Source organism: Thiomonas sp. FB-6, assembly GCF_000377645.1.
In the GTDB taxonomy this organism is placed as follows: domain Bacteria; phylum Pseudomonadota; class Gammaproteobacteria; order Burkholderiales; family Burkholderiaceae_C; genus Thiomonas_A.
The window spans coordinates 1-45,451 of sequence record NZ_KB898496.1 but is presented as its reverse complement, the minus strand read 5'-3'; the positions used below and the strand labels follow the sequence as shown (position 1 = coordinate 45,451).

Genomic DNA, 45,451 nt, shown 5'->3' with positions numbered 1-45,451 from the left:
CACGTTGCCAGACCTCCCCGGGTATTGCGCACCCACCGTCACGCTTATGCCTGTCGGATCTACGCCGCATCGTTCCGTGCAAGTTTCGGGCTTTGATGATCTTGGGCACCTCACCCCGATGCGTCGCCTCGTATCCGCTTCCTGTTCGTCAGGCCAGCGCTTTGCCATCCGGCTTCCTCCAGACCCGCGGTCGCCCGCGAAACCCTTGCCTTCGGCTAACCGTTCCCCTTGCCGGGCCGGTAGAGGACTTCCACCTCCAAGTAGGTGCGCCCTGCCGGGCGCACCAGAAAAAAAGCCCGGAGGCTTTCGCCTCCGGGCTCGGAAAACTCGGAGCCGGTCTCAGCCCACGTAATCGGCGGCGCTGGTCGCGTCGCGATCGTTGGCCATGCCCAGCGCGCGGATCACCAGCGTGGCGACCACCGCCACGGCGATGTTGATGATCACCGCGTACAGGCCGATGTAGGCCGGGATGATCTGGCCCGCCACGTGCAGCGCATAGGCCGAGGACTTGAAGCCGCTCAGCGAGGCCGCCCAGACGCCCCAGGCCAGCCCCACCGCCCAGCCCAGCAGCAGCGCCTTGGCGTCGAACCAGCGGGTGTAGATGCCCGAGACGATGGCCGGCAGGGTCTGCAGCACCAGGATGCCGCCCAGCAGCTGCAGCTGGATCGCGTACTTCAGCGGCAGGAACACGATGAACAGCAGCGCGCCGAACTTGACCACCAGCGACACCAGCTTGGCCATGTCGGTTTCCTTCTGCACCGAGCACTGCGGGTTGATGAAGGCCTTGTAGATGTTGCGGGTGAACAGGTTCGCGGCGGCGATGGACATGATGGCCGCGGGCACCAGCGCCCCGATGGCCACGGCGGCGAAGCCGACGCCGACGAACCACGACGGGAAGTAGTGCAGCAGCAGGCCCGGCATCGCGAACTGCGGTCCGTACTGCTTGAAGTACGGCGCCAGGTCGGGCAGCTTCTCGATGCCACCGGCGTAGGCCATGTAGCCCAGCATGGCGATCAGCCCCAGCATCAGCGAGTAGGCCGGCAGCCACACCCAGTTGCGCCGCAGGGTGTTGGGGCCCTTGGCCGCCAGCACCGCGGTGGAGGCGTGGGGATACAGCATCAACGCCAGCGCCGAGCCGAAGGCCAGCGTGGCGTAGAAGGACTGCATGCCCCAGTTGCCGTCCTTGATCGCCGGCAGCAGCAGGTGCTCCTTCGGAACCTGCGCGAAGATCGCGCCCAGCCCGCCGAGCTTGGCCGGGATGACCACCACCATGGCGATCACCGTGATGTAGACCAGCAGGTCCTTCACCACCGCGATCGAGGCCGGCGCGCGCAGCCCGCTGGTGTAGGTGAAGGCCGCCAGGATCACGAAGGCGATGATCAGCGGAAGGTCGCCCACCAGGCCGTGGCCGGCGGGGAAGCCCAGGCCGCCGATGACCACCTGGATGCCCACCAGCTGCAGCGCGATGTAGGGCATCGTGGCGACGATGCCGGTGATCGCGATGGCCAGCGCCAGCACGGGGCTGCCGTAGCGCCCGGCCACGAAGTCCGAGGCCGTGATGTAGTTGTGCTTGTGCGCCACCACCCACAGGCGCGGCAGGATCGCGAACACCATCGGGTACACGAGCACCGTGTAGGGCAGCGCGAAAAAGCCCAGGGCCCCGGCCCCGAACACCAGCGCCGGAACGGCCACGAAGGTGTAGGCGGTATACAGGTCGCCGCCGATCAGGAACCAGGTGATCCAGCTGCCGAAGCGGCGCCCGCCCAGGCCCCACTCGTGCAGGTGGCTCATGTCCCCCTTGCGCCAGTGCGCGGAGACGAATCCCAGGATCGTGATCACCAGGAACAGCAGGACGAAGACGACGGTTGCGGTGATGTTCATCGCTTCAGTCTCCGCTTCCGGAAGGCACGACCATCTTGTAGACGATGCCGATGAACACGCTGGACAGCGGCACCCACACCAGCTGCCACCAGTAGAAGAAGGGCATGCCCATCCATGCGGGGTCGGTCTTGTTGAACCAGGGCACGACAAGCACTGCCACGCAGGGGATCGCCAGCAGGATCACTGCCAGCGGTCCCAGCTTGCGTGCTGGAGCGCGATCGGACATGTAGGAATCTCCGTAGGGTCGGGATCGAGGGACAGGGGGAACGCCATGACCGTCGCGCGCCGGCGGGGTCGGCTTCCGGCGTGATGTGCACGTACGGAAATTCCCCCGATGTCGCGCGGGCGGCGCAGGCCCGCATCTCTGATGCAACACCCGGCGAAAGCCGAATGTTTCCCGCAATGTAGCCAAGGAAGCAGGCAGTTGCTAATTCGGGGTTATCCCTAGTCCGAAAGGGGCAATGGCGCGCCGATGCTCGCGCCGCGGGGCACAGCCCTCAGGTCCCCCACTGGCTCCAGGCCTTTTCCACGCGCTTGACCGACACCGGGAAGGGCGTGCGCAGTTCCTGTGCGAACAGCGCCACGCGCAGCTCCTCCAGCATCCAGCGCAGTTCCTCCAGGCGTGCGTCGGCACCACTCTCGCCCTGCTGGCGGGCGAGCTGCAGCTCGCGCCGCAGGCGCGCCAGCAGCGGCGCCAGCTCGGCCTGGCGCTGCGCGTCGCGCACGGGGTCGGCGCGGACCTTGTCCAGGCGCATCTGCACGGCCTTCAGGTAGCGCGGCAGGTGCGAGCGCCGCGCGGGTGCGAGCTCGGTCATGAAGCGCCTGGGCAGCAGCTCCTGCAGTTGCTGGGCGACGTCGGCGTGCAACGCGGCCTGCGCCTTGAAGGCGCCGAGCCTTTTGTGCGCGGCGCTCCACTCGAGCAGGATGGAGCCGGCCAGGCGGGCCATTTCCTGCGCCAGCAACTGCAGGCGCGGGCGCCCCTCGGCCAGGCGCTGTTCGAAGGCCCGCGCATCGGCGGGCAGCGGCTCGGCGAGGAAGGCCAGGTCCAGCGCCGCGTCGAGCACTTGCTGGCGCAGCTCCTCGGCCGTGCCCAGCGGCATGTACGCGAAGACCGCCTGCTGCAGGCCCTGCAGGTTCTTCTCGGCCGCCTTCAGGGGCTCGCGCAGTTGCAGCGCGAACAGGCGCCGCAGCCCGGCGCGGTGCGCCTGGGCCGCCGCCTCCGGGGTATCGAACACATCGATCTCGACGGCCTTGCCGCGGTCGACCAACGCCGGAAAGCCCACCATGGTCGCCGGGCCGCGCCGGATCTCCAGCAACTCCGGCAGCGTGCCGAAACTCCAGCTGGTGTAGCCTTGCCCCGACTGCGCCGTACCGGCCGCGGCGGCGCCGCCCGGGCCCTGGCCGGCGCGCGCCTCGGGGGCCTGCGGCTGCGCGCCGCCGGGCGCCGCAACCCCGCCGGGCCGCGCCACGGCGCCCGGCGCGGCGGTCTTCGCGCGCGCCGCCGCCGCGACGGCGGCGGCCTCGGGCAGGCCGCGCGCGGCGGCCTGGAAGGCCTCGCGCGCAGCACCCCCGAGCTCGGCACGCAGGCGCGCCAGGTTGCGCCCCATGCCGAGCTGGCGCCCCTGCGCGTCGACCACGCGGATGTTGAACAGCAGGTGCGGGTCCAGCGCATCGGGACGGAAATGCTCGGGCTCGGGCGCCAGCCCCGTGGTCTCGCGCACCAGCGCGCGCAGCGCGTCGAGCAGGGGCTGCGCGGCGTAGCGCCGCGCCTCGCAGAGCTGTTGCGCGAAAGCCTGCGCGGTCGCCGGCAAGGGCACCAGGCGCGAGCGCTGGCGCTGCGGCAGGGTCTTGAGCAGCGCGGCGATCTTGTCGCCCAGCATGCCCGGCACCAGCCACTGAAGGCGCTGCTCGGGCAACTGGTTCAGCCCTTCCAGCGGAACCTCGACGGTCACGCCGTCGCGCGTGCCGCCCGGGTCGAAGCTGTAGGCCAGGGGCAGTTCCAGGCCGGCCACGCACAGGCGGGTCGGGAAGGCCTCGGTGGTGATGCCCGCCGCCTGGTGGCGCATCAACTCCTCGCGCTCGAGGAACAGCAGGCGCGGCTGCTCGGGGTGGGCCTTGCGGTACCAGGCGTCGAAACTCGCGCCGCTGTGCACCTCGGGGGGAACGAAGCGCTCGTAGAAGGCCTCGATCAAGGCTTCGTCCACCAGCAGGTCGCGCCGGCGCGAACGCTCCTCGAGTTGTTCGATCTGCGCGATCAGCTTGCGGTTGTGCTGCAGGAAGGGCCATCGGCTGTCCCATTCCCCCTGGACCAACGCATGCCGGATGAACAACTCCCGGGCCAGCGCCGGATCCACGCGGCCGTAGTCGATGCGCCGCTGGTTGTAGATCACCAGGCCGTACAGCGTGGCGCGCTCGAAGGCGCTGACCTGCGCCGGTTTCTTCTCCCAGTGCGGCTCATGCAGGGTGCGCTGCAGCAGGTGCGCACCCACGCGCTCGATCCATGCCGGATCGATGCGCGCCACCTGGCGCGCGTACAGGCGCGTGGTCTGCACCAGCTCGGCGGCCATGATCCAGCGCCCGGCCTTGCGCCCCACCGGCGAGGACGGGTGGATGAGAAAGCGGATGCCGCGCGCACCCAGGTAATGGGGCCCGTCGTCGGCCTTGCAGCCCACGTTGCCCAGCAGCCCCGCGAGCAGGCTGAGGTGGATCTGCTCGTCGCTGGCCGGCGCCGTGTTGAGCTTCCAGCCATGCTCGGCCACCAGCGCGTGCAACTGGGTGTGCACGTCGTGCCACTCGCGCATGCGCATGGGCGAGAGGAATTCCGAGCGCAGCTGTTCGTGCAGCTTGCGGTGCGACTTCTTGTGCGCCACCAGCTCCTGGTAATGCACCCACAGCTTGAGCCAGCCCGCCAGCTCGGATCCGCCCTCGACGAAGCGCCGGTGCGCGGTGTCGGCCGCCTCCTGGCGCTCGGCCGGGCGCTCGCGCGGGTCCTGCACCGCCAGCGCCGAAGCGATGATCAGCAGCTCGGCCAGCGCCTGTTGGCGCCGCGCCTCCAGGATCATGCGCCCCAGGCGAGGGTCCAGCGGCAGCACGGCCAACTGGCGCCCGGTCTCCGTGAGCTGGTTTTGCTCGTCGACCGCGCCGAGCTCGCCCAGCAGCTGGTAGCCGTCGGCGATGGCCTTGCGCTGCGGCGGATCGATGAAGGGAAACTGCTCCACCGCCTGCAGACCCAGCGCCTGCATGCGCAGGATCACCGCGGCCAGCGAGGAGCGCAGGATCTCGGGATCCGTGAAACGCCCGCGCGCCTGGAAGTCGGCCTCGTCGTACAGGCGGATACAGATGCCGTCGGCCACGCGGCCGCAGCGCCCCGCGCGCTGGTTGGCGGCAGCCTGGCTGATCGGCTCCACCTGCAGCTGCTCGACCTTCTGGCGGAAGCTGTAGCGCTTGACCCGGGCCAGCCCCGAATCGATCACGTAGCGGATGCCCGGCACGGTCAGCGAGGTCTCGGCCACGTTGGTCGACAGCACGATGCGCCGTGCCCCGCCGCCGGCGTGGAACACGCGGTCCTGCTCGGCCTGCGACAGGCGCGCGTACAACGGCAGGATCTCCACGCCGCGGCGCGCGGTCTCCAGGTGGTGCTTGCGCAGGGCCTCGGCGCAGTCGCGGATCTCGCGCTCGCCGGGCAGGAACACCAGCACGTCGCCGCTGCCGGCGCGCCACAGTTCGTCCACCGCCTCGCACACCGCCTGGTTGAGCTCGCGCGGCTCGCGCGCGGGCGCGCCGCCCTCGGCCGCGGCCGGCGCGGTGTCGAGCAGCGGACGCCAGCGGATTTCCACCGGATACAGGCGCCCGGACACCTCGATCACCGGCGCGGGGCCGCGCGGCCCCGCGAAATGCCGGGCGAAGCGCTCGGCGTCGATGGTGGCCGAGGTGATCACCAGCTTCAGGTCGGGGCGCCTGGGCAGCAGCTCGCGCAGGTAGCCGAGCAGGAAGTCGATGTTCAGGCTTCGCTCGTGTGCCTCGTCGATGATCAGGGTGTCGTAGGCGCGCAGCAGCGGGTCGCGCTGGGTCTCGGCCAGCAGGATGCCGTCGGTCATCAGTTTCACCGAGGCCCCACCGTGCAGGCGGTCGGCGAAACGCACCTTGAAGCCGACATGCTCGCCCAGCTCGCTGCCCAGTTCCTGCGCGATGCGCCTGGCCACGCTGACGGCTGCCAGGCGCCGCGGCTGGGTATGCCCGATCAGCCCGCTGCCGCCGGCGCCCAGCCCCCGCCCCAGTTCCAGCGCGATCTTGGGCAACTGCGTGGTCTTGCCCGAGCCCGTCTCGCCGCACACGATGACCACCGGGTGCTCGCGCATGGCGCGCGCGATGTCCTCCCGCCGGGCGCTGACGGGCAGCTCGGCCGGAAAGCGCAGCGGCGGTATGGGGTTCGGCGCCACGGGCGCCCGAGCAGGGGATGGCATGCGAAGACGGAAGGCAGGCGGCGGGGCCGCGCAGCCTGGCCAGGCCCGCGGCAAAAACGACAATTCTCGATCATTCCGGGATAATCACGCGGATGTCCTCCGATCCATCCCAATTCGTCCACTGGCTGCGCTCGGTCGCGCCCTACATCCATGCCCACCGCGGCAAGGTGTTCGTGGTCGCGATCGCCGGCGAGCTCATCGCCGACGGCCAGCTCAACGCACTGGTGCAGGACATCGCGCTGCTGTCGGCGATGGGTGTGCGCATCGTGCTGGTGCACGGTTTCCGGCCGCAGATCGAGGAACAGCTGCGCGAGAAGGGGGTCACGTCGCGCTACAGCCACGGCATGCGCGTGACCGACCCCATCGCGCTCGACGCCGCGCAGGAGGCGGCCGGCCAGTTGCGCTTCGAGATCGAGGCCACCTTCTCGCAGGGCCTGCCCAACACGCCGATGGCCGGCGCCACGGTGCGCGTGGTCTCGGGCAACTTCATCACCGCGCGCCCGGTGGGTGTGATCGACGGCCTGGATTTCGAGCACACCGGGCTGGTGCGCAAGGTCGACGCTCCCACCATCCAGCGCGCGCTGGAATACGGCGCCGTCGTGCTGGTGTCGCCCTTCGGCTTCTCGCCCACCGGGGAGGCCTTCAACCTGAGCATGGAGGACGTGGCCAGCAGCGTGGCCGCGGCGATCAAGGCGCACAAGCTGCTGCTGATCACCGAGGTCGACGGCGTGTTCGACGAGGACGGCCAGCTGCTGTCCGAGCTCACGGTGGCGCAGGCGGAGAACCTGCTGGCGCGCCTGCCCGACCCCCAGCAGCCCACCGACACCGCCTTCTACCTGCGCCACGCGGTGCGCGCCTGCCGCGCCGGCGTGGGGCGTGCGCACATCACCGGCTTCAAGCTCGACGGCTCGCTGCTGCTGGAACTGTTCACCCACGACGGCGTGGGCACGATGATCGCCGACGAGCACCTGGAGCACCTGCGCCAGGCCTCCGCCGACGACGTCGGCGGCATCCTGCAGCTCATCGAGCCCCTGGAGGCCGAGGGCGTGCTGGTCAAGCGCAGCCGCACCGAGATCGAGCGCGACATCGGCAACTACACGGTACTCGAGCACGACGGGGTGATCTTCGGTTGTGCCGCGCTATACCCCTACCCCGAGGCGCGCACCGGGGAGATGGCTGCGTTGACGGTGTCCGACAGCGCGCAGGGCCAGGGCGACGGCGAACGCATCCTGCGGCGCATCGAGCAGCAGGCGCGCGCATTGCGCCTGGAAAGCATCTTCGTGCTGACCACGCGCACCACGCACTGGTTTCTCAAGCGCGGCTTCGTGCCGGTCGAGCCCGACTGGCTGCCCGAGGCGCGGCGCCAGCGCTACAACGACCAGCGGCGCTCGCGCGTGCTGGTCAAACGTCTGGGCTGAGCGCGCGCTCCCGGCGACGGCGCCCCCGTTCCCTCCCCTTCCTACAGGATCCGATCATGAGTCGAATGGTGAACTGCATCAAGCTTGGCCGCGAGGCCCCCGGCCTGGATTTCCCGCCCTACCCCGGGGAACTGGGCAAGCGCATTTTCGACAGCGTCTCGAAGGAAGCCTGGCAGGGCTGGCTGAAGCACCAGACCATGCTGGTCAACGAGAACCGCCTGAACCTGGCCGACGCCAGCGCGCGCCAGTACCTCGCCCGCCAGATGGACCGCTACTTTTTCGGCGAAGGCGCGGAGCAACCGACCGGCTACGTGCCGCCGTCGGCTTCCTGAGCGGGCGCCGCGCGCTGGCGGCCCCGGCGCGGCCCCGGCGCGCCCCCAGCGCCCCCCCCAGCGCCCCTCAGCGCGCCCCCACCAGCAGGAGGGGCGCGCGCGAGATGTTTCCAATTGAAACTCGTCTAGCACACTTTGCCCCGGACCGCCATCGCGGCAAAACTGGATGCCCCGAACCCCGGGGGTATCTACGATGCATGTCGAAATACTGATACCGGGTTTCAGTATTTTGACTCGGGAATCCGAAGCCTCCACGAGAACGTGGCGAGCGTTCCCCGGTTCGACGATCCGGTGACGCACCCATAACTGGAGGAGAGAGGATTCCATGAACAAGAATCGACTGGCCGCGGCTTGCGCGGCGACCTGCGCCGTGGCGGCCCTGGCGCCCGGACTGGCGCACGCCACCGACGGCTATTTCCAACCCGGCTACAGCGTGCGCTCGAGCGGCATGGGCGGCGTCGGCATCGCGCTGGCGCAGGACGCGCTGGCCTCGGCCGCCAACCCGGCCGGCATGGCCCTGGTCGGCAACCGCTTCGACGCCGGGGTCACGCTGTTCCATCCCGACCGCGAGGCCCGGATCAACGGCGCCACCTTCAGCGGCAACGACCAGAGCAACTTCGTGATTCCCGAAGTGGGCTACAACCGCATGCTCAACCCGGACATGTCGGTGGGCATCAGCCTGTACGGCAACGGCGGCATGAATTCGGGCTACAGCAGCATCCTGGCCTCGCATACCGGCCTGCTCAACGGCGCCGGCGTGGACCTGCAACAGATGTTCATCAGCCCCAGTTTCGCGTGGCGCGTCACGCCGGGCAACACCATCGGCATCGCGCTGGACCTGGTGCACCAGACCTTCCGCGCCAACGGCCTGAACAATTTCGCCGGCTACTCGGCCAACCCCGCGAGCCTGCAGGATCCGGGGCACGACAGTTCGAACGGCGTCGGCGTGCGCCTGGGCTGGATCGGGCAGATCGCCCCCGGGGTTTCGGTCGGCGCCACCTTCCAGCCCAAGATCCACATGAGCAGCTTCAGCAAGTACAGCGGGCTGTTCGCCGAGCACGGCTCCTTCGACATTCCGGCCAACTACGGCGTCGGCGTGGCCTGGAAGGCCACCCCGGCCTGGACCCTGGCGGCCGACGTGGAACGCATTCTCTACAGCGGCGTGCCGGCCATCGGCAACACCTCGACCGACTTCGGCCAGACGCTGCTGGGGGCACCCAACGGGCCCGGCTTCGGCTGGCGCGACGTGACCGTCGTGAAACTGGGCGCGGCCTGGGCGTGGAACGACAAGCTGACCCTGCGCGCCGGCTGGAACCACACGGACAACCCGGTCACCTCGAAGGATGTGTTCTTCAACACCATCGCACCGGGGGTGGTGCAGGAACACGCCACGCTGGGGTTCACCTACGCGCTGACGCCCAGCATGGACCTGTCGGGCGACTACGTGCACGCCTTCAAGAACTCGGTGACCGGCGCGCTGGCTCCGCCGCCGGCCGGCCCCGGCGGCTCGGAGACCCTGAGCATGACCCAGGACTCCGTCGGCCTGTCCATCGGCTACAAGTTCTGATCCCGCAGCAGCGCCGCAAGCACGAAGGCCCCGCGACGCGGGGCCTTCGTGCTTTCATGCCTGCGTGCCTTCAGGCCCGGGCTCTCGCCCGGGCAGGCAGACTCAGACCGGCAGTACCGCCGAGCCCCAGGCCTCGTTGATCACCTCGGCGGCGGCCAGGTAGAAGGCCAGCGCCGCGGTCACCAGACCCAGGTAGCCGCCCAGCACGCCCAGCCCGCCGATGCCCAGCAGGGCGCCGAAGGCCAGCAGGTAGAAGGTGGGGACCAGCGCGGTGAAGATCAGCATGAGCGCCTTGCCCTTCTTCCAGGTGCCGATCCACATGTAGGTGGTGAACACGCCCCACAGCAGCAGGTACCAGCCGATGAACGGGCCGGTGACGCCCTTGGCGAAGAATTCCACGAACAGCGCGAAACTCCACCAGAAGGCGCCGTATCCGCAGAAGGCGACGAAACCGAAGCTGTTGCCGACGAAGGCCTCGATCACGCCGGCCACGAACTGCGCGGTGCCGCCGAAGGCGAAGGCGCAGGCCAGCACCATGGGCACGTTCTCGGGGCCGAACCAGCCTGCGTTGTGCATGCTGAGCAGCCACGTGGTCAGGGCGAAGCCTGACAGCCCCAGCGGGGCGGGGTTGATCTTCTTGTCCATCCTTGTCTCCTGTTTTCTATGCGCGCCGCGGGCGCGCCATGCTCTACGCCAGTGGTCCGGGCACCTGCAAGCCCTCGCGGGCCCGGGCCTCGTTTGCGGCGGGCTCTCCCGCCCGCTCACACGGGCACTGTCGCCGCCAAGCCTTACGGCAGGCCTACGGACTTCATTTGGACATGTTTGTTGCGTTTGGTAGCGTTCGTGACGCGGGGCCCCGACGGGAGCACAATTGCTCACACCCTCACACCGCCTGCTACCGTATGCTCTGGGGACTATGCAGATCGACGCCTTCGCCAGCACCGTTCCCGCCACCCTGACCCTCGCCCAGCACATGCTGGCGGTCCTTTCCGGCCTGGCCGTCGGTTTTTCGCTGGGGCTCATCGGCGGCGGCGGATCGATTCTCGCGGTGCCGCTGCTGTTATACCTCGTCGGGTATCCGAACGCCCACGTGGTGATCGGCACCACGGCGCTGGCCGTGTCGGTGAACGCCTACCTGAACCTGATCCCGCATGCCCGCGCAGGCAACGTGCGCTGGCGGCAGTCCCTGGTGTTCGCGCTGGTGGGCGCGGTCGCCGCCTTCGCCGGCTCCAGCCTGGGCAAGGCGGTGGACGGCAAGAAACTGCTGTTCCTGTTCGCGCTGCTGATGCTGGTGATCGCCGCGCTGATGCTGCGCCGGCGCGAGCCGGCGGCGCAGGCCGTGCACGAGCACGCCGCGCCGTCACGCGCCGCCTGGGCGCGCCTGGTGGCCGCCGCCGCGGTGGTCGGCCTGCTGGCGGGCTTTTTCGGCATCGGGGGCGGCTTCCTGATCGTGCCGGGCCTGGCCCTGTCCACGGGCATGCCCATGATCGCCGCGATCGGCTCCTCGCTGGTGTCCGTGGGCACCTTCGGCCTGACCACGGCCGTGAACTACGCCCGCTCGGGCCTGCTGGACTACACCGTGGCGCTGCTGTTCATCGGCGGCGGCGTCGCCGGCGGCTGGTTCGGCACGCGCGTGGCCACGCACCTGGGCAAGCACGGCAAGGGCACGCTGAACCTCATTTTCGCCCTGCTCGTGGCCGTGGTCGCGCTGTACATGCTCTGGCGCAACCTGTCGGCCTTCGGACTGCACCCGTGATGCCGCGCCGGCCGGGCGGCGCCCGGGCGCGCGAGCCGGATCAGATCAGCTCGGCCAGCAGGTCGTGGCCGCGAGTGCCGACCACGCGCACGCGCAGGAACTGCCCGGTGGACTGGGCCAGGCGCATGCGTGCCGAGGGCTTGGCCGGCGGCGCGATCAACACCTTGCCGTCGATCTCAGGCGCCTCGGCATAGCTGCGCGCAGTAGCGCCGTCGCGCCCGGCCTGGTCGACCAGCACGCGCAGGTCCTGGCCGATGCGCGCGCGCAGGCGCTGCACCGATACCTGCTCGGCCACTTCCATGAACCGCCCCTGACGCTGCGCGCGCAGTTCGTCGGGCAGCGCGCCCGGCAACTCGTTGGCGGCCGCGCCCTGCACCGGGGAATAGGCGAAGCAGCCCACGCGGTCGATCCGGGCACGGCGCACGAAATCCAGCAGGGTCTCGAACTCCTCCTCGGTCTCGCCGGGGAAGCCCGCGATGAAGGTGGAGCGGATCGCGATGTCGGGGCAGGCCTCGCGCCAGCGCTCGATGCGCTCCAGCGCGCGCTCGCCGCCGGCGGGCCGGCGCATGCGCCGCAGCACCTCGGGGTGCGCATGCTGCAGCGGCACGTCCAGGTAGGGCAGCACGCGGCCTTGCGCCATCACCGGCAGCACCTCGTCGACGTGCGGATAGGGGTAGATGTAGTGCAGGCGCACCCAGGCGTCGTGCTGCTCGGCCAGCCCTGCCAGCGCCTGCACCAGTTCAGCGAAACGCGTGCGCACCGGGCGCCCCTGCCAGAAACCGGTGCGGTACTTCAGGTCGGAACCGTAGGCCGCGGTGTCCTGGCTCACCACCAGGAGTTCACGCACGCCGGCCCGCAGCAGCGCCTCGGCCTCGTCCAGCACCTCGCCGATGGGGCGCGACACCAGCTTGCCGCGCATGCTGGGAATGATGCAGAAGCTGCAGCTCTGGTTGCAGCCCTCGGCGATCTTCAGGTAGGCGTAGTGCCGGGGCGTGAGCTTGAGCCCGCCGGGCGGCAACAGGTCGACGAAGGGGTCGTGCGGCCGGGGCAGGCTGTCGTGCACGTGACGCAGCACCTCCTCGGTGGCCTGCGGGCCGGTGACGGCCATCACCTTGGGATGCACCTTGCGCACCAGGTTGTCGCCCTGCTCGTCCTTGCGAGCGCCCAGGCAGCCGGTGACCAGCACGCGTCCGTTCTCGTGCAGGGCCTCGCCGATGGCGTCCAGGCTTTCCTGCACCGCCTCGTCGATGAAGCCGCAGGTGTTGACGATCACCAGGTCGGCGCCGGCGTAGCTGGAGCTGGTCTCGTAGCCCTCGGCGCGCAGCTGCGAGACGATGCGCTCGGAATCGACCAGGGCCTTCGGGCAGCCCAGCGAGACGAAGCCGATGCGCGGCGCGGAGGAAGGGGGGGCGGAAATGTCGGGCATCCCCGTATTGTCGCCGCTTTGAAGCGGCGGCGGCACGCCGCCGCGGGGCTGCCCTACTTCTTGGCGGGCGGGGCCTGGAAGGCACCCATCATCTGCTTGGCCTGCTGCTGCATCTGCTCCTGCATCTGCACGTACAGCTTCTTGCTCTGTTCCAGGTAGTTGCCCATCATGCCCTGGAGCATCGGGGCCTGGCCGCTGAGGAACTGCGACCACATCTCAGGGCTGAAGCTGCCGCTGTCGTACAGCCCGCGCGACTGCTCGGCCAGCTTGCCCTGGATGTCGATGAAGGCCTGCACCGTCTTCTCCAGGTACGAGCCCATCATGCCCTGCATCGCGTGCCCGTAGAAACGGATCAGTTGCTCCAGCATCGCGGTGCTGAGCATCGGCACGCCGCCGGCTTCCTCCTCCAGGATGATCTGCAGCAGGATGCTGCGCGTCAGGTCGGTTCCGGTCTTCGCGTCCTGCACGATGAAGCGCTGCGCCTCCATCACCAGCGACTTGACGTCGGCCAGCGTGATGTAGGCGCTGGTCTCGGTGTCGTACAGGCGGCGATTCGGGTACTTCTTGATGACGCGAACGGCGGTTTCTGACTGGGACATGGAGGACCTGACGCAAGGTTCGGGCCGGAGGCCCGCTGATCGATTGAACCACAAAAGCCTTCCCGGGCGTACCCGGGAAGGCCCCGGATGCGCCCCGGCCGCACGGCCCCGCGCAGGGCGCCGATCAGCTCATGTGCAGGCCGCCGTTGATCGACAGTTCGGCCCCGGTGGTGAAGGCGCCGTCCTCGCTGGCCAGCCAGGTCACCAGCGATGCGACCTCCTCCGGGCGCCCCAGGCGCTTGACCGGAATGGACGCGACGATCTTGTCCATCACGTCCTGCCGGATCGCCTTGACCATGTCGGTCATGATGTAGCCGGGAGCCACCGTGTTCACGGTCACGCCCTTGGAGGCCACTTCCTGCGCCAGGGCCATCGTGAAGCCGTGCATGCCGGCCTTGGCGGCCGAGTAGTTGGTCTGGCCGAACTGGCCCTTCTCGCCGTTGACCGAGGAAATGTTGACGATGCGCCCCCAGCCCCGGTCCACCATGCCGTCGATCACCTGCTTGGTGACGTTGAACATGGAGTACAGGTTGGTCTTCATCACGCGGTCCCAGTCCTCGTAGCCCATCTTGCGGAACACCGCGTCGCGCGTGATGCCGGCGTTGTTGACCAGGATGTCCACCCGCCCGTGCTCGGCGAACACCTGCTGGAACGCGGAACAGGTCGACTCCCAGTCGGCCACGTTGCCCTCCGACGCGTACACGTCCAGGCCCTGCGCGCGCATGTCGCGCAGCCAGCCGTCCTTGCGCGGCGAATTGGGGCCGCAGCCGGCGATCACCTTGTGGCCGGCCTCGCACAGCCTGCGGCAGATCACGGTGCCGATGCCGCCCATGCCTCCGGTAACGTATGCAATCTTCTTGTCCATGTGCCTTGCTCCTGGGGTTGTCGATTCGTGGGCCGTGCGACGGCCGTCTCAAGGGGCCGTCGCGCTCAACGCTCGACCGCGAGGGCCACGCCCATGCCGCCGCCGATGCACAGCGAGGCCAGGCCCTTGCGCGCGTCGCGCTTTTGCATCTCGTGCAGCAGCGTGACCAGGATGCGGCAGCCGCTGGCGCCGATCGGGTGACCGATGGCGATGGCGCCGCCGTTGACGTTGACCTTCGAGGTGTCCCAGCCCATCTGCTGATTCACCGCCAGCGCCTGCGAGGCGAAGGCCTCGTTGATTTCCATCAGTTCCAGGTCCTGCGGCTTCCAGCCGGCGCGCGACAGGCAGCGCGTGGACGCCGGCACCGGGCCCATGCCCATGTAGGCCGGATCCAGCCCCGCGCTGGCGTAGGCGCGGATGCTGGCCAGCGGGCGCAGCCCCAGCGCGGCGGCGCGGCTGGCGCGCATGACCACCACGGCCGCGGCCCCGTCGTTCAGCCCCGAGGCGTTGCCGGCGGTGACGCTGCCGCCCTTGTCGAAGGCCGGGCGCAGTCCGGCCAGGGATTCGGCGGTAGCCCCGTGGCGCACGAACTCGTCCGTGGCGAAGGCCACCGGGTCGCCCTTACGCTGGGGCAGCAGCACCGGCACGATCTCGTCGGCGAAGCGCCCCGACTTCTGCGCGGCCTCGGCCTTGTTCTGGCTGGCGGCCGCGAAGGCGTCCTGCATCTCGCGGGTGATGCCGTGCTTTTTCGCCACGTTCTCGGCCGTGGTGCCCATGTGGTAGTGATTGAAGGCGTCCCACAGCCCGTCGTGCACCATGGTGTCGACCAGGTTCCAGTTGCCCATGCGCATGCCGTCGCGCGAGCCGGGCAGCACGTGCGGGGCCGCGCTCATGTTCTCCTGGCCGCCGGCCACGACGATCTCGGCGTCGCCGTCGCGCACGGCCTGCGCGGCCAGCATCACCGCCTTCAGGCCCGAGCCGCAGACCTTGTTGATGGTCATGGCCGGCACGCTGTCGGGCAGGCCACCCTTGATCGAGGCCTGGCGCGCCGGGTTCTGGCCGCAACCGGCCTGCAGCACCTGGCCCAGGATCACCTCGGAGACCGCGCCCGGCTCGATGCCGGCGCGCGCCACGGCCTCGCGCACGACCAGCGCACCCAGTTCGGCCGCGGAAATCTTCGCCAGCGAACCGCCGAATTTGCCCACGCCCGTACGGACGGCGGAAACGATCACGATGTCTTCGCTCATAGCTTCATGTCTCAGGAAGAAAAGGGAATCTGCGGCGCGGCCCGCGGCTGCGCTCGCGCGAATTCAGGCCCGCACCCGAACATAGCGCCCCGGAGCGGCCTCGATCTTGACGTGGCCACCCCCTCCGTACGCGCGCGGCGCGTCGCGCATCGGGCCGGCCTGCTCGGCCAGCCACGCCGCCCAGTCGGGCCACCAGCTGCCGCCGCGCTCCTCGGCGCGCTGCAGCCAGGCCTGCGGATCGGCCGGCAGCGCCTGCGCCTTGCGCGCGCCGCGGGCCGCCGGCGGCAGCCAGTGGCTGCGCTTGCCCCCCGCGGGAGGATTGATCACCCCGGCGATATGCCCCGAGGCGCCCAGCACGAAGCGCGTGGGCCCGCCCAGGCGCCGCGCCGACGCGTAGGCGGTACTCCACGGCACGATGTGATCCTCGCGCGACGCGTACACGTAGGCCGGCAGCTCGATGCGCCCCAGGTCCACCGGCGTGCCGCACACGCGCAGCGCGTCGGCCACCGGCAGCTTGTTCTCCAGGTAGGTGTTGCGCAGGTACCAGGCGAGGAAGGGCCCCGGAAGATTGGTGCTGTCGGCGTTCCAGTACAGCAGGTCGAAGGGCGGCGGGGTCTCGCCCTTCAGGTAGTTGCCCACCACGTAGTTCCAGGTCAGGTCGTTGGGGCGCAAACTGGAGAATGCCGCGGCCAGTTCGGTCCCGGCCAGCAGCCCGCCGCGTCCGATGGTGGCCTCGCGCATGGCCACCTGGGCCTCGTCGACGAACACGTCCAGCACGCCGGTGTCGGAGAAGTCCAGCAGCGTGGTCAGGAAGGTCGCGCTGTGCACCGGACGCTGGCCGCGCCGCGCCAGGAGCGCCAGCGCGGTGCCCAGCAAGGTGCCGCCGATGCAAAAACCCAGCGCGTTGATGCCGCCCTCGGCCGGCGCCGCGGCCGGCGCGCGCTTGCTGCTGCCCCTGCCCTTGCCCGCACCCTCGGCCTTGGCCGCGGGCGCCGCCGCGGCGATCTCGCCGCACACGCGCACGGCTTCGAGCACGCCATGCTCGATGTAGTCGTCCCAGCTCCACTCGCCGCAGCTTGCGTCGGGATTGCGCCAGGACATCAGCAGCACGCGGTGGCCCTGCTGCAGCGCGTAGCGCACCAGGGAATTGCTCGGCTGCAGATCCAGGATGTAGTACTTGTTGATGCAGGGCGGGACGATGAGCAGCGGGCGCTCGTACACGTGGTTCTTCAGCGGCCGGTAGTCGATCAACTGAAACCAGGGGTTCTCGAACACCACCGCGCCCTCGGTGGTGGCCACGTTGCGCCCGATCTCGAACTGGCTCTCGTCGGTCTGGGTCAGCTTGCCGCGCAGCAGGTCCCCCAGCAGGTTGTCCATGCCGCGGCGCAGGCTTTCGCCGCCGCTTTGCATCGCGGTGGCCATGGCGTCGGGGTTGAGCGCCCAGATGTTGCTGGGAGCCGCAGCGTCCACCCATTGCTGGACCGCGAAGCGGATGCGCTGCTGGGTCTTGGGATCCGCCTGCACCGCGTCGGACAGTTCCAGCAGCGCGCGCGCGTTGAGCAGGTACAGGGCCGCCGTGTAGGCGGAAAAGCGGTTGCTGCGCCAGGCATCGCCGGCGAAGCGCCGGTCGCGTGGAGCCACGGGCTGCGCGCTGCCGCCCAGCAGCCCCACCCACAACTCGGCGTATTCCTTGCCGAAACGCGCCTGGATGTCGGCCACGCGCGCCGGATCCATGCGGAACAGCGGCGCCCCCGCGGCACGCAGGCTGCTGGCGAAGGCCTGGTGCAGGCCTTCGGCGAAGGCCTCGGTGGCCTGCGGCTGGTCGACGAAACGGGTGGGATCGGGGGGCATGGGAGGACTCGTCAACGACGGGCTCCGACGCTTGCGGGTCCGCGGACCCCAGGCCCGTGCGCCGGCGGGCCGAATGGATCCTTCGATGCGGAGGAAACGTCCAGGAACCAGCGATTCTTATTGGTCTGAGGGCTGGCAAAGCCAGATATTGCGCGAGCTTTCGGGCACCACGGTGTGTGATGGCCTCGAAAGGACCGCTTGCGACCCATTCTTGACCAAAGGCATCGTGGTGTCAACGCGCAGGGGATCCGCGCAATCCCTGCCCCCGCCCGGGTCTCGGCGCGCCTGGAACGATTCATACCAGCCACACCAGCCCTGCCTGCCGGCCGGTGACGCGATCACGCCGAAAGCTGTAGTAGAGCGAGGGGTTGGCCACGGTGCAAACCCCTCCACCGAACATGGACTCCGGCGCCAGCCCCGCCTCCCGCAGGCGCATGCGCGCGAGTTCGAACAGGTCGGCCATCCACTTGCCCGGCCGCTCGCCGCGCATGAAGGCCCGCTGCGCGGCGCCGTGGTGGGCGACAAAGGCCTCGCGCACCTCGTCGCCGACCTCGAAATGCGCCGGGCCGATGGCCGGGCCCAGCCAGGCCTGCAGCTGCGGGGGCTCGCAGCGGCAGCGCGCTGCCAGCGCGGCCGCGCTGCGCTCCAGCACGCCCGCCGCCAGCCCGCGCCAGCCGGCGTGCGCCGCCGCCACACCGCGGCCGCCGGGTGCCGCCAGCAGCACCGGCAGGCAATCGGCCACCAGCACGCTGGCGGCCACGCCGCGGCGCGTGAGCAGCGAGGCGTCCGCGCGCCGCGGGGAAGCCGGCCCGCCGGGGTCGAGATCGAGATCGAGATCGGCCAGCTCGCATCCGTGCACCTGTTCCAGCCAGGCCGGGACGGCCCCGCCGAGGCGTTGCGCGAGGCTCTCGCGGTTGGCGGCCACGGCCCGCGGATCGTCGCCGACATGCGAGCCCAGGTTCATGCCGCCGCCGCCCTCGCCGGCGCCGTAGGGGCCGCCGCTGCAGCCGCCCTGACGGGCGGTGAACAGGCCGCGCACGCGCGGGTTGCCGGGCCATGCAGCCTCGATCCAGCCCGGCGGCAGGCGTGGATTCATGCCTTGAGCCCTTGCCCGGCCGCTGCCGGCGCATCCCAGCTCGAGGCGTCCAGCAGCGCCGTGTCGCCGCCCAGTTCGCTCCACTGCGCCACGATGTCGGCGGCGACCGGCGAATGCCACTGCATCCACGCGCCCGTGCGCGGATGCCGCAGGCGCAGCAGCACCGCGTGCAAGGCCTGGCGCCGCAGCGCGCAGGCCGCGCCTCGGCGACCGTACAGCGGGTCGCCGAGCAGCGGCAGTCCGATGTGCTGGGCATGCACGCGAATCTGGTGGGTACGCCCGCTTTCCAGCACGCAGCGCAGCGCGGTGACCGCACCGAAGGGGCCGCGGCAGCAGCCCAGGCCGCGAAATTGCGTGCGCGCCGGCTTGCCGCCGGCCACCACCGCCATGCGCAGGCGGTCGCGCGGATGGCGCCCGATGGGCGCGTCCACCCACACCGGAGCATGCAGTTCGCCCCAGGCCAGCGCCAGGTACTGGCGGCTGACGCTGCGCGCCTGCAACTGGCGCACCAGATCGGTCTGCGCCGTCAGGCTGCGCGCCACCACCATGAGCCCGCTGGTGTCCTTGTCCAGGCGATGCACGATGCCCGCGCGCGGCAGTGCGGCGCTTTCGGGAAAGCGCGCCAGCAGGCCGTTGAGCAGCGTACCGCTCCAGTTCCCGGCCGCCGGGTGCACGACCAGCCCGGCGGGCTTGTCGATCACCGCGAGGTCCGCATCGCTCCACAGCACGTTCAGATCCATGGGCTCGGGCGCGAAGGCGGCGGCTTCCGGCTCCTGCGGAAGTTGCAGCATCAGCGCCGCGCCGGCACGCGCCTTGCTGCGCGGCTGCGCCACGGCCTCGCCCATGCGCACCAGGCCGGCCTCGCACCAGGCGCGCAAGCGGCTGCGCGAGAATTCCCCGAACACCTGCGCCAGCACCTTGTCCAGGCGCTCGCCGGCGAATTCGGCCGGCACCACCGCCTGCAGGGTCTGGGGCCCGGCGGCTTGCGGCTCCGGGGCGTCGTCGGCCTCGCCCGGCTCCCAGTCGGGCGGGGCGGGCGGCAGGCCCTCGGGCTCGAGTTTCGAAGCAGCGGGAATCGGGGGCGCGCGCATCACGCCAGCATAGTGCAGCCCCGCGGCGGCGCCGGGCGCCCGCGGCCCAGGCCCCGCCCCGGTCAGGGGGCTTCCTATAATGCCGGGCTTTGGCGCCACTCCACCGATCCCCGCCGTGAACCGTATCCCCTTCTTGACCGGCGCGACCTGCTCGCGCTGGCTGCTGCGCCTGCTGCTCGCCTCCAGCGTGCTGGCCCTGGGCGCGTGCGCGTCCACCGGCGATACCGACATCACCGCGAACTGGTCCGCGGCCAAGCTGTACCGCGAGGCCAGCGATGAAATGGCCAACGGCGCCTACGACACCGCGACCAAGTACTTCGAGAAGCTGGAATCGCGCTATCCCTACGGCATCCTGGCGCAACAGGCGCTGATGGAAGTCGCCTACGGCTACTACAAGCAGGGCGAACGCGCCCAGGCCGTGGCGGCCTGCGACCGCTTCCTGAAGATCTACCCCAACAATCCGTACGTGGATTACGTGCTCTACCTGAAGGGTCTGAGCAACTTCTACGCGAACCAGACGCTGTTCACGAAACTGGCCGACCAGTCCGCCTACGAGCGCGACCAGCGCGGCGCGAAGGAGTCCTACGCAGCCTTCCGCGAGCTCGTCACGCGTTTCCCGGACAGCAAGTACAGCAACGATGCGCGCGAACGCATGCGCTACATCGTCAATTCCCTGGGCCTGTACGACGCGCACGTGGCGCTGTTCTACTTCAACCGCGGAGCCTACGTGGCGGCGGCCGACCGGGCCCAGGAGACGCTGCGCGAGTACCCCGACACGCCGGCCACGCAACTGGCGCTGGGGGTGCTCATGAACAGCTACGACCGCCTGGGCCTCACCCAGCTGCGCGACGACACGCAGCGCGTGCTGCGCCTGAACTATCCCGAAAGCCCCTACCTGAGCGGTCCCTTGCCGACCAACCATCCGTCCTGGTGGCGCCTGTGGTGAAGGGCCGCGGCCGGGGCGCGGCCACCGCGCGCATGGCCGGCCGCGAACATCTAGTGTCCTGGCCCGCCGCGCGCATGCTCGCGCAGGAACTCCGCGGCCTGCTCCTCGGTCTCGACGCGGCGGAACGGCGGTAGCGAGGCCAGCAGCCTGCGGCCCCAGCCGGTGGCGGCAAGGCGCTGGTCGCAGACCGCGAGCACGCCCCAGTCGTCCTCGCCGCGCACCAGGCGCCCGGCGCCCTGCTGCAGGGCCAGGGCGGCCTGGGGCAGCGAATAATCCATGAAACCGCTGCGCCCGGCCGCCTCCAGGCGCGCCAGGCGGGCCGCCACCAGCGGATCGTCGGGTGGCGCGAAGGGCAGCTTGTCGATCACCACCAGCGTGAGCTGCTCGCCGGGAAAGTCCACCCCTTCCCAGAAGCTGTGGCTGCCCACCAGCACCGCGCGGGCATCGGCGGCGAAGCGCTGCAGCAGCACCGCCTTGGGTTCGCTGCCCTGCTCCAGCACCGTGCGCCCCGGCGGCAGCAGTTCGCGCAGGCGCGCGGCGATGCGCCCCATGGCGCGCAGCGTGGTCGTGAGCACGAAACTGCCGCCGGGATTGACCGCCACCAGGCGCGCCGCGAGCTCGGCCACCCTTGTCGAATGCTCGGGGTCCGCGGGCCGGAAGCCCCTCCCGGGGACCAGCAGCCGGGTCTGCGCCGCGTAGTCGAAGGGGCTGGGTACGCGAAGCTCCTGCAGGCGCGGAGCCTGGGCTTCATCGGCGCCCTGCAGGGCCACGCTGCTGTCGCCCAGGCCCAGGCGGGCGCGGGCGTAGCGGAAGCTGCCGTCCAGGGTGAGCGTGGCCGACACCAGCACCCAGGCTTGCGCGCGCTCGGCCAGCAGCGTCGAGAAGGCGGGCCCGATGCCCAGCGGCGTGGCCAGCAGGCGCAGATGATGGCTTCCCACGTCCAGCCAGCGCACGCTGTCGGCGGCCCCCGGGGCCGCGGCTTCGGCGCCGGCGGGCTCGCCGGCGGCATCGTGCGGCCCCAGCTGCCAGGTCGCCAGCAGACGCTGCTGCTCGCGGCAGCGCTCGGCCAGGCGCGTGAACTCGGGCGCGGCCTCCTCCACGTGCAGCAGCGCGCCCAGCAGCGCTTCCAGCTGCTCGCGCCACGCGCGCAGCGCCTCGCTCCAGCCGGGCAAGGCCTGCGCCTGCGCCCAGTCCAGGCGCGCCGGGCCGCTGCGAGCCTGCGAGGGCCCTGCGGCGCACAGGCGCAGGTCGCGCGCCGCCTTGGTCAGCGCGGCCGCGAGCATCGGCCAGTCGGCCAGGCCGCGCGCGTGCTGCAGCCCGCAGGCCTGGGCATCGCGCGCGAGTTCCTGCGCCTGCGCCGTTCCGACCGCGCTGCCGAGGAACTGCGCACCGATGTCGGCGAGCTGGTGGGCCTCGTCCAGCACCACCGTGGTGGCCGCCGGCAGCAGCTCGGCCACGCCGTCGCCGCGCAGCGCGAGATCGGCGAAGAACAGATGATGATTGACCACCACGACGTCGGAGGCCAGGGCCTCGCGGCGGGCCTTCATCACGAAACAGGCCCGGAAGTCCGGGCATTCCGAGCCCAGGCAGTTGTCGCGCGTAGAGGTGACCAGCGGCAGCACGGCGGAGTTCTCGTCCATGCCCGCCAGGCCGGACAGGTCGCCATCGGCGGACGCCGCCGCGAAGCGCACCACCTGGCGCAGTTCCTGCACCGCGCGGCGGCTTTCCAGCTGGCCGTCCTGCTGCGCACGCTTGAGCCGATAGTGGCACACGTAGTTGGCGCGCCCCTTCAGCACGGTTCTGCGCACCTGCAGGCCCAGCGCCTGGCAGGCCAGCGGAAGGTCCTTGCGGTACAGCTGGTCCTGCAGCGCGCGCGTCGCGGTGGACACGATCACCCGCTCGCCGTGCAACAGCGCGGGCACCAGATAGGCCAGGGTCTTGCCCGTGCCGGTCCCCGCCTCGGCCAGCAGGATGCCGCGCCGCTCGATGGCCTGGCGCACGGCATCGGCCAGCGCGCGCTGGCCCGGGCGCTCGCGCCAGGCCGGCAGCGCGGCGGCCAGCAGGCCCTGCGCGCCCCACAAGGGGTCGTCCTGGGCGCGGACATCGTCGGCGGCCTCGTCGGCATGCCTACAATGCCCCTCATCATGCTCGGGCGGGTTCAAACGGGCGGATGCGGCTCGCGGGCCGGGCTCGGGGTGGTTCCCGGCGGTCGCCGCGCGTCGCGTGTGCAACGATGGCCGGGAGCTTGCGTGGGTATGGGATTCGACGAAGGGTGTGCCCGGCATTGTAGGCAGCGCCTGTCCGCGCCATGAAAACCGCGCCCGCACGCCTGCAATTGCAGGCCTCCATCGGAACCCACCGCGGCGACCGCGAATACCAGCAGGATCGCGTGGAGGTGCTGGCGCACCCGCGCCAGCGCGGCGTGCTGCTGGCGGTGGTCGCCGACGGCATGGGCGGGCGCAGCGGCGGACGCATGGCCGCCGACCAGGTGATGATCACCGCCACCCAGCTGTTCGAGCGCTACATCCCCGGCACCGACGATCCCCAGGAACTGCTGAGGACCATCCTGCAGGAAGCCCACACGATGATCCGCCTGACGGCGATCTCGGCCGAGCAGGAGCCCCATTCGACCGCGGCCTGCGTGCTGCTGCACCCGGACGGCGCCTGCTGCTGGGCCCATATCGGGGATACGCGCATCCACCTGTTCCGCCAGGGGCAGTTGGAACGCCGCACCCGCGACCACTCCTACGTGCAGGACCTGGTCGACAGCGGGGAATTGACCGAGGCCATGGCGCGCAACCACCCGATGAGCAACGTGCTGACCGCCAGCCTGGGCACCGCCGAGGACCCGCCTCTGTGCCTCGACGCGCTGCAACTGCAGGGGGGCGATGCGCTGCTGCTGTGCACCGACGGGGTCTGGCACTACTTCGGCGACCACGAACTGGGCGCCACGGTGGACACGCTGGAGCCGCGCGAGGCCTGCGAAACCCTGATCGGCAAGGCCCGGCTGCGCGCGGGCGGGCGCGGCGACAACCTGTCGCTGGCCGTGATCCGGCTGATCGCGCAGGCGCCGCCGCCGCCGCCTCCGCGCCCGCCGCGCCTGGAATTCCCCCCGCTGGACCCGCCGGCCGCGGACAAGCCGGGCAAGCCCGGCCGGCGCTGAGCGCCGCCGCCCCGCCTCGGCGCGTTGGCTCAGCGCGGGAACTGCAAGGGGCCGGAAGCCGGCGGAACCGGCAGCGCCGGCGCCGGGCTGCCCTGCTGGGCGCCGGCGCGTTCGCGCAAGCTCTGATACGACTGTTCGCGCTGCAGGCTCTCGCGGCGCGCCTGCCGGGCCTGCGAAGCGCTCTGCAGCGGCTGGGGCGGCGTGCTCGCGCGGCCGGGTTGCACCGGGCGCGCAGCCGGCCGCGCCTTGGCGGGAGCGGGTGCGGACGCCTGTGCTCGGCGCGCCTGCTCGCGCTGGCTGGCGGCGCGCCGTGCCTGGTCCTGGGCGTGCGCGGCCAGGTTCGCACGCACGCGCTCGCGCTCCTGCTCGGCCCGCTGTTCGCGGTCCAGCAGGTCCAGTCGGCGCTGGCGCTCGGCCAGCACGCCGTCGAGTCGCCGGTGGCGCCCGGCGGCCTCGTCCAGGCAGGCGAACACCTGGAAGCGCTGCATGCAGTGCGCACGCTCGGCGGCGTAGTCGCGCGCCAGGCGCTGGCGCTCGGCCTCGAGCCGGCTGCGCTCGGCCTGCCGCGCCTGGAACCCGGCCTGCACCTGCGAGGCCGTCAGGGCCGGGGCCGGCGCATCGCCGGCGCGCGCCGGCCCCGCCAGCAGGAGCAGGCAGGGCAGGCAGGCACGCGCGACGGCGCGAACAAGAGCATTCATCAGGTCAGTGCGGTGTTCACCTCGCGCCGCTGCCGCTCCAGGTACGCCGGAGTCTGCATCTCCAGCAGGCGCGAGACGGTACGCTCGAATTCGTAGGCCAGAGTCCCCGCAGCATACAGCGAGGCCGGCTCGACCTCGGCCGACATCACCAGCTTCACGCCACGGTCGTACAGCACGTCCACCAGCAAGGTGAAGCGCCGCGCCGCGGTGGCCATCTCCGGGCTCATGCGCGGCACCCCGCTGAGCAGCAGGGTGTGGAAACGCGCGCTCAGCTCCAGGTAGTCGTTCTGCGAGCGCGGGGTGTTGCACAGGGTCTGGAAATCGAACCAGGCCACGCCTCCGGAGCGGCGCAGCGCGGGCAGCGTACGCTGCTCGACCACCAGCACCGGGTTCTCGTCGCCGCCCTCGGCCAGGCGTTCGTAGCTGGCGCGCATGGCCGCGTCTGCCGCCTCGCCCAGCGGATGGTGGTAGACGGTCATGCCGCGCAGGGCCTGCTGCCGGTAGTCGATGCCCGCGTCCACGCGCACGATGTCCAGATGCGCCTTCAGGCGCTCGATGGCCGGCAGGATGCGGTCGCGGTGCAGGCCGTCGGGGTAGAGGTCGTCGGGGTGGAAATTGCTGGTGGTCATCAGCACCACGCCGTCCTCGAACAGGCTTTGCAGCAAGCGGTCGAGGATCATCGCGTCGGTCACGTCGCTGATGTGGAACTCGTCGAAACAGATCAGGCGGAAGCGCCGCGCGATGCGCCGCGACAGTTCCTGCAGGGGATTGGCGGTGCCCTGCAGGCCGGCCAGTTCGCGCTGCACCTCGCGCATGAACTCGTGGAAATGCAGCCGCGTCTTGCGCACCACCGGGACGGTGGCGTAGAAGGCGTCCATGAGGAAGCTCTTGCCGCGCCCGACCCCGCCCCACAGGTACACGCCGCGGGGCAGCTCGGGGTGCACGAGCATGCGCCGCACCGCGCTGGAGCGGCGCGACTTGTAGGCGGTCCACTCGTCGTAGGCGAGCTGCAGGCGCTCCATCGCGGCGCGCTGCGCCGCGTCGGCCACGAAGCCGCGCTCGCCCAGGTACGCCAGGGCGTGGTCGGTGACGTTCATCGCAAGGGGCGGGCCGCGCCGGGCCGCGCGCCGGGGCGGCGCGCGGCGGCCGGCGCCAGGCTCAGAAGTTCAGCGCCCGCGAGTCGGTGGCCAGCGCGGCTTCCTTCATCGCCTCCGACAGCGTCGGGTGGGCATGGCAGATGCGCGCGATGTCCTCGGCACTAGCCTTGAATTCCATGGCCACCGCCGCCTCGGCGATCAGCTCGGAGGCCAGCGGGCCGATCACGTGCACCCCCAGGATCTCGTCGGTGCTGGCGTCGGCGAGCATTTTCACGAAACCCGTGGTGTCGCCCAGGGCCCGCGCGCGCCCGTTGGCCATGAAGGGGAAGCTGCCGGCCTTGTAGGCGCGCCCGGCCGCCTTCAGCGCCTGTTCGGTCTGGCCCACCCAGGCGATCTCGGGGCTGGTGTAGATCACCCAGGGCACGGTATTGAAGTCCACGTGCGGCTTCTGCCCGGCCAGTCGCTCGGCCACGGCCACGCCCTCCTCCTCGGCCTTGTGCGCCAGCATCGGCCCGCGCACCACGTCGCCGACGGCCCAGATGCCGGGCACCTCGGTGCGGCAGTCGCCGTCGACCACGACGAATCCGCGCTCGTCGGTCTTCACCCCCACCTTGTCGAGCTGCAGGCCCTCGGTATGGGGCAGGCGTCCGATGGACACCATCAGCGCGTCCACCTCCAGGGTCTGCTCGGCGCCCTTGGCGTCGGCGTAGCGCAGCTTGACCGGGCCATTCTTGGCCGCGGGCTTGACCTCGGCGATCTTCACGCCGAGCTGGATGTCCAGGCCCTGGCGCGTGAACTGCTTCATGGCCTCCTTGGCCACCTGCGCGTCGGCCGCGCCGAGGAACTCGGGCAGGGCCTCCAGCACCGTGACCTTGGCGCCCAGGCGGCGCCACACCGAGCCCATCTCCAGCCCGATGACCCCGGCGCCGATGATGCCCATGCGCTCGGGCACTTTCTGCAGCGCCAGCGCGCCGGTGTTCGACAGCACGCGCTTCTCGTCGAACTCCACCCCCGGCAGCGCGCGCGGGCGCGAGCCGGTGGCCACGATCACGTGGCGCGCGCGCAGCCGGGCCTGCTCGGCCCCCGAGACCTCGATCTCGAAGCCGCCGTCGACCTGGGCGGCGAAGGCCGCGCGGCCGTGCAGGAACTTGACCTTGTTCTTCTTGAACAGGTAGAGGATGCCGTCGTTGTTCTGGCGCACCACCTGCTGCTTGCGCGCCAGCATGCGCGCCAGGTCGAGCTTGACCGAGCCCACCTCGATGCCGTGCTCGGCCATGCCGTGAGCGACGTGCTCGTAGTGCTCGGAGGACTGCAGCATCGCCTTGGACGGGATGCAGCCCACGTTGGTGCAGGTGCCCCCCGGCGCCGGGCCGCCGTCGTCGCGGCTCCAGTCGTCGATGCAGGCCACCGAAAGGCCCAGCTGGGCGGCGCGGATGGCGGCGATGTAGCCCCCGGGGCCGGCGCCGATGACGATCAGATCGTGGTCCATCGCGAGCCTCACAGGTTGAGCAGCAGGCGCGCGGGATCTTCCAGCGCCTCCTTCATGGCCACCAGGCCCAGCACCGCTTCGCGGCCGTCGATGATGCGGTGGTCGTAGCTCATCGCCAGGTAGTTGATCGGGCGGATCACGACCTGCCCGTTTTCCACCACCGGCCGGTCCTTGGTCGCGTGCACGCCCAGGATCGCCGCCTGCGGGGGGTTGATGATCGGGGTCGACAGCATCGAGCCGAACACACCGCCGTTGCTGATGGAGAAGGTGCCGCCGGTGAGGTCCTCGATGGCCAGCTTGCCGTCGCGCGCCTTCGCGCCGAACTCGGCGATCTGGCGTTCGATGTCGGCGAAGCTGAGCTGGTCCACGTTGCGCAGGATGGGCACCACCAGGCCGCGCGGGCTGCCCACCGCGATGCCGATGTCGAAGTAGCCGTGGTAGATGATGTCGTTGCCGTCGACCGAGGCGTTGAGGACCGGGTACTTGCGCAGCGCATGCACCGCGGCCTTGACGAAAAAGCTCATGAAGCCGAGCTTGACCCCGTGTTCCTTCTCGAATCGGTCCTTGTGCGCGTTGCGCAGGTCCATGACCGGCTTCATGTTCACCTCGTTGAAGGTGGTCAGGATCGCGTTCTCGGACTGCGACTGCAACAGGCGCTGCGCGATGCGCGCGCGCAGGCGGCTCATCGGCACGCGCTGCTCGGGGCGCTCGTCGTAGGCCGACAGGTCCACGCGGGCCTCCACCTGGGGCAGCGCCTGCGGGGTGTTGAAGGGCGCGCCGGCCGCCGCGGCCGCGGCCGCGGGTGCCGCGGCCCTGGCGGCGGCCACGGCCAGTGCGTCGCCCTTGGTCACGCGGCCGCCACGGCCGCTGCCCGCCACCGAGCCGGGGTCGATGCCCTGCTCGCCCAGGATCTTGGCCGCCGCCGGCATGGCCACGCCGGACGCCGCGCCGGCAGCCGGCGCGGCGGCGGCGGGCGCCGCGGCAGGCGCCGAGGCCGCTGCCGCGGCCGGGGCCGGAGCGGCTGCGGGAGCCGCGGCGCCGGGTTTCGCGGCGGTGTCGATGGTGGCGATGACTTCGTCGGCGACCACGGTGGCACCGTCGCCCTTGACGATGCCGGCCAGCACGCCGGCGGCCGGCGCCGGGACTTCGAGCACGACCTTGTCGGTCTCGATCTCGATCAGGATCTCGTCCTGCGCCACGGCTTCGCCGGGCTTTTTCTTCCACTGCAGCAACGTGGCTTCGGCCACGGATTCGGAAAGCTGGGGAACCTTGACATCAATCTGTGCCATGGTGGAGTCTCGCGATGGGTAGGTGTTGTTGGGTGTGACGAGCGGGGCGGCAGGGCCGGCGTGCGGCGGGGGTCGCGCGCGCATGCCGGGGCCGGATCGGACGGGTCCCGGCACGCGCGCTCACGCCCGCGCGCCGCGTGCGGTGCCTCACTTGGTGAGCACGAAGCCCTTGAGCTTGCCGAAGGCGGCGGCGATCAGTTCCTTCTGCTGCTCCGCGTGCTTGGCGTAGTAGCCCACCGCGGTGGAGGCCGAGGCCGGGCGTCCGGCGTAGCCCAGGCGCTGGCCTTCCTGCAGGTTCTCGTGCACGTGGTGCTGGATGAAGAACCACGAGCCCTGGTTCTGCGGCTCGTCCTGGCACCACACGACATCGCGCAGGTTGGGGTAGCGGCGCAGTTCGGCCGCGAAGGCCTTGTGCGGGAAGGGATAGAGCTGCTCCAGGCGCACGATGGCCACGTCGTGCAGCTCGCGCTGGCGGCGCTCGGCGAGCAGGTCGTAGTACACGCGCCCGCTGCAGGCCACCACGCGCTTGACCTTGGCGTCGTCGAGCTCGTCGCGCTCGGCCAGCACCGTGTGGAAGTGGCTGTTGGCCAGCTCGGTGAGGTCCGAACGGGCCTCCGGATGGCGCAGCAGCGACTTCGGGGTCATGATCACCAGCGGCTTGCGGAACTGGCGGATCATCTGCCGACGCAGCAGGTGGAAGATCTGCGCCGGATTCGTGGGCTGGCACACCTGCATGTTGGTCTCGGCGCACAGCTGCAGATAGCGCTCCAGACGCGCCGAGGAGTGCTCGGGACCCTGGCCTTCGTAGCCATGCGGCAGCATCAGGGTCAGGCCGGAGGCGCGGCCCCACTTGACCTCGCCGGCCGAGATGAACTGGTCGATCAGCACCTGCGCGCCATTGGCGAAGTCGCCGAACTGCGCTTCCCAGATCACCAGGGTGTTGGGATCGGCGGTGGAGTAGCCGTACTCGAATCCCAGCACCGCCTCCTCCGACAGGATGGAGTCGATGACCACGAAGGGAGCCTGGTCCTCCGAGACGTTCTGCAGCGGCACGTAGGTGCCGGCGTCCCAGCGCTCGCGCTTCTGGTCGTGCAGCACCGCGTGGCGGTGGCTGAAGGTGCCGCGCCCGCAGTCCTCGCCCGACAGGCGCACCGGGTAGCCGTTGGCCACCAGCGAGGCGAAGGCCAGGTGCTCGCCCATGCCCCAGTCCAGGCTGAGCTCGCCGCGCCCCATGCGCGCGCGGTCGGCCACCACCTTCTCCACCAGCGAGTGCAGCTTCATGTCCGCCGGAATGGTGGTGATGCGCTCGGCCAGGCGCTTGAGCTCGGTCATCGGCAGCGAGGTGTCGGCGCTGTCGGTCCACTTGCGGTTGAGGAAGTTGCTCCAGTCGACCGCGAACTTGCTCTTGTAGTTCGACAGCACGGGCTCGAGCGCGCGCTCGCCGTCCTCCATGGCCTGGCGGAAACCCTGCACCATGGCGTCGCCGTCGGCGTCGCTGATCACGCCCTGGCTGGCCAGGCGGTCGGCGTAGAGCTTGCGCGTGCCCGGGTGGGCGGCGATCTTCTTGTACATCAGCGGCTGGGTCACCGCCGGCGTGTCCTGCTCGTTGTGGCCCAGCTTGCGGAAACAAACGATGTCGACCACCACGTCGTGGCCGAACTCGGCGCGGTAGTCCACGGCCAGCTCGCAGCACAGCGCCACGGCTTCGGGGTCGTCGCCGTTGACGTGCAGCACCGGCGCCTCGATCATCTTCACCACGTCCGTGCAGTACAGCGTGGAGCGCGTGTCGCGCGGATCGGAGGTGGTGAAGCCGATCTGGTTGTTGATGACGATGTGCAGCGTGCCGCCGGTGGAGTAGCCGCGGGTCTGCGCCAGCGCCAGGGTTTCCATGATCACGCCCTGGCCGGCGAAGGAGGCGTCGCCGTGCACCAGCACCGGCAGCACCTGCTCGCCGCGCTTGTCGCCGCGGCGCTCCTGGCGCGCGCGCACCGAGCCCTCGACCACCGGGTTGACGATCTCCAGGTGCGAGGGGTTGAAGGCCAGAGACAGGTGGATCGGGCCCGACGGAGTGGACACGTCGCTGGAAAAGCCCTGGTGGTACTTCACGTCGCCCGAGGGCAGGTCGGAGGCGTGCTTGCCCTCGAATTCGTCGAACAGGTCCTTGGGACGCTTGCCCAGGGTGTTCACCAGCACGTTCAGGCGGCCGCGATGGGCCATGCCGATGATCACTTCCTGCGCGCCGCGTTCGGCGCCGCGCTGGATGACCTCGTCCATGCCGACGATGAAGCTCTCGCCGCCTTCCAGCGAAAAGCGCTTCTGGCCCACGTAGCGCGTGGCCAGGTAGCGCTCGAGGCCCTCGGCGGCGGTCAGCTTGTCCAGGATGTCGCGCTTCTTCTCGGCGCTCATGCTGGGGCGCGTGCGGATGCTCTCCAGGCGCTGCTGCCACCAGCGCTTCTGGCCCTGGTCGCTGAGGTACATGAACTCGGCGCCGATGGAGCCGCAGTAGGTTTCGTGCAGGTTGTTGATGAGCTCGCGCAGCGTCATCGTCTCCTGGCCGAAATAGGTGTTGCTGACGTTGAAGCTGGTTTCCAGGTCGGCGTCGCTGAAACCGTAGAAGGAAGGCTCCAGGTCGGGAATCTGGGGGCGCTCGGCGCGCTTGAGGGGATCGAGGTCCGCCCAGCGCACGCCGACGTTGCGGTAGGCGGCGATCAGTTGCTGCGCGGCAACGCGCTTGCGCGAAAGCTCGACGTCGGCGCCCAGCTGGATCGCACGCGCCGGCCCGCTGCGGGCGCGCTGCGCGAAGGCCGACACCACCGGGGCGTGCGGAATGTCGCGGGAATTGCTGCCGTCCACCGCCGGCACGTGCTGCAGCGCGTCGAAATAGTCGCGCCAGTGATCGGGCACGGCTCCCGGGTTGGACAGGTAGGTTTCGTACAGCTCCTCGACATAGGGAGCGTTGCCGCCGAACAGATAGGAGTTCGCGCGTTGCTGCTGGATGGTCATGGTGAGCTCACTGGGACGCCGGGTCTGCCGGCAGGGAGTGGGTGAAACACCATGCGAGCGCGCGGGTACCCCGCGCAGTCGCACAGCGGTCCGATGACACTGAACCGGATCACACTTTAGCAGCGCTTTTGACGCGACGCAAAAAGCTGCATCATGGCGGCGCCGCATGAAAACAAATAAAAATGGGCCGAAATCTCTTTCGGCCCATCATTATTTGGCGATTCAGCAGAAACTACCGAACCTCCACAGCATGGCTGTGTTGCGAAAAGCGCCTCAGACCGCCAGCCCCTGGTTGCCCTTGACCCCGATCAGCCGCGGCTGGTTGGGCTTGAGCGGCTTGATGTTGGGGTTGTGCTTGAGGTATTCCTCGACCACTTCCCAGATCGGCGGGTTGCTCTTTTGCGCCGAGGCCTGCTGCACCGGCGCCCAGCCGGCCACCTTGTAGGTCTTGTTGGGGTCGATGGGCTTGCCGCCCAGGCGCATGTCCTGGATGCGGCTGCCCTGCTTCTGGCCGGGCTCGCAGGCATAGGTCAGCGCGCCCACGCGCACCATGTCACCGCCCTGCTGGTAATAGGGATCGGGGTTGAACAGGTTGTCGCAGACGTCCTCCATCACCGCCTTGACGGTGGCGCCGGTCATTTCGGTGAGGGTGCAATACGGATAGGTGATGGCCAGCTGGGTCATCAGCGCCTCGCGGGTGATGGGCTCGCCCGGCAGCAGGCTGCCGCCCCAGCGGAACCCCGGCGAGAAGGCCAGGTCGCCGCCGCGCACCGCCAGCATCGCGTCCAGCACCAGCTGGTCCCAGGTGCCGTTGAAGTTGCCGCGGCGGTACAGCACGCCCTCGGTGTGCGCCAGCACCTCGGTGAGCTTGCTCTCGTAGGGGGCGCGGACCTTCTTGATCAGCGCCTCCATGTCCGGGTCGGCGGGCAGCAGGTTGGAGAACACCGGCAGCAGGCGGTACTTGTAGCCCACCATCTTGCCCCCGCGCACGTCGAAATCCATCACCGCGAGGAACTTGCCGTGCGAACCCGCGTTGGTCACCAGGGTCATGCCGCCGGAGGGCCGGCGCACTTCCACGGCCACCGCCTCGCCGTCGTGGGTGTGGCCGCCGAAGATGCAGTCGATGCCCTCGACCATGCTCGCCATCTTGCGGTCCACGTCCATGCCGTTGTGCGACAGCACGACCACCAGTTGCGCCCCCTTGGCGCGCACTTCCTTGACCACCTTCTGCATGTGGTCCGTGTCGATGCCGAAGGTCCAGTCGGGTGTCAGGTAGGCCGGATTGGCGATGGGCGTGTAGGGGAAGGCCTGGCCGATCACGGCCACCTGCACCCCGTTCATCTGCTTCATCGTGTAGTACGGGAACACGGGATCGCCGAAGTCGGCGGTCTTCACGTTCTGCGCGACGAAATCGATGCGGCCCTTGAAGTCCTTGGACAGCACCTGCTTCACCCGCTCCTGGCCGTAGGTGAATTCCCAGTGCGCGGTCATCACGTCCACGCCGAGCTGCAGCTGCGCCTCGATCATGTCCTGGCCCTCGGTCCACAGCGACAGCGCCGTGCCCTGCCAGGTGTCGCCGCCATCCAGCAGCAGCGCGCCGGGGCGCGCGGCCTTGAGGCGCTTGACCAGCGTGGCCAGGTGCGCGTAGCCGCCCATCTTGCCGTACTGCTTGGCCGCGCGCTCGAAGTCCAGGTAGGTGAAGGCGTAGGACTCGCGCGAATCGGGCTTGAAGCCCACGCGCTTGAGGTAGTCCGCACCCACCAGGTGCGGCAGGTGTCCGCTCATCGAGCCCACGCCGATGTTCACGCTGGGCTCGCGGAAATGCAGCGGCTGCAGGTGCGCATGGCTGTCGGTCATGTGCAGGAAGTGCACGTTGCCGCTGGCCGGCGGGCTGTACAGCGCATCGACCTCGGCGGCGCTGGCCTCGCGCATCAGGGGGAAACCGCTGGCGCCGGCTGCGGCCAGCACGCTCAGGAATTCGCGGCGGGTAATGCTCATGATGACGGATCCTCGACGTAAAAATGCCCGCCGATGCAGCGTGGCGGGCAGCGCGGCACGACCGGGCCGCGCGGGGCGGCACCGGCTCTGAAAAATCCCTACTTGTTGACCGGAGAGTTCGGATCCATCAGCAGGGCCATCACGTCCTTCATCTGCTGCTCCGTCAGGATCTTGTGCGCTCCGAACGGCGGCATGTAGCTGCAGGAGTTGAAGGCCTCGGAGTTGTAGATGCGCGCCCAGGTGTACTTCAGGATGGCCGCGCTGTCGCCACGCAGCTTCGCGTAGTGATACAGCTCGGGCCCGATGTTGCCCTGCGACGGATCGTTGGCGATCATCTTGTGGCAGGCCAGGCAATTGCCGCCGTTGGGGCTGCCGGGCTTGTCGCTCCACTGCATGCCCTTGCCGTCCTCGGCGACCTTCAGGCCGGCCTTCCAGTCGCCCAGGTACTTGCCGTCGGCCGGGTAGACCACCCCGGCCTGCGCCTTGGACTCGATCTCCTTGGCCACCGCATCGGGCATCTTCTCCCCGAGGTAGGCGTACTTGGAGCATTCGTACTGCGACTGGGTCTGCTGCAGGCGCGAGACCTTGGCCTGGCCTTTGTCGGAGAAGTCCTTCGTGAGGATCTCGTGGAAGGACGCGGTGGCGAAGGGATTGCCGCCGGGGCCGGCGGCTTCCTGCTTGGCGCCGGCGCAGCCAGCCAGCACGGCGGCCCCCAGCGCAGCCGACACAATGAGTGCTAGTTTGTTCATGTCGTCTCCTGGCTCAGCGCTTGAAGGTCGGCGTGTGCAGCGTGGCTCCGTTGGAATTCACGCCCATGTACTCGATCAGGTCCATGACCGCGTTGGAGGTGAATTTCGGCGCCGGCCAGCGCTGCTGGCGCTCGCAGGCCAGCATGCGCCATTCCAGCGTGCGCGCCACGCCCTGCGAGTTCGGATACGCGGGCCACGTGGCGTAGGAGCCGGCCGCCTCGGCGTTGGTCAGGTTGGGCAGCGCGGAGATCTTGATGCGCTTGGCGCTCTCGGAGTGGCAGGCGGCGCAGGAGAAGCTGAAGGGGCCGGCGCGGTAGAAGAACAGCTTCTTGCCGTTCTCGTAGGCCAGGCGTTCCTGCGGCGTGCCCTGCGGGATCGCGATCTTCATGCCGTCGGACTCATGCGCGACGTACATCGCGATGTTCTCCAGCGGCGAGGCGTTGCCGCCTTCCTTGGCGAAATGGTCCTTGTCGGCCTGCATGGGCGTCAGGCCCTGCAGGGTCTCCATGCAGGTCACGAGCCGCGACTCCAGGTCCTGCACGCGGCCGGTGTCGGCGAAATACCGCGGCAGCTGGGCGTAGGCGCCCTTGACCACGCCCGGGCCCAGGCCCAGGTCGCACTGTTCCAGCGAGGCATGCTTCGGGCCCGCCTTCTCGGACCAGAGCTTCTTGCCGTCGTCGATGTTGAAATCGGCGGGGTTGCCGCCCATCTCGTTCATCATCTGCAGATAGGCATTGCCTTCCTGCGTGACCGAATCGGCCTGCGCCTGCGCGGCGTTGCCGGCCAGCAGCATCAGGACGGGCATCGTGATCCCGGCCAGCGCGGCCTTCTTCTTGCTGGATAGTCGCTGTTTCATGGTCTCCTCGCGAACGGTTCGTGCTGCATGGAACACAGGGGGCCCGCCAACATGGGCCCCCTGGTCGATCACGAGACCGTGGTGCTTCCGGTCTGCGTTTCGCCCTTGTTGTCCAGCCAGGTCACGGAGACGGTGTCTCCGGACTTGCCGCCCTTGAAGCTGAACTCCAGGAACGGGTTCTTCGACACGGCGATCCCCCAGTCGCAGTGCAGCACTTCGTTGTCGCCGTGCTTGCACACCACGGTCTGGATGAAGTGGGCGGGGATGGGCTTGCCGTCCGGGCCCTTGAGCAGGCCGGTGTCTTCGGGGTGGGTCATCAGCACGCGGACGACGACGGTGTCGCCGTCGAGGCTGGCGCGCATGCGCATCATGTTGGGCATTTCAAACTCCGATGAATGTTCGATGGAAATCGTGCAATCGCAAGGCGCGCGCGCTCAGCCGCCGCAGCCGCCCAGCGTGACCTTGATTTCCTTCTTGCTGTACAGCAGCTTGTCGCCCACCTTGGCGACGGCGTAGACGTCCGAGGTCTGGGCCATCTTGATGCGCGTGGCCACGCTGGGCACGGCGCCGTTCTTCAGGTGGAACGTCGCTGCCAGCGCGTTCGGGTTCTTCTCCACGACGATACCCAGCATGGTCACGCCGGCGGCGGTGGACTTGATGCCCACCGGCACCACCGCGCCGTTCTCGGCGATGTCCGGTCCGATGATCGACACCTCGGTGCTCGGGGTCGCGGTCGCGCCCATGGCCTTGGCCACCTCGTCGAGCGACTTCACCGAGAACTCCTGGGCGTTCCAGCCCGGGGCATCGGCGGCCTGCGCTACCGAGGGCACAAGGCCGGCCGTGGCGGCCAGGCCGGCGACGGTCGCACCAGCACCGAGCTGCATGACCTGACGACGAGACTGATTCATTTGCAAAAACTCCTCACTGAGACATTGAGTGATGTGCGCGCCCGCGAGTTCAGCAGCGCGAACCGATGCAACTACCGAACTACTGCTTTGCTCCATCCACCAGCCAGGCCGCGATCATCTTCGCATCGCCCTCGCTGATACTTTGGGGGGGCATCGGGATACTCCCCCACGTGCCGGAACCGCCCTTGATGATGCGCTGGGTCAATTCTGCCACTTCCGTCTGCTTGCCCGCATATTTCTTCGCCACCTCCGCATAGCCCGGGCCGACCACCTTGTTCGCCCCCATGGCGTGACAGGCGATGCAGCCATGCTCCTTGAGCAGGGACACGACCTTCGCGTTCGGGTCGGAAGCCGCGGCCTGCTTGGCCGCGGCGGCCTTCTCGAGCTCGGCCTTGCTGAGCGTCACCTGCCCGCGGATCGGGCCCCACTGGCGATACTGATCCTGCAGGTTGCCCCAGGTGTTCATCGCGTAGTCGGGGATCGAACTGGCCACGGCGGGCTTGGGAGCGCAGTTTTTCATGCACTCGGTCGCGTGAACATCCGGGATACCCCCGTTACCCAACACCTTACCCGAGGCCAGTACCGTCTTGCCCCCGGGCCACATGCCGTGGTTCCAGGTCACGCCGTTGCGGTTGGGCAGCTGATCCTGCACCTGCTGCACGTTGTCGCGGGTCAGCACGAAGTTGGCCGGAACGATGTTGGACAGGTTCAGCAGGTAGTCCACCAGCGAGTAGGTCTCGTCCCAGCTCAGGGTGTCCGGCGAGGTCCACGGCATGGCGCGGTGGATGTAGTCGAACAGGGTCGACAGGGTCGACAGGCGCTCCATCGAGGTTCCGATGCCCTCGGAGGGGTTGGCCAGCCTGGACACCCAGCCGGTCTTCATCTCTTCCTTCGTGGCCTGGAAGGCCCCCACCAGCGGCGGGAACACCGCGTTGGAGTCGGCGAAGTCGCCGTGGCAGGAAGCGCATTTGGCCTCCCACAGCTTGGTGCCTTCGGCCACCGTGCCCTTGCCCGCGGGCAGGCCCTTGAAATCCGGGCGCACGTCGATGTTCCAGGCATGGATCTCCGCCGGCGTGGCGGCGCGCCCCAACGACGCCCCGGGGTTGGCGGCCCAGGCGGCCGAGGCCACCGCGGCCAGCGCGGCCGCGACCGCTGCTTTACGAATGGGCGAGTTGAACATTGCGCACATCTCCAGTTGCTTCGACTTGCCAGGTTTGAATCGCGTTGTTGTGATAGACCGAGCGCGAACCGCGCACCTTGCGCAGCTGCTCGTAGGTCGGCTGCACGTAGCCGGTCTCGTCGACCGCGCGGCTTTGCAGGAAGGCGCCGCCGCCGTTCCACACCCAGGGGATGTTGAAGCGGGTCAGCGCCTTGTTCTGCACCGGCCCTTCCAGGCGCGCGGCATGCCAGTTCACGCCGCCGTCGAAGGACACGTCGACGCGCTTGATGCGCCCGCGGCCCGACCAGGCGACGCCGGTCACGTTGTACAGGCCCTTGTCCATCAGCACCTGCCCGCCCGAGGGCGAGGTGATCACCGACTTGCACTCCATCAGGGACGTGTACTGGCGGAACTTGCCGTCGGGCATGAGGTCCACGTAGCCCAGCACCTCGTCCTTGGCGGCGAAGGGCTCGGTGCCCAGCTTGATGCGCCGCAGGTACTTGATGTTCGACACGCCCTCGACCCCGGGCACGACCAGGCGCAGCGGGTAGCCGTTCTCCGGGCGCAGCATCTCGCCGTTCTGGCCGTAGGCCACCAGCACCTCGCCCGACAGCACGAGGGACATCGGGATGGTGCGGGTCTCGTGCGAACCGTCGGCGCCCTCGGCGAGCACGAAGCGCACGCCCTTCAGGTTGGCGCCGCAGTCCTCGAGCAGCTTGATCAGGGGCACCCCGGTCCATTCGCTGCACGACACCATGCCGTGGGTGTACTGCACGGTCGGCACGGCGACGTTGCCCCATTCCATCGCCGAGTTCGCGCCGCACTCGATGAAGTGGATGCGCGACACGGGCTGCATGCGCATGATGTCGCCGACGGTGTAGACCTTCGGGTTGCGCACCAGGCCCTCCTCGCCCATCACCATCAGGCGATGCTGCGAGGGGTCGATGTCGTACCAGCCCTGGTGCGAGCGGTTGAAGTGCAGGCCCGAGGGCGTGATGATGCCGAACATGCCCTGCAGCGGCGCGAAGGCCACGTTGGCCTGGTTCACCGCCGACAGCCCCGGGCTGATGCGCCGCACCAGGTTGGCCTCGTACTTCGAGGGCATCCCGTAGGGCGGCTCGTCCACCGGGCGGCCCAGCGTGGTACCCCACTCCGGCTTGTCCAGGATCAGTTTGGAGTCCTTGTCCGAGGCCTCGTCGGCGTAGGCCGTGGCCGCGCCGGAAGCCACCATCGCCGCGCTGGCGCCGGCGAAGGCCCGGCGCAGGAAATCGCGCCGCCCCGACTGCACCTGCTGGATCTGCTCGGCGCTCAGGAAGTTTTCCGGCGCGGGACGCAGCCGGCCTAGCTTGTTGCTGTAGTCACTCATCCTCGTACTCGCTGGTTGGCTGTAGGTACCTAGGTGCGCCGGGCCAGGCGCTCGGATTGCGAAACCGAATCCGGGTCGTCCAGTTCGATCGCGATCTGGGTGCACACGGTGCGGCACAGCTGAACCGCCTTCTCGCTTTGCACCCGGTAATGAATCTGATTGCCTACGCGCCGCTTGGCCACGATGCCCGCCTGGTACAGCACCTTCAGGTGCTGGGACACGTTGGGCTGCGTGGATTCCACGGATTCCATGATGTCCCCCACGCTTTTCTCGTGGGTGCAGATCGCGTTCAGGATGCGCAGCCGCAGCGGAGTGGCCAGCACGCCGAACAACTCGGCCGCGGAATCGAACACCCGTTCGGCGGCCTGCGCGTCGGAGTCGTCTCCGAGCAGCTGGGGGGAGTGGGCCGGGGTGGACATCAGTGTTTAATAGGATTTGCGTATAAGCAAGGACTTATGAATTGTAGGATAGAGGGCGCGTCCGTCCAGTGGCGTCGCATAGTGCTTTCCCTAGGGATGGTGGGAAAGAAGCGATCCAGCGCAAGAAAGCGTACAGGCCCGGCCTGGCGCAGCCGGGCCGCAAAGCACGGTTCAGGCCGGAGCCACGGGCCGGCAGGGCCCGCCGCCATCCCGCGGCGAAGCGGGCCCGGGCGGGCTCAGGGCTGCTCGGCCAGGGCCGCGCGGATCTGCTCCAGCGCCGCCGGGTCTTCCAGCGTGGTCAGGTCGCCCGGCGCGCGCTGCTCGCACAGCGCCTGGATGGAGCGCCGCAGCAGCTTGCCCGAGCGGGTCTTGGGCAGCATGGACACGAACAGCACCCGCGCCGGACGCGCCACCGCGCCCAGCTGCACCTGCACGGTCTGCATGATCTGCGCCGCCAGCTCGGCGCGCGCCTCGGCGCTGGCCGCGCGCGCCGCGTCGCGGGGCACGACGAAGGCCACGGCCTGCTGGCCCTTGAGCTCGTCGGCCGCGCCGACCACCGCCACTTCCGCCACGGCGGCGTGGCTGGAGATGCTTTCCTCGATCTCGCGCGTGCCCAGCCGGTGCCCGGCGACATTGATCACGTCGTCGGTGCGCCCGAGGATGGTGACGTAGCCCTGTTCGTCGGCCACGCCCCAGTCGAAGGTGGAGTACACCTGGCGCGTCGGGAAGGTGGACCAGTAGGTGTCGACGAAGCGCTTGTCGTCGCCCCACACCGTTTGCATGCACCCTGGCGGCAACGGCCATTCGAGGGCCAGCACGCCCTTGTTCCCCGGAGCCACCGGCTCGCCGCTGAGCTCGTCGAGAATGCCCACCTTGTAGCCGGGCATGGCCACGCCGGGCGAACCCGGCTTGGGAGCCAGGGCCTGCACCCCGGCGGGAATCCCCAGGATCGGCCAGCCCGTCTCGGTCTGCCAGTAGTTGTCCACCACCGGCTTGCCCAGCGCCTCGGCGATCCAGCTCGCGGTGGGCTCGTCCAGCGGTTCGCCGGCCAGGAACAGTCGTTCCAGCGCGGACAGGTCGCGCTCGCGCATGAACGCGGTGTCGAACTTTTTCAGCACCCGCACCGCGGTGGGCGAGGAGAACATGACCTGCGCCCGGTGCTTCTCGGCCAGGCGCCACAGGATGCCGGCGTCCGGGCGCACCGGCGTACCCTCGTACAGCACCGTGGTCATGCCGTGGATCAGCGGCCCGTACACGATGTAGCTGTGCCCCACCACCCAGCCGATGTCGCTGGTGCAGAAGTAGGTGCCCCCGGGGCTGCCGCAGAAGACGTCGCGCATCGACGTGGCCAGCGCCACCGCGTAGCCTCCGGTGTCGCGCTGCACGCCCTTGGGCCGCCCGGTGGTTCCCGAGGTGTAGAGGATGTAGCTCGGGTGGGTGGAATCCACCCAGGTGCAGGGCACCTCGGGCTCGCCCACCGCCGCGCGTTCGGCGGCGTAGTCGAGGTCGCGCCCGGGCCGCGCCGCGAAGGGCTGCAGCCCGCGGTCGATCATCAGCACCCGCTGCGGCTTGTGCGCGGCGCGCTCGATCGCCTCGTCGAGCAGCGGCTTGTAGGGCACCACGCGCCCCGCGCGCGAGCCGGCATCGCTGCTGATCACCAGCTTGGGCGTGGCGTCGTCGATGCGCGTGGCCAGGCTGAGCGCGGCGAAGCCGCCGAACACCACCGAGTGGATCGCGCCGATGCGCGCGCAGGCGAGCATCGCGAACACCGCCTCGGGAATCATGGGCATGTAGATCAGCACGCGGTCGCCCTGGACCACGCCGTGGCGCAGCAGGATCGCCGCCATGCGCTGCACCTCCCGGTGCAGCTCGGCATAGCTGTAGCTGCGGCTGCGTTCCACCTCGGTGGACTCCCACACCAGCGCGGGCTGCGCGCCGCGCGCGGCGAGGTGACGGTCCACCGCGTTGTGGCACAGGTTGGTCAGGCCGCCCGGGAACCACGCCGCGAAAGGCCTGCGGCTGTCGTCCAGCACCTGCCCGAAGGGGCGATGCCAATCGATCAGGCTCGCCTTCTCGGCCCAGAACTCCCGCGGCTGCTCGACCGAGCGCCGGTGATATTCGCTGTAGTCCGCCATCGCTGTCTCCTGGGGTCGGGATTCGCGTCGCGGCGGAGCAGCCGCCGCGCTCCCGCAATCCCCTGCGCCGGGTCTGCGCCCGGCCGCTTGCCGCACCGTAGAAGCCCCACCTGACAGGACCCTGACCAGCGGACGCCCGGCGGCCCCGGCCCTGCGGCGGACCCGCCTCAGACGCTTACCACGGCGCGCCCGCGGGACCGGCCTTCCATCAGCTCGTGCGCCGCGTCGAGCACCTGGTCCAGGCGCAGGTCCCGCGCCATCGCCTCGATCTGCGCGGCGTCGATCTCCTCCGCCAGCGCGGCCCAGGCGGCGCGGCGCGCGGGCGCCGGCTGCATCACGCTGTCGATGCCGGCCAGCGTGACGTTGCGCAGGATGAAGGGCGCGACCGAAGCCGGAAAGTCCATGCCCTGGGCGAGCCCGCAGGCCGCCACCACGCCGCCCCAGCGCATCTGCGCACAGGCGTTGGCCAGGATGTGGCTGCCGGCGGTGTCCACCACCGCGGCCCAGCGCTCCTTCTGCAAGGGCTTGCCGGGCTGTGCGTAGGCCGCGCGCTCCAGCACCTCGGCGGCGCCCAGCGAGCGCAGGTAGGCTTCCTGGGAGGCCTTGCCGGTGAGCGCCGCGACCTTCCAGCCGCGGCGCGCCAGCAAGGCCACCGCGACGCTGCCGACCCCGCCGGTAGCTCCGGTGACCAGCACCTCGCCGTCCGAGGGGCGCAGCCCGCGCGCGGCGATCGCCTGCACGCACAGCATCGCGGTGTAGCCGGCGGTCCCCAGGATCATGGCCTGGCGGGTGTCGAAGCGCGCCGGCAGCGGCACCAGCCAGTCGCCGCGCAGGCTCGCGCGCTCGGCCAGGCAGCCCCAATGCGTCTCGCCCACGCCCCAACCGTTGAGAATCCAGCGATCGCCGGGTTTCCAGGCCGCGTGGCGGCTTTCCAGCACGATGCCGGCACCGTCGATTCCAGGCACCATCGGCCACTTGCGCACCACCGGCGCGCGGTCGGTCAGCGCCAGCGCGTCCTTGTAGTTGAGGGTCGAGTGCGAGACCTGCACCAGCACGTCCGCCTCCGGCAGCCGCGACTCGTCGATCTCCTGCAGGCTCGCCTGGAAGCTTCCGCCGGGCCTGTCGAGCAACCACGCACGAAACATGGGGCCTCCTTCGTGGGAAATGCAGGCCCGAGCCTAGTGTTCTGTCCCGCTAATAACTGGCATTTCGTTCGCGTGCCTGCGGGAGCGATCGTCGGTTGCCCGCACAGGGTTCAGACTGGACGTCTGGACCCTGTGCGGGCGGCCGGCGAGGGCCCCGCAGGCGCCGAACCCTTCGGGCTGGGCCGTATCGGGGCCCATGCTGCGTTGCGGCCACGGGGCCAGGCGTAAAGCCTGGACCCGCGCCCGCGCCTTGCCTGGGCCCCGATACGGCCCAGCGAAATGACAGTGATTAGCGGGACAGGACACTAGCAAAAACGCCTCGCCGAGGCTCGTGCGGGGGGCTCGTCGCGACGGCGGCTCGGGCGGATACCCCTGTCCGGGCGGGCCTTCGCCGAGGGATGTTGACGTGCCTTCGTGGTGGCCGTTACATTCGCGTACTGGGAAAAACCCCCTGAAGACCCCCCGCATTCGCGTGGGTTCCCGGGCGGGGTCCCGATTCCGCAGCAAGCCCCATTCGCGCAGCAAGCCCCATTCGTCCCGCCGTCCCGCCCGCCCCCCTCATGCGCCGGTCCGCCTTCCGCCTCGACGCCACTCGCCCGTCCACGCTGCGCCACACGCTGGCGGGCATGGCCGTGCTGGCGGGCTGCTGCGTGCCGGCGGCCTGGGCCGCGCCGGCTCCCGGGGTCGCGGCCTCGGCCCCGGCCGCCGCCGAAGCCGCGTTGGACGACGCCCGACTGGCGGGCATCATCGCGCGCGCCCAGCAACAGCCGAACCCGCCGGCCGCCGCACTGCCCGAGCAGGAAGGGCCCGAAGGCGAGGTCCGGAGCTGGTGGCAGCAGCAGCACGTGGTGCACGAAGTCTCGTCGCGCACCTCGCAGCTGGTGCTCAACACCCTGAGCTTCCTCGGCGTGCGCTACAAGTATGGCGGCGACCACGCTTCGCGTGGCTTCGACTGCTCCGGCCTGGTGCGCCGGGTCTACCAGGAAACCCTGGGCCTGGTACTGCCCCACAACGCGGCCGAACAAAGCCGAGAAGGCCAGAAAGTGGCGGAAAACGAACTGCGCCCCGGCGACCTGGTGTTTTTCAACACCCTGCGCCGCGCCTTCTCGCACGTGGGCATCTACATCGGCAACGGCCAGTTCGTACACGCGCCCCGCCCGGGCGAGAAAGTGCAGATCGCCAACCTGGACAGCCCCTACTGGGCGCGGCGCTTCGATGGCGCCCGGCGCCTGATCAACCGCGCCACCGATCCGCTGCTGCCGTCGGCCCAGGCCGCCTCGCTGCGCGAGCAAGACGCCGCGCAGGGCAGGAAGCTGCCCTCCGTGAGCATGCCGGTGTCCAACGCGGTCCCTGACGGCGCCTCGCCGGCCACGGCCGCGCTGATGGCCGGCGCCGTGCTGCCCAAGCCGGTTTCCTCGGAACTCTCGCGCCCCTGAACCCGCGGCGCCGGCCGCAAGCGCCCGGCCGCCGCGCGTGGGGCCGCAGGGCAAGGTGCTGCCCCGCAAACCGACCCGAGCAGCCCCGGGGCGGGCAGCGCCCGCCCCCCGGCCATGGTTAACGTCGCGCCGGCGGCAGGTCGGTACAACTGCCCTCGGCCACCTCGGCGGCCATGCCGATGGATTCGCCCAGCGTGGGGTGCGGGTGGATGGTGCGGCCGATGTCCACCGCGTCCGCGCCCATCTCGATGGCCAGCGCGATCTCGCCGATCAGGTCGCCCGCATGGGTGCCGACGATGCCGCCGCCGACGATGCGGTGGGTCTGCGCGTCGAACAGCAGCTTGGTGAAACCTTCGTCGCGCCCGTTGGCGATGGCCCGCCCGGAGGCGGCCCACGGGAACAGCCCCTTGGTGACCGCGATGCCCTTGGCACGCGCCTCGTCCTCGCCCAGGCCCACCCAGGCGATTTCCGGATCGGTGTAGGCCACCGACGGAATCACCCGCGCGTCGAAGGCGCTGCGCGCCAGCGCGTCGTCGCCGCGCAACTCGCCGGCGCAGACTTCGGCGGCCACATGACCTTCGTGCACCGCCTTGTGGGCCAGCATCGGCTGCCCGACGATGTCGCCGATGGCGTGGATATGCGCCACGTTGCTGCGCATCTGCGCGTCCACGCGGATGAAGCCGCGTTCATCCACCGCCACGCCCGCGCGCTCGGCGCCGATGCGCTTGCCGTTGGGCGAACGTCCCACCGCCTGCAGCACCAGGTCGTAGCGCTGCGGCTGCGCCGGCGCGCCCTCGCCTTCGAAACGTACCCAGATGCCGTCGTCGCGCGCCTCGGCGCCCACGGTGCGGGTCTTGAGCATGACGCGGTCGAAGCGGGGCGCATTGAGTTTCTGCCAGACCTTCACCAGGTCGCGGTCGGCGCCGGGCATCAGCCCGTCGAGCATTTCCACTACGTCCAGGCGTGCGCCCAGCGTGGAATACACGGTACCCATTTCCAGGCCGATGATGCCGCCGCCGACGATCAGCATGTTGCGCGGCTCCACGCCCAGCGCCAGCGCGCCGGTGGAGTCCACCACCCGCGGATCCTCGGGCAGGAAAGGCAGATGCACGGCCTGGCTGCCGGCGGCGATGATGGCGCGGCTGAAGCGCACGCGCTGCGCGTCGCCCGCGGCCTCGCGTCCGCTGCCCTGGGTGAGCTGCACTTCCACGTGGAAAGGGTCGAGGAAGGAGGCGTTGCCGCGAACCACCGTGACCTTGCGCGCCTTGGCCATGCCGGCCAGGCCACCGGTGAGCTTGCCCACCACCTTGTCCTTGTGCGCCGCCAGCACCTTGCGGTCGACCTTGGGCGCGCCGAACTCGATGCCCACCGAGGCCAGGTGTGCCGCCTCGTCGACCACCGCGGCCACGTGCAGCAGCGCCTTGCTGGGAATGCAACCCACGTTCAGGCACACGCCGCCCAGCGTGGCGTAGCGCTCCACGAGCACCACTTTCAGCCCGAGATCGGCCGCGCGGAAGGCCGCCGAATAGCCTCCCGGCCCCGCGCCCAGCACCAGCACGTCGCATTCATGGTCCACCGGGCCGGAGTAGCTGCCGGCCGGAGCCGGTACGGCCGCGGCGACCGGCGCGGCCGCAGCCGGGGCCGCAGCAGGCTGCTGCGCCTGCGCCGCGGCAGGCCCGGCCGCCGGCGCCGCCGCCTCGGCCGGCGCGCTCGCGCCCTCCTCGGCCTCCAGCTCCAGCAGCGGCGTGCCCTCGTTCACCTTGTCCCCGAGCTTGACCAGCAGCGCCTTCACCACCCCGCCCGCGTTGCTCGGTATCTCCATGCTCGCCTTGTCGCTCTCCACCGTGATCAGCGACTGCTCCGCCTGGATCCTGTCCCCAGGCTTGACCAGCAGCTCGATCACCTCCACGTCCTTGAAGTCCCCGATGTCGGGAACCTTCACCTGCATCTGCGCCATTGCGTGTCTCCGTGTTCCTGGCTGTTCGTTCCGCGCCGCGCCTCAG

Annotated in this window: 35 protein-coding genes; 7 read left to right on the top strand and 28 right to left on the bottom strand. The window is 69.9% G+C overall.

Annotation, left to right across the window (positions count from 1 at the left end):
- Positions 1–339: 339 nt before the first annotated feature.
- The 3 genes from mctP to hrpA form a co-directional block, all read right to left on the bottom strand.
- Positions 340–1,881, bottom strand: coding sequence for a monocarboxylate uptake permease MctP (mctP, locus tag D466_RS0115380; protein ID WP_018914602.1), 1,542 nt, complete (start codon positions 1,879–1,881; stop codon positions 340–342).
- A 4-nt stretch (positions 1,882–1,885) separates the two neighbouring features.
- Positions 1,886–2,107, bottom strand: coding sequence for a DUF3311 domain-containing protein (locus D466_RS0115375; protein WP_018914601.1), 222 nt, complete (start codon positions 2,105–2,107; stop codon positions 1,886–1,888).
- 271 nt (positions 2,108–2,378) lie between these two features.
- The gene (hrpA, locus tag D466_RS21980; RefSeq protein ID WP_081629980.1) at positions 2,379–6,344 is read right to left on the bottom strand and encodes an ATP-dependent RNA helicase HrpA; all 3,966 of its coding nucleotides are present in this window, start codon (positions 6,342–6,344) and stop codon (positions 2,379–2,381) included.
- A gap of 92 nt (positions 6,345–6,436) precedes the next feature.
- Here hrpA and argA point away from each other — a divergent pair, with 92 nt between their 5' ends.
- The 3 genes from argA (at position 6,437) to D466_RS0115355 (ending at position 9,661) form a co-directional block, all read left to right on the top strand.
- Entirely contained in the window at positions 6,437–7,762 is a 1,326-nt protein-coding gene (gene argA, locus D466_RS0115365) for an amino-acid N-acetyltransferase (RefSeq protein WP_018914599.1), read from the top strand.
- A gap of 56 nt (positions 7,763–7,818) precedes the next feature.
- On the top strand, positions 7,819–8,094 hold the full coding sequence (locus D466_RS0115360) for an oxidative damage protection protein (protein WP_026285339.1): 276 nt from the start codon (positions 7,819–7,821) through the stop codon (positions 8,092–8,094).
- A gap of 325 nt (positions 8,095–8,419) precedes the next feature.
- Complete coding sequence (locus D466_RS0115355; protein ID WP_018914597.1) at positions 8,420–9,661, top strand: OmpP1/FadL family transporter; 1,242 nt, start codon at positions 8,420–8,422, stop codon at positions 9,659–9,661.
- Between the two features lie 102 nt (positions 9,662–9,763).
- Here D466_RS0115355 and D466_RS0115350 read toward each other — a convergent pair whose 3' ends face one another.
- On the bottom strand, positions 9,764–10,306 hold the full coding sequence (locus tag D466_RS0115350; protein ID WP_018914596.1) for an acetate uptake transporter family protein: 543 nt from the start codon (positions 10,304–10,306) through the stop codon (positions 9,764–9,766).
- A gap of 271 nt (positions 10,307–10,577) precedes the next feature.
- Between D466_RS0115350 and D466_RS0115345 the strand changes: the two genes are divergently transcribed.
- On the top strand, positions 10,578–11,417 hold the full coding sequence (locus D466_RS0115345) for a sulfite exporter TauE/SafE family protein (protein ID WP_018914595.1): 840 nt from the start codon (positions 10,578–10,580) through the stop codon (positions 11,415–11,417).
- Between the two features lie 40 nt (positions 11,418–11,457).
- On the opposite strand, the gene rimO is transcribed toward D466_RS0115345, so the two are convergent.
- From rimO to D466_RS0115310, 7 genes are all read right to left on the bottom strand, one after another.
- Entirely contained in the window at positions 11,458–12,843 is a 1,386-nt protein-coding gene (rimO, locus tag D466_RS0115340; RefSeq protein ID WP_018914594.1) for a 30S ribosomal protein S12 methylthiotransferase RimO, read from the bottom strand.
- A gap of 53 nt (positions 12,844–12,896) precedes the next feature.
- Positions 12,897–13,442, bottom strand: a complete 546-nt coding sequence (phaR, locus tag D466_RS0115335; protein ID WP_018914593.1) for a polyhydroxyalkanoate synthesis repressor PhaR — start codon at positions 13,440–13,442, stop codon at positions 12,897–12,899.
- A gap of 124 nt (positions 13,443–13,566) precedes the next feature.
- Complete coding sequence (gene phbB / locus D466_RS0115330; protein WP_018914592.1) at positions 13,567–14,307, bottom strand: acetoacetyl-CoA reductase; 741 nt, start codon at positions 14,305–14,307, stop codon at positions 13,567–13,569.
- 65 nt (positions 14,308–14,372) lie between these two features.
- Entirely contained in the window at positions 14,373–15,554 is a 1,182-nt protein-coding gene (locus D466_RS0115325) for an acetyl-CoA C-acetyltransferase (RefSeq protein WP_018914591.1), read from the bottom strand.
- Positions 15,555–15,617: 63 nt separating this feature from the next.
- On the bottom strand, positions 15,618–17,405 hold the full coding sequence (locus tag D466_RS0115320) for an alpha/beta fold hydrolase (protein ID WP_018914590.1): 1,788 nt from the start codon (positions 17,403–17,405) through the stop codon (positions 15,618–15,620).
- A gap of 295 nt (positions 17,406–17,700) precedes the next feature.
- Entirely contained in the window at positions 17,701–18,501 is an 801-nt protein-coding gene (pgeF, locus tag D466_RS0115315) for a peptidoglycan editing factor PgeF (protein ID WP_018914589.1), read from the bottom strand.
- Positions 18,498–19,592: an RluA family pseudouridine synthase gene (locus D466_RS0115310; RefSeq protein WP_018914588.1), complete on the bottom strand. Its 1,095-nt coding sequence runs from the start codon at positions 19,590–19,592 to the stop codon at positions 18,498–18,500. Before D466_RS0115310 ends, pgeF begins: the two co-directional genes overlap by 4 nt.
- A 133-nt stretch (positions 19,593–19,725) precedes the next feature.
- Here D466_RS0115310 and D466_RS0115305 point away from each other — a divergent pair, with 133 nt between their 5' ends.
- A complete protein-coding gene (locus D466_RS0115305) occupies positions 19,726–20,538 on the top strand; it encodes an outer membrane protein assembly factor BamD (RefSeq protein WP_018914587.1) in 813 nt (270 codons plus the stop codon).
- A gap of 50 nt (positions 20,539–20,588) precedes the next feature.
- Here D466_RS0115305 and D466_RS0115300 read toward each other — a convergent pair whose 3' ends face one another.
- Complete coding sequence (locus tag D466_RS0115300) at positions 20,589–22,700, bottom strand: ATP-dependent DNA helicase (RefSeq protein WP_231385744.1); 2,112 nt, start codon at positions 22,698–22,700, stop codon at positions 20,589–20,591.
- Positions 22,701–22,846: 146 nt separating this feature from the next.
- On the opposite strand from D466_RS0115300, the gene D466_RS0115295 reads away from it, so the two are divergent.
- Positions 22,847–23,701 carry a PP2C family serine/threonine-protein phosphatase gene (locus D466_RS0115295; protein WP_018914585.1) on the top strand — a complete coding sequence of 285 codons (855 nt, stop codon included), beginning with the start codon at positions 22,847–22,849 and terminating at the stop codon, positions 23,699–23,701.
- A gap of 29 nt (positions 23,702–23,730) precedes the next feature.
- On the opposite strand, the gene D466_RS22930 is transcribed toward D466_RS0115295, so the two are convergent.
- From D466_RS22930 to D466_RS0115215, 15 genes are all read right to left on the bottom strand, one after another.
- Positions 23,731–24,399 carry a hypothetical protein gene (locus tag D466_RS22930; protein ID WP_018914584.1) on the bottom strand — a complete coding sequence of 223 codons (669 nt, stop codon included), beginning with the start codon at positions 24,397–24,399 and terminating at the stop codon, positions 23,731–23,733.
- Entirely contained in the window at positions 24,399–25,496 is a 1,098-nt protein-coding gene (gene zapE, locus D466_RS0115280) for a cell division protein ZapE (protein ID WP_018914583.1), read from the bottom strand. Before zapE ends, D466_RS22930 begins: the two co-directional genes overlap by 1 nt.
- 61 nt (positions 25,497–25,557) lie before the next feature.
- Complete coding sequence (lpdA, locus tag D466_RS0115275) at positions 25,558–26,985, bottom strand: dihydrolipoyl dehydrogenase (protein WP_018914582.1); 1,428 nt, start codon at positions 26,983–26,985, stop codon at positions 25,558–25,560.
- A gap of 8 nt (positions 26,986–26,993) precedes the next feature.
- Positions 26,994–28,274: a 2-oxoglutarate dehydrogenase complex dihydrolipoyllysine-residue succinyltransferase gene (odhB, locus tag D466_RS0115270; RefSeq protein ID WP_018914581.1), complete on the bottom strand. Its 1,281-nt coding sequence runs from the start codon at positions 28,272–28,274 to the stop codon at positions 26,994–26,996.
- Between the two features lie 147 nt (positions 28,275–28,421).
- A complete protein-coding gene (locus D466_RS0115265) occupies positions 28,422–31,277 on the bottom strand; it encodes a 2-oxoglutarate dehydrogenase E1 component (RefSeq protein ID WP_018914580.1) in 2,856 nt (951 codons plus the stop codon).
- Between the two features lie 273 nt (positions 31,278–31,550).
- Positions 31,551–33,275, bottom strand: coding sequence for a thiosulfohydrolase SoxB (gene soxB / locus D466_RS0115260; RefSeq protein ID WP_018914579.1), 1,725 nt, complete (start codon positions 33,273–33,275; stop codon positions 31,551–31,553).
- Positions 33,276–33,373: 98 nt separating this feature from the next.
- Positions 33,374–34,024, bottom strand: a complete 651-nt coding sequence (gene soxX / locus D466_RS0115255) for a sulfur oxidation c-type cytochrome SoxX (RefSeq protein ID WP_018914578.1) — start codon at positions 34,022–34,024, stop codon at positions 33,374–33,376.
- 13 nt (positions 34,025–34,037) lie between these two features.
- Positions 34,038–34,880: a sulfur oxidation c-type cytochrome SoxA gene (soxA, locus tag D466_RS0115250; protein WP_018914577.1), complete on the bottom strand. Its 843-nt coding sequence runs from the start codon at positions 34,878–34,880 to the stop codon at positions 34,038–34,040.
- Positions 34,881–34,948: 68 nt separating this feature from the next.
- Entirely contained in the window at positions 34,949–35,260 is a 312-nt protein-coding gene (gene soxZ / locus D466_RS0115245) for a thiosulfate oxidation carrier complex protein SoxZ (RefSeq protein ID WP_018914576.1), read from the bottom strand.
- A 54-nt stretch (positions 35,261–35,314) separates the two neighbouring features.
- On the bottom strand, positions 35,315–35,788 hold the full coding sequence (gene soxY, locus D466_RS0115240) for a thiosulfate oxidation carrier protein SoxY (protein WP_026285334.1): 474 nt from the start codon (positions 35,786–35,788) through the stop codon (positions 35,315–35,317).
- Between the two features lie 79 nt (positions 35,789–35,867).
- Positions 35,868–36,968 (bottom strand): c-type cytochrome, encoded by a 1,101-nt coding sequence (locus D466_RS0115235; RefSeq protein ID WP_018914574.1) that lies wholly within the window; start codon positions 36,966–36,968, stop codon positions 35,868–35,870.
- Entirely contained in the window at positions 36,946–38,313 is a 1,368-nt protein-coding gene (gene soxC / locus D466_RS0115230; protein ID WP_018914573.1) for a sulfite dehydrogenase, read from the bottom strand. The genes D466_RS0115235 and soxC overlap by 23 nt, the downstream gene beginning before the upstream one ends.
- A gap of 29 nt (positions 38,314–38,342) precedes the next feature.
- The gene (locus D466_RS0115225) at positions 38,343–38,732 is read right to left on the bottom strand and encodes a helix-turn-helix transcriptional regulator (protein ID WP_018914572.1); all 390 of its coding nucleotides are present in this window, start codon (positions 38,730–38,732) and stop codon (positions 38,343–38,345) included.
- Positions 38,733–38,968: 236 nt separating this feature from the next.
- Positions 38,969–40,963: a propionate--CoA ligase gene (locus D466_RS0115220; protein WP_255326085.1), complete on the bottom strand. Its 1,995-nt coding sequence runs from the start codon at positions 40,961–40,963 to the stop codon at positions 38,969–38,971.
- 71 nt (positions 40,964–41,034) lie between these two features.
- Complete coding sequence (locus tag D466_RS0115215; protein WP_018914570.1) at positions 41,035–42,012, bottom strand: MDR family oxidoreductase; 978 nt, start codon at positions 42,010–42,012, stop codon at positions 41,035–41,037.
- Between the two features lie 560 nt (positions 42,013–42,572).
- On the opposite strand from D466_RS0115215, the gene D466_RS23465 reads away from it, so the two are divergent.
- Positions 42,573–43,448, top strand: coding sequence for a C40 family peptidase (locus D466_RS23465; protein WP_018914569.1), 876 nt, complete (start codon positions 42,573–42,575; stop codon positions 43,446–43,448).
- Between the two features lie 118 nt (positions 43,449–43,566).
- Here D466_RS23465 and lpdA (D466_RS0115205) read toward each other — a convergent pair whose 3' ends face one another.
- Entirely contained in the window at positions 43,567–45,405 is a 1,839-nt protein-coding gene (gene lpdA / locus D466_RS0115205) for a dihydrolipoyl dehydrogenase (RefSeq protein ID WP_018914568.1), read from the bottom strand.
- Positions 45,406–45,451: the final 46 nt, after the last annotated feature.

Excerpts from the sequence above, each read along its gene's own strand:
- soxB (WP_018914579.1), bottom strand. The coding sequence starts at position 33,275 with ATGAGCATTACCCGCCGCGAATTCCTGAGCGTGCTGGCCGCAGCCGGC.
- D466_RS0115225 (WP_018914572.1), bottom strand. The coding sequence starts at position 38,732 with ATGTCCACCCCGGCCCACTCCCCCCAGCTGCTCGGAGACGACTCCGAC.
- D466_RS0115310 (WP_018914588.1), bottom strand. The coding sequence starts at position 19,592 with ATGCGCGCGCCCCCGATTCCCGCTGCTTCGAAACTCGAGCCCGAGGGC.
- D466_RS0115350 (WP_018914596.1), bottom strand. The coding sequence starts at position 10,306 with ATGGACAAGAAGATCAACCCCGCCCCGCTGGGGCTGTCAGGCTTCGCC.
- soxY (WP_026285334.1), bottom strand. The coding sequence starts at position 35,788 with ATGAATCAGTCTCGTCGTCAGGTCATGCAGCTCGGTGCTGGTGCGACC.
- soxC (WP_018914573.1), bottom strand. The coding sequence starts at position 38,313 with ATGAGTGACTACAGCAACAAGCTAGGCCGGCTGCGTCCCGCGCCGGAA.
- D466_RS0115345 (WP_018914595.1), top strand. The coding sequence starts at position 10,578 with ATGCAGATCGACGCCTTCGCCAGCACCGTTCCCGCCACCCTGACCCTC.
- lpdA (WP_018914568.1), bottom strand. The coding sequence starts at position 45,405 with ATGGCGCAGATGCAGGTGAAGGTTCCCGACATCGGGGACTTCAAGGAC.
- phbB (WP_018914592.1), bottom strand. The coding sequence starts at position 14,307 with ATGGACAAGAAGATTGCATACGTTACCGGAGGCATGGGCGGCATCGGC.
- lpdA (WP_018914582.1), bottom strand. The coding sequence starts at position 26,985 with ATGGACCACGATCTGATCGTCATCGGCGCCGGCCCCGGGGGCTACATC.
- argA (WP_018914599.1), top strand. The coding sequence starts at position 6,437 with ATGTCCTCCGATCCATCCCAATTCGTCCACTGGCTGCGCTCGGTCGCG.
- hrpA (WP_081629980.1), bottom strand. The coding sequence starts at position 6,344 with ATGCCATCCCCTGCTCGGGCGCCCGTGGCGCCGAACCCCATACCGCCG.
- D466_RS0115325 (WP_018914591.1), bottom strand. The coding sequence starts at position 15,554 with ATGAGCGAAGACATCGTGATCGTTTCCGCCGTCCGTACGGGCGTGGGC.
- phaR (WP_018914593.1), bottom strand. The coding sequence starts at position 13,442 with ATGTCCCAGTCAGAAACCGCCGTTCGCGTCATCAAGAAGTACCCGAAT.
- D466_RS0115320 (WP_018914590.1), bottom strand. The coding sequence starts at position 17,405 with ATGCCCCCCGATCCCACCCGTTTCGTCGACCAGCCGCAGGCCACCGAG.
- mctP (WP_018914602.1), bottom strand. The coding sequence starts at position 1,881 with ATGAACATCACCGCAACCGTCGTCTTCGTCCTGCTGTTCCTGGTGATC.
- soxZ (WP_018914576.1), bottom strand. The coding sequence starts at position 35,260 with ATGCCCAACATGATGCGCATGCGCGCCAGCCTCGACGGCGACACCGTC.
- soxX (WP_018914578.1), bottom strand. The coding sequence starts at position 34,024 with ATGAACAAACTAGCACTCATTGTGTCGGCTGCGCTGGGGGCCGCCGTG.
- pgeF (WP_018914589.1), bottom strand. The coding sequence starts at position 18,501 with ATGAATCCACGCCTGCCGCCGGGCTGGATCGAGGCTGCATGGCCCGGC.
- D466_RS0115215 (WP_018914570.1), bottom strand. The coding sequence starts at position 42,012 with ATGTTTCGTGCGTGGTTGCTCGACAGGCCCGGCGGAAGCTTCCAGGCG.
- zapE (WP_018914583.1), bottom strand. The coding sequence starts at position 25,496 with ATGAACGTCACCGACCACGCCCTGGCGTACCTGGGCGAGCGCGGCTTC.
- D466_RS23465 (WP_018914569.1), top strand. The coding sequence starts at position 42,573 with ATGCGCCGGTCCGCCTTCCGCCTCGACGCCACTCGCCCGTCCACGCTG.
- D466_RS0115360 (WP_026285339.1), top strand. The coding sequence starts at position 7,819 with ATGAGTCGAATGGTGAACTGCATCAAGCTTGGCCGCGAGGCCCCCGGC.
- soxA (WP_018914577.1), bottom strand. The coding sequence starts at position 34,880 with ATGAAACAGCGACTATCCAGCAAGAAGAAGGCCGCGCTGGCCGGGATC.
- D466_RS0115355 (WP_018914597.1), top strand. The coding sequence starts at position 8,420 with ATGAACAAGAATCGACTGGCCGCGGCTTGCGCGGCGACCTGCGCCGTG.
- D466_RS0115235 (WP_018914574.1), bottom strand. The coding sequence starts at position 36,968 with ATGTTCAACTCGCCCATTCGTAAAGCAGCGGTCGCGGCCGCGCTGGCC.
- D466_RS0115375 (WP_018914601.1), bottom strand. The coding sequence starts at position 2,107 with ATGTCCGATCGCGCTCCAGCACGCAAGCTGGGACCGCTGGCAGTGATC.
- odhB (WP_018914581.1), bottom strand. The coding sequence starts at position 28,274 with ATGGCACAGATTGATGTCAAGGTTCCCCAGCTTTCCGAATCCGTGGCC.
- D466_RS0115265 (WP_018914580.1), bottom strand. The coding sequence starts at position 31,277 with ATGACCATCCAGCAGCAACGCGCGAACTCCTATCTGTTCGGCGGCAAC.
- rimO (WP_018914594.1), bottom strand. The coding sequence starts at position 12,843 with ATGCCCGACATTTCCGCCCCCCCTTCCTCCGCGCCGCGCATCGGCTTC.
- D466_RS22930 (WP_018914584.1), bottom strand. The coding sequence starts at position 24,399 with ATGAATGCTCTTGTTCGCGCCGTCGCGCGTGCCTGCCTGCCCTGCCTG.
- D466_RS0115295 (WP_018914585.1), top strand. The coding sequence starts at position 22,847 with ATGAAAACCGCGCCCGCACGCCTGCAATTGCAGGCCTCCATCGGAACC.